Here is a 44,283-nt window from a genome sequence, read left to right as displayed (position 1 = left end):
GCCAGACCCCCCAATATCAGCCCGCCCGGCGTTTGAGGGCGAGGCGCGCAGCGCCGATAAAGCGGGGGTGCTAGGGGGCGCAGCCCCCTAGTTCGGGAAGGGGCGGGTCAGGGGCGCACCCGCGAGGCACCGCTCCCCCTCACCTCGATCCCCCCGAGCAACTCCGCCGTCGCCGCGGCCACCGCGTCAACCGCGGCATCGAACACCGCCCGATTGTGCGCGGCAGGCACCCGGAACCCGGACACCTTGCGGACGTACTGAAGCGCGGCGGCCCGGATCTCGTCCTCCGAGGCCTCCTCGGGGATGGCGGGCGGCCGAAGGGTCTTGATGCTGCGACACATACGTCAAGGTTGCCACATCGAATTCGAACAGGAGTAGCATTACGGCGTGCCCGAGTCGCCCCCGCCCGAGTTCCCCAGCGACCTCCTCGCAGGCCAGGAGGAGCTGCACCAGGTCAGATCAGAGCTGCACGCCCTCCTGAGGCGGCTGCCGTGGTCGGTCGAACCCCACGAGGGCTTCAGCGACGACCACGGCTGGCGCAAGGTCGAGCGCCCGGCCTCCCCGGGCTGGACCCCGGACGAGCAGGCCGAGGTGGAGAAGCTGCGCGCACGGGAGCGCGAGCTGGTCGTGTTCGTGACGGGCCACCGCTTCTGGGAGCAGGTTTCGGGGCCGGAGGCGGTGGATACCCGGATGAGGCTCAAGCACGCGCACGAGGCCGGTCACAAGGCCGTCGAAGAGCATTGACAGGCGGTGGCGGCGGGCGTTGACTCCCCCGTACGAGAGCCGAATGAGCCCTCGTACGACCCCGCAGACGGAGGCCCGCGCTCCGGAGCCGCCCCCGCTCCGAACCCCCGCGGTCCCTCCGTATCCACCGGTGTTCCGCGCCCGGCCCCCGCGTCCAGCAAGCGGAGGTGCATCCGTGACCGTACTGACCGTCGCTCTGTTCCTGCTCCTGATCGTGCTCGGCTTCAAACAACCCCTGCTGTGGCTGCTCGCCGCGGCGATCGTCTATCTGCTCGTCCGCCGCCGCGACCGCCACCCCGTCAAGACCGGCCCGCCGGCAGGCAGTTCGGGAGGCGTCCCGGGCCCGGGCGGCGGCGCGGGCGGGGGCATGGGCGGCCCCGCGACGTACCGCGACTACAAGATCCGCCGCGCCCGCCAGGAGCGCTGGGACCGCAGGTACCGCCGCACACACCCGTCGTCGGCACCGCCCCGCCGCTAGGGCCCCTCCGCCCTGAGGACCGGCACAGCACGACGGCCTCCCGGAGATCACCGCAATCGCTGTGATCACTCCGAGAGGCCGTCGACCTGCTGTTCAACCCGGTGGGCGCGGACGGTTTCGAACCGCCGACATCCGCCTTGTAAGGGCGGCTGTCGCCAGTGACCAGCGGGAGCGGAACGCGAGGCCAGAAAGCTGAACACCCAGGTCAGAGTGCCAATACGCCGACTCCGGCCAACGGATTGCGCATTCTGGCCGCACCCTCACTGCACCCTGGATACAGGCCCGCTACCGGGCGTCGCCCCCTAAATCGCTCCTAAACGATCTACAGGTTTCCGCAGGTGAGACCCCGCAGACAGCAGACCGCCCCCCACGCGACGAGCGCGCAGAGGGCGGTCCCAAGTGCCGGGCCGTCACTGGAGGGGGGCACCCTATGAGACGACCCGACACGCCCAGGGTGCTGACTCCATGTGTAACAGGCACAGGCCTGCAAGGTCATCGCCCGTTCGGGTGAACACGTGTTCTATTGCAGAACGTACCTCTAGCCCTGCGGCATATGCCAGAGCCGCAGGGCCAGAGGTCGAAGCTGATGGGCGCGCGCCTACCGCATGCAGGAGCGGGCGTGGAGGTAGCTGTACACCGGCCCGCTCAGGCCCTGCCACAGGTGCGGGCGGGCCTGCTCGCCGGGCTGGATGCTGGTGCGGCAGTGCACGCACCACAGCGGCGGCTTCCCGGACTGCTCGCGCGCGGTCAGGTGCTCAGCGGCCAGGGCCCGGCCGCGCTCGCACGGCCTGAGGGGGCAGCGCATGCACGTGACGCCGTGGTCGTACCAGTCGAGGTACGTGGTCAGAGCCCGGCTCTGGATCTTGTGGCAGGCGGGGCAGGCGTGCGGGCGCCAGTCGCCGGCGCCGCCGAGGTCGACGCCCTCGCCTCCGTCGAGGGTGCGCGGGCACCAGACGCACACGGTGCCGGACCGCTGCTGCACCGTGAGAGCGTTGTCCGCGGGGACGGCGAACGTGCGCAGGGCTTCGGTCACGTCACGCATGGGATCGGGCTCCCCAGAAGTGCGGGTCCGTTCCAGCAGCCCCGTGGCCGGGCCAGTCCTCTGCCAGCCGCGCGGCGGCGAGGCGGGCGCCCTCGACGCAGTTGGTGAGGAGGCCGGTGTGGATGAGGGGGCAGGTGGCGAGGTGCTCGCGGTAGGCGCCGTACAGGTCCGGGAACTCGTAGTCGTCCGGGTCGGCGGTCGTCATCGGCCCACCGTCCTCAGCGGCGTGGCCGTCGCGAGGAGAGTGCGCACGCACCGGGTGTCACACAGGGCGCCGGGATGCGGCGGCAGGACCACCCAGCGGGAGAGCATGGTCGAGTGCCCGGGACGCGGGACGCCGAGGTAGGTGCCGGTGGTGAGCCGCTCAGCCGGGCCGTCCCAGTCGGCGCCCGGTGCGATGAGCACGTAGTACGGGCCCATGCTGCTGCGGAAGTCCCGGATCACCGGGCCATCCAGCCAGGCGCGCAGCACCTTGGCCACCGTCTGCGATTCGTCGCCGCCCACCACGTCGTGGACCCGATCAGCCGGGACGCGAATCGCATCGAAGCGGCGGCCGAGCGGGAGCAGCGCGACACCGTGCCGCTCCCAGTCCGCCCACACGTTGCGCGGATGAGGGTCGGCTTCCGCCAGCCACTGCGCTGCGGCGAGCAGCTGCCTGTCTTCCGCTGTGACCTTGCCGGGGCGGGGCTGAGTGTTGCTCATGCGCCCCATCGTTCGCTCCTGGTCAGAGGGGTGGGAAGTGTGTGCAAGGGGGTATCGGCTTTGGTCCGTTCACACAGTGTGTGAACCACTCGCTACTACGCTCGGTATATCGACCGTTACGCGAAGGCTGGCCGCTCATGGAGCCGAACACCCTGCTCGACGCCCTCCTGCACGAGTCCGGCATGTCCCGCGCCGGACTCGCCGAACGCGTGAACCAGGGCTCACGCGCAGGCGGCGGACGACCCACCCGCTACAACCACGCCAGCGTCATCCGCTGGCTCAAAGGCGAGCGCCCCCGCGGCCACGTACCGGAACTGCTCCGTGATGTCTTCTCCGCCCACCTCGGCCGCCGCCTCACCCTCGACGACATCGGCATGGGCCGCAGCACCGCGCCCCCCGCCGGCACCCCGCTCTCCGGCTTCGTTGAGCGCGCCGCAGCCCTGTGGCGCGGCGACGAACAGCAACGCGCCGACCTCCAGGAGGCCACCGTGATCACCGGCCTGCCCGCCGTCGGCCCCGTATGGGAATGGGAGAACCCGCCAGAGGACGCCGACGTCGCGCGCCGCGCCGGCACACCCCGCGTCGGCGCCTCCGACGTCCAGCTCCTGCGCGCCGCCCGCGGCCACTACGAACGGATGTACCGCAAGGCAGGCGGTGTCGCCACGCGCGGCCGCGTCGTCGGCTTCCTCGCCACTGACACCGCCCCCCTCCTGCGCGGCACCTACACCGACTCCACCGGCCGCGACCTCCACCGCGCCGTCGGCGGCCTGGTGGCCATCGCCGGGATCTGCTCGTACGACTCCGACGCGCAGGGCCTGGCACAGCGGTACTTCCACCAGGCGCTCCGCATGGCCAAGGCCTCCGGAGACCGCGCCTTCGGCGGGTACGTCGTCGCGCTGCTCGTCAACCAGTCCCTCTTCATGGGCGAGTACGCGCAGGCCGTCGCCTTCGCCGAGGCCGCGATCCGCACCGCGGGCGTGCACATCTCGCCCGCCCTGCGCTGTGATCTGCACGCGATGCAGGCCAAGGCCTACTCGCGGATGGGCGACCAGGGGGCCGCGCATCGGGCGATGACGCTGGCGGAGACCGCCGCCGGGCAGATCAGGACCGAAGAGGAGCCCGCCGAACTGGGGTACGTGCAGCCCGGCCTGCTGGAAACGAACATGGCCGACGCCCTCATGCGGCTAGGCGACATGGCGCCCGCGACGACGTACGCGGCCGAGGCCGTCGCCGTACAGACCCACGACCGGGGCCGCGTGCACCGGCTCGCCACGCTGTCCGACTGCCAACTCCGCGCCGGCGACGCCGAGCAGGCCGCCGCCACCGCTCTGACAGTCCTCGACACGATGCGGGGCACCGAGTCCCGCCGCCTGTGCGACCGCCTGCGCAAGCTGCGCCGGAGCCTCTCAGCCGTCCACACGAGCGCCACGGCGGATGTGGTGGAGCAGATCGACGAGACGCTCAGCATCCCCATGTGACCCGGGCCCGCCACCTGTGTTGGGATGGCAAGACACCCCGACGAAAGGCGGCCCGGCGTGTCTGTGTGGAAGAACCTCGGCGAGAGCACGGTGTACGAAAACCCGTGGCTCAAGGTCAACATGGCCGACGTCGAGCTACCCAACGGCCGGCACCTGGACCACACCGTCATCCGCCTCCGCCCCGTCGCCGTCGCGACCGTCGTCAACGAGGCGAACGAGGCCCTCCTGCTGTGGCGGCATCGCTTCATCACGGATGCCTGGGGGTGGGAACTTCCCTCCGGCGGCACCGGCGCGGGCGAGGACCCGGCCGCCGCCGCGGCGAGGGAGCTCGAGGAAGAGACCGGCTGGCGCCCGGGCCCGATGCAGCTGCTGCTTGCCGTTGACCCGATGCCGGGGATTTCCACCTCGCACCACCGCGTGTACTGGTCCGACCAGGCTGAGCAGGTCCGCGAAGTTCCGGCCGACGACTTCGAGTCGGCACGGCGGGAGTGGGTGCCGCTCGCGAAGGTGCCCGAGTTGATCGGGCGCGGCGAGGTGCGCTCGGCTAACGCGGTCGCAGCGCTGCTCATGCTGGCGCGGCTGCGCGGCGTGTAAGGCCGTGGCGGCCTGTCAGTGCCACCGCCTACGCTGGCAGGCATGTCCCCCGACCCCCAGCGCCCTGGTCCCGTGCGCCCTGCTGCGGCCGTGAACGAGGACATCCGCGCCCTCTGGCGAGACCCCCGCGTCCGACTCACGACCGCCCAACGCGCCCTGTACGAACAGCTCCTCGCCGAGTGGGAGGCCGCCGTCCACGCCGACGTCGTCACCGCTGCCTGACCCCGGACACGACGAAACACCCCGGCCCCCGCGCAAGGCGGAGGCCGGGGCATCGTTCACGCGTACTGGCGTCGTTGAGGATCAAGTGCGACCGTCTGCGGGGCGCGCTCCGGCGACGGGTCGGGGCTCGGCGCCCCGGAGCGGCGGCAGATGAGGGCGTCCGGGTCGTTGGGCGGCGGTTGCAGGGAATACCCCTCCGGGCAGGTCTGCCCGTCCCGGCCGGGCTCCCCCGGCGGCCCTTGCTCGCCGCGCGGGCCCGCCGGCCCCGGGTCGCCCTGCGGTCCGGGCGGGCCTGCGGCGCCGTTCGCTCCATCCGCGCCGTCGGCCCCGGGCACCCCCGGCTCGCCGCTCGGGCCCGGCTTGCCCGCAGCTCCGTCCGCGCCGCTCTTGCCGTCCTCGCCCGCGCGGCCCGGGCGTCCCGACGGGCCCGGGTCGCCGGGCTCGCCCGCCGGACCGCTCGGGCCCCGCGGCCCGGTCACGCTGCGCCCCGGCTCGCCGCGGCTCCCGGGCGGGCCTGCGACAGGTTTCTCGCCGAGGCTCTGCACCTGGCGTGCGAGCGCGTCGCGCGCGGAGTTGGCGGTGCGCAGGTCGCGGGACAACTCGGCGGTCTGCCACCAGATGTAGGCGACGAGCGCGGCCAGGAGCAGGCCGAGGATGAGCGCGACGGGGTCGCGGCGAGGCAGCTTGTGCATCACGCCCCCCGGTTGGCGTTGTACAGCTGGATCGCCAGCAGCAGTACGGGCACGACGAGGGAGAAGAAGATCAGGCGCCGGTCGGCGATCCGTTGGCGCTCCTTCTCCGCGGCCTGCTGTTCCAGCTTGGCAACGCGGTCGACGAGCGCGGTGTGCCTCTCGTCCTGCGCCTGCTGGCCAAGGCGCAGGATCTCGGCGTCGACCTTCTGGTTGACGAGCGCGACGACCCCGTGGATGTCCTCCTTCAGGTCCTGGCGGACGTCCTCCAGGCGGCGGACGACCTCCCCGATCGTCGGCTCGTCAGCCACTCCGGCCTCCTGCGGTCAGATCGAGGTGGGCCTGCGCGGCGTGTCCGCGGTGGCCACGGTCTCCGTCAGGCCGGGCCCGACGGGGCCGCCGCTGGTGACGATGCCGGTGAGTACCGCGGCGATCGCCGCCAGGCCGCCGACACTGGCGGCCTGGCCCCAGTCGACGTCGAGGACGCCAAGCCCGTCGCCGGTGATGAGTGCGAGCACGGACTGCGCGAAGGTGCGCGCGGCCCGCTCGGCGGTCGCCTTCCAGAACGCTGCAGTTCCCATGGTCAGGACTCCTTCTTCTCCAGCGCGGTGACGCGCTTCTCCAGAGCGGTCAGCCGCTGCTCGACGGTGGGCTTCGGGGTGGGCGTGGTCGTGCCGGGCGACCACGAGGCCGGGTGGCGGAGGCGTTCGGCGACGCGGGCCCGGACGTCGGCCATGGCGATGCCGGGGCCGCGCGGGTCGGTCTTGCCGGGCTGCCACTCCGCGTGGCCGATCACGGACGTGCCCCCGTCGGCGCCCCATCCGTGCGCGCGGCAGATAGCGGCCGAGGCGCGCACGATCGCTTCTACCTGGACGCCCGGCCAGGGGTCGTCGCCGTCGCCGAGGTTCTCGCACTCGAAGCCGTAGAAGTGGCGGTTGCCGTCGGTGTTGGCCTCGTTGTCGGCGGGCAGCGCACGCTCGGCGATGACGGCCTGGAGGACGTCGTCGTCCCCGAGCCCGGCGTGGTTGGCGCGGCCGTGGCCAACGAGGTGGACGCGGCCGTCCTTGGTGATGACGCCGTGGCACAGCGGGCCGGGCAGGCCTGCGTAGCCGTCGCGGCAGATCCGCACCGTGGTGTCGGCGCCCTTGGTCACGGTGTGGTGGATCATCACGCCGTGCACCGGGCCCCACGGACCCTTCGAATTGCGGTTGTGCGTACGCCAGTCGCCGACCTCGACGGCCCGGACACCCTCGGCGCGCAGCGCGTCAACCAGCCGGGAAGCGGACAGCGGGGCGGCCATTACACACGCTCCGGCCAGTGCCAGGTGCCGCCACGGTGCTCGTCTTGCGACTCCGGTACGTACCGGTTGAAGAACATCCCTTCGGGATTCAGCACAGCGAGGCCGATCAGGTTGCTGTCGCCTTGGGCTGGCTCGGTCACGATGGCTGCCCGGCACTTCGAGGCGTACTCGCCGCCCGGGGTGCCGTAGCTGACGTAGTGGACGATGCGACCGACGGTCGGGATGAGTTGGTCGGGCATGTGATCTCCAGATACAGCGAGGCCCCGGCCGAGAGACGCAGGGCAGGCAGATGGTGCGGGCGAGTCAGGTGAGGTCGGTGGCCGACGTGTTCGGTGTGATGCTCAGGTCCTGCATCTGGCCGGTCGCGTAGGTGCCGCGCCAGTCGTTGCCGAACCGGCTGAGCGTGGTGACGGTGTTCGTCGCGGCGAAGGCGTAGGCGGCCTCGTTGCCGCTGCCGTGCGGCCTGACCTTGTTGCCGGACATGTTGATGCTGTCGGCGTTGGTCGACAGGCGGATCCCGTACCAGGTGTTGTTCGTAGCGCGGCCGGGCGAGCGGATGAAGTTCTCCCGCAGGTGCACGAACGTCGAGCTCTGCACGAGGATGCCGTTATTACCCGGCTCGCGGACCTGGTTGCCGGTGACGCTGGAGTTGCTGTTGTCGATGATCGTGATGCCGTGCCCGGCACAGTTGTAGATGTTGTTGCCGGTGATCGTCAGGGTGTTGCAGTCCTCCGTGGAGATCCCGGAGCCGTTCACGTTGTTGATCGAGTTGTCGCCGACCGTGATGCGGCTCGCCTCCTGGAGGCGGATCCCGTTCTGGCCCGCCGTCGAGCCGTCGATGACGTTGCCGGAGATCGACACGTTCAGGACGGTGCCGGTGGTCTCGCCGAGGGCCACGATCGGCTCGTCGTAGCCCTGCCCGTCGCGGAACGTGTTGCCCACGACGGTGAGGTTGCGCATGTTCTGGCTGCCGCCCGTCGGGGTGCCGGACGGGTCCTTGGTGTCCTCGGGATCCGACGCGATGACGGTCCGCAGGCGCACCCCGGAGCCGCAGGTCACGAACGCGTTGCCGACGATCGTGACGTCCTCCCACGAGTACGCGGACACGGCGTACTGGAGGAGGCCCTCGAAGCTGCACCCGAGGATGCGGATGCGGCGGTGGAACTTCGTGATCGTCGCGCTGTGGCTGCCGACGCCACGGGGCCAGGCGGTCGTGCCCGCGGTCCCGGACGCGCCGAAGTGGCAGCCAAGGACGAGGACGTCCTCACACGGGGTGTGGTCATAAGGTCCGAAACCGCCAAAAACACCGACGCTCTTCGCCAGGTCGACCTGGATCGCCTCGGAGAAGTCCCGCCCTCCGGGGTCTACGTAGCCCCTGAACTTGCAGTTCCTGACCACGCCGTGCGACGTCGAGTTGAGCTCTACGGCGTGGAAGCCGGGGGTATCGCGGACCTCCAGGTCCTGGATGACGATGTCGGTGGCGTGGCCGATGGAGATGCACATGGCCGAGCCCGTGAGGCCGACGGTCGTGCCGCGCATGTTCCACAGGCCGCCCTCGATGGTGATCCGCGAGTGACCGGTGTAGCCGCCGAAGGCCTGCCCGCTATCCCCGTTGATGAGCATCGTTCCGGCGAAGTTCCGCCGGAACTCAGCCCCGGCCATCAGCGTCAGCTTGGTGTTGTTGTAGATCCGCAGGGTGGCGCCGATCAGGTACACGCCGGGCGGCACGAACACCTGCGCGCCGCCGAGATCTCGCGCCAGGTCGAGGGCGATCTGGATGCCGGGGGCCGCGTTCGTGCTCCCGGACGAGTCCGCGCCGAAGTTGGTGACCATGAACGTCGACCGCTGGTTCATGGCCTCCAGGCGGCCCGCGGTCACGTCCATGCCTGGCAGCCACTGCTCGACAGGTGTCGCCACGAGGACCTCCTACAGAGACGCGATCGCGGGATGGGCCAGCCGCACGCCAGCGCCGACGGCGTGCGCCTTCACAACACGGTTGATCGAGCGGGTGACCGTCAGACGCTGGCCGCCGACGACCTCGAAGTTGTCGAACCGCACGAGGGGCGAGGTGTTGGTGTTGCCCGCAAAGCCGGAGCACGTGAGCCCCACGGCGCCCTCGGCGATCGTGTTCGAGGTGATCGTGACGTCGTGTTGCCACACGGTCGGCTCCGGCGTGGCGACCTTCCACGCGCGCATGAGGATGCGGTGGCCCTCCAGGCGCACGCGCAGCTCGAACTCGTCCGATGGCGTGTACGTGACGCCGGCGAGTTGCGGTGTGCCGCCGACCTGCGTTGTGTCGCGGGTGACCGAAAGGAACACGTCGCCGCTGACGGCGAAGTGGAGGCGGGCCCGGTAGTACGTCGAGGTGTTGACGTACCGCAGCAGCACGGCCGGGACGATGCTCGCGCCGGTGGAGACCTGCCCGGCCTGCATCCGGCACCGGACCTCGCAGTCCTGCACGCCGCCGACGATGTGCTGGTAGCGGATGCTGCTCACGGAGCTCGGCAGGGTGACGACGCCGCGGGCGCCGTCCACGGACCGCTCGGAGGCGGCCCCGCCCGCGGTGGCCCACACCAGGCCGCTGGACGCCGTGCCCCACCCTCCCGACACAGTGCGCGTGAACGTGTCGGCCAGGGCGGTCACGGCGGTCGTCTCGACGACCTCGCCGCCCAGGCGGATGCGGATCGGCATCTCGGCCGGGTCGCTCGTCCACGGCAGGCCCGCGCTCACCACGTCCAGCTCGGTCGCCGACGACGTCGCCGCGGCGAGGAGCTCGCAGCCGTCCGTGTCGGCCTTGCCGTACACCGCGTGGTCGGCGACGGCGGTGTTCCAGGGCCCGCCAGGAGAGCAGTTGAACGTGATGTCCCACTTGTGCAGATCGACGACCTCGTGCCAGCCCTGCACGATCAGGTCGACGTCGTCGTAGGACACCCACGGCGGGAGCCCGGTCAGGCGGATCACGTCGCCCTCGCGCAGGGCGAGGACGGCCGGGATGAGGGCGGGGGCCTTGTGGAGCATGACGGACACCGCGGGGAAGCGGGCACCGTCGTAGGTGCCCAGGTGCAGGCGCCAGGGCGCGTGCTGGCCGGGCTGGACGTCGTCGTCCAGGTCGAGGGTGACGGCCTCGTCGTACAGGCCGATGCCGTCCGGCGGGTCCTGCACGGACAGCGGGCCCTCGTCGAGGACGGCACGCGCCGACGAGCCGCCCTCGCGGGTGATGACAACGTCGTTGCGGACGGACTCGTCGTCGTCGACCGGCTCGAGCGGGTAGGCCAGGCCGGGCTCGTCGTAGGCGAGGGTGAGCGCCGGGTCCTGGGTGTACAGGGTGGAGCGGTCGCGGTAGACGAGGCCGACGCGCGTGCGGTCCTCCAGGAGCAGGCCCCCGTCGACGTCGGCCGCCGCCTCCAGCAGGGACAGCAGCGTCTCGGGCCGCTGCGGCCCGACCCGCTCAGGGGTGAGCGGGCCCGCGATCCGGCCGATGGGGACGCCCTCTTCGTTGGCCAGGCGCAGCATGCGCGTCCACGCGGTCTCACCCGCGTAGCCGTTGTCCGAGCCGGTGTAGAGGCTGTTGGCGGCGGTGGGCAGCACGGACAGGTGCCCGACGGACCAGCCCTCGGTGAGGGCACTCCAGGTGGCGGTGACGGCGGTGACGCGGCCCGCTGTGGCGGCGGCGAGGGTGTCGCCGAGGCCGCCCGCATCGCCGCCGACGTCCTGGAATTCCAGGCGCCAGTCGACCGCGCTGCCGTTGGCCCTCACCCAGAACCGCATCCTGACCCAGCCGTGGAAGACGTCCGAGCCGAGGCCGACGGTGCGGAAGATGATGTCGGTGCCGGAGGCGTCGAAGCCGTAGATGCGGGCGGAGCCGGAGCGCATGCCGATGACCCAGCGGCGGACCGTGCCGGTGGTGGAGATGCCGATTACCTCGGCCCATGGGCCGGAGCCGCTGGGGGTTTTGTCGTCGGCGTTGTACACGAATTCGACCTGCCACTGGCCCGGGTCAGGGTGCGTGGGCACGATCGCGGACAGCGTCGCGGACGCGGAGAGGCGAGGCAGCGCGCGCGAGGAAGGCAGCGTGTCGGCGGCGCCGAACTCCACCCCGGTCATCGCGGCTGCGCTCACGCCCTTGATCGGAGAGTAGGCGCGGCTCGCCCCCCGCTCTTCCTCCATCGGCCAGTACGCGATCGGCGCCCCGGACGGGATCCGGCGCCGCAGCGTGCTGTCGAGAGGCTTGGAGCCCTGGCCGTAGCGGCGCAGGATGCCCGCGGCCTCGACGCTGGTCCACACGTCGGAGCCGTCGGGCTGCCACTTCGTGGGCCATGAGGCGATTTCGCCGACGAAGCGCGGTTCCCGGTCGCTGATGGCCGCCGCCGCGGTGAGCGTCCACGCCCGCCCGGCGGCGTCGGTGAAGCCGGTCGCGCCGACCGCCTGCGCGCTGAAGTCCGGGTTCGCGACGGCGGTGCCGCCGATGCCCGAGCGGACTTCGGCGGCGTACACGCGGCCCTCGAGGGGGCGCCGCGGCGCGGTGGAGGAGGTGAGGTCGGTCGGGGCGATGGTGAGGGGTGCCGTGCCTGCGTGCACGGCGATGGCGGGGGTGAGCGTGGACGTGGTGCCGAACTGCGTCCACGGCCCGGCCAGCGTCGACGCCCAGTAGAAGAGGACGGTGCGGCCGCCGGCGCCGTTGTCGACGTCGAGGGTGGCGCGCAGCGCGGCGCGACGCGGCAGGGCGGGCAGCGTGCGGGCGTGGAAGAAGGCCTGCGCCAGCGTGCCGTCGGTGCTGTACGAGAGGTACAGCTGCCCGTCCTGGATCCGCATCAGGTAGCTGCGCTGGTCGCCGGTTGTCTCCCACTTGCCGATCAGAGTGCGGGCGCCCGGTGCGTACCAGGAGGCCTCGCCCTCCCATCGGATGTCGAGGTCGCCGGTGATGTCGAGGGCCGCCGTGTCCGGGGTGGAAGCGTAGGAGTCGGGGTTCCCGGTGAGATCCAGGTAGCGGATGGTGCCGGGCACGGACACGCGGACGCGGGTGTTGCGGCCGATCAGTCCGTACAGCGGGCTCACAGGGTTGCGGGGGCTGTACTTGCCGCCCGCGTTGTTGATGGTCAGGGACAGGGCGCCGGGGTCGGTGCGGGCGCCCTGGTCCCGGCGGCCCACGGCGATGACCTTGGGGTCGCGTACGTACACGTCGCCGCTGATGTTGGTCCACGCGCCTGCCAGTTGGAGGTCGGTGCGGATGTCCAGCGGAGTGCTGGGGAACGCCACGTGGGGGCCCCTATCTGCCGAAGGCGGTCTGTACGTCGCCGCGGCCGTCGTTCTTGACGATGGAGCGGATGAGCCGCTTGACCGCGTCGGGGCCGTCGACGGTGATCCGCACGTCGACGGCCTGCCGGGCGCCTCCGGCGGCACCGGGCCGGGATACCGACGTCAGGCCGGGCACGTCGACGAGCCCGGCGAGCGAGCGGTTCATGGCAGGGGCCGCGTCCTCGGCGCCCTGTGCGATGCCGGGCGGGATCCAGCGGCCGATCTGATCGGCCATGAGGCGGCTCGGCGAGCCGATGCGCAGGGCCTTCGCGATCGGGCCCGGGATGATGCTCTTGGCGAAGGACATCAGGCTGCTCTTGAGCCAGCCGCCCATGGACTTCACGCCGTTGTACAGGCCGCGGACCAGATCCTTGCCCTTGCCCACAAGCAGGCTCTTCAGGGAGCCGAGGGCCGAGGAGATCCGGCCCGGAATGCTGCGGACCAGGCCGAGGAACGACGTCACGCGGGCGGCCGCAGCTGCACGGAACGCGGTGAAGGCCGTCACGGCGGTGTTGCGCAGGACGCCGAGGAGGCCCGCGATGGCCGAGCGGACGCGGCCGGGGAGCCCGGCGAGCCAGGCGACGAGGGCAGTCATGGCCCGGACCGCGAAGTCCTTGGCGCTGTTGAACCAGCCCAGGATCCACCCGGGGATCTGGGCGAGCCAGGCGACTGCGGCCAGCACGCCCTGGACCGCGATGGCAACCGCGGTGCGCACGGCCGTCCAGGCGGCCAGCGTCCACGCCTTGACCTTGTCCCAGTTGGCGATGACCAGCGCCACCAGGGCGATCACGGCGGCGATCACCCAGCCGATCGGGCCCATGGCGATCAGCCACTGAGCGGCCATCACGGCGGCCCACGCGATCGCGCGCACGGCCATGAGCGCGAAGCGGGCGATGGTCACGGCGGCGACACGGATGATCGTGACCAGCCACGTCGCGGTCGCGCGGGCGGCCGCCATCGCCCACGCGGCCGCGGTGCGCGTGGCGGTGACGACGGCGCGGGCGGCGATACGGGACTGCGCGGCGACGCTGGTTGCCGCGGTACGGACCCAGCCGCGGGCGAGCTGGCCGAGGCGGGAGTTCATCAGGTCGGTGGCGACATCCACCGTGTCCGAGACAGCCTTGAACGTCCGGAACGCGACGACCGCGGTCAGGATGGCCCCGGCCAGCGCCGTGATCACTCCAGGGGGCAGGGCTTCGATGATGCCCGCCAGGCCCATCGCGACGGTCGCGGTGACACCGATCAGCGGCGCGAGCGCCACGAGCAGGCGTACAGCGGCCTGCGCGAGGACGCCTAGGGTCTGCGTCCCCTGACGGACCATCGTCATGAAGTCGGCGAATCCCTGGGACTGGCCGAGGCCCTGGCCCCACTTGGCGAACGCGGCCGTGCTCTCCTCGAACCCTCCGGACATCTCGTCGGACAGCGGAATGAAAGCCTTGATCACTCCGGCGATGCCGACCGCGATGTTCTTCAGGCCGCTCAGGAGACTCTTGAGGTTCCGACCGGCGATCTTCGCAAGGGACTCGGCAAACGACTCCAGTCCCTTGCCCCGAGTGCTGCGATCGATCTCGTCGATGAACTGGCCGAAGGCCTTGGAGGCTTCCTTGACGAAGGGGGTGAGCAGCGGCAGCAGGCGCCGGGCGACCTGCAGGCCCTTGGTGAACACCGGCATGGTGCTCGACGAGAGGCTGTCGGACCAGCTCGAGTAGTCCTTCTTGAGGCCGATGAACTCCTTGGCCATCGCCCGCGTGTGCGGGGGCATGGCCGCGAGCGCGTCGGTGTAGGCCTTCTGCTTCTCGGCGGCGTCCTCGGCGCCGGCCGCGGCCGCCTTCTCGGCTTCCTCGGCAAGGGTGGCGGCCTCGGCCACCGACTCCATCTGCGGGCCAACCGCCAGCTGGAACGCTTTGGCGGCGATGCCCGCAGTGGCGAACGCAGCCGCCATGCCCCCCACTCCGGCGACGATCGCGGCTGCGGCGGGGGCTCCGGCCAGACTGCCGACGACCTTGCCGATGTTGGTCAGGACCCCCTTGGCCTTCTCGGCGTCGGCCGTCAGGCTGTCGGTGTCGATACCGAGGCGGACCGTCATCGAGGCGAGCGTGGCCACAGGCCATCACCCCCTCGCCGCTGTTCAGTTGTGGGTGATCACCTGCCCGCCGAGGGCCGTGTTCGCGGCCATCGCCTGCCGGAACAGCTCCTCCGGCGTCTTGCGCACGCGCGTGTGGTCCCAGCGCGGGATGAAGTCGGCCAGCGGTGGCGCCTTCTGGTTCTTGCCGCGGTTCACGGCCACGATCGCGGCGGCGACCACGGCCGCGTTGTAGTCCCCGCGGGCCCCGCCGAGAGGGCCGCTGATCTGCTCGTAGGCGCGCCACTCGGCGAGCTCGGCGGCGCCGATGTCGGCGAGCAGGTGGCGCACGGAGCGGGCACCGAGATGCGCGGCCAAGCGGAAGTAGAAGGCCCGCTGTGGCCGCGCCCTCAGTTTCCCGCGAGCTCCTTCACGTCGGCCTCGCTCATCTTCGACAGGCGCATCGCCGCGTCGCACACCCGCTGCAACGCAGCGGCGTTCTTCTCGCCGAGCCGCTTGACCTCGGCCGCCGACCGGAACAGCTGCTTGCCGTTCTCGTCGACGATGGTCGCGGCGGCCAGGCGGGCCCGGAACCCCTCCATGCCCTCCATGCGCACCGAAGCGCCGTCCTTGCCGATGAAGTGGGACTCGAACTTGTCGCGCTCGGTGCCGGGCATCTCCCGCACCCGCACCGTGCCGCCCCACTCCGGGACTTCGACGTCCTCGTAGGCGAGGTCGTCGGCGCCCAGGATCTGCTCTGCGGACAGGTATCCCACGTCAGGCCCCCGTCGTGATGGTCGGCTTGCCGGACACCTTGAACGTGAGGGACGCGGCGAGCTTGTCGTCGTGCGGGGCCTCGGGCTCGAAGTTCGTCAGGATCGCCGCGAACCCCCAGGAGCCGAGGGTGCCGGGCCACACGACCTTGTAGGAGCGGGGCAGCGCGTCGGAGAAGTCGCCGAACAGGCTGTCGTGCTCGCGCGGGTCGTAGTTGATCTCAATCTCGACCTCGCCGCCGTCTTTGAGGCCGCCGATGAACTCCCGCCATGCCTCCGGGCTGTCGTGGGCGGTGACGTCGTAGGTTTCCCGCTCGACGCCGGGCGGGGTGATGTCGGTGACGTTCGCGATCGGCGAGAACGTCTCGGTCGGGGTGGCGCCGTCGCCCCGCTGAAGCTGCGTCCCGAACGCGTCGAGTCCAGCCATGGCTTCCTCCTTCAGATCCTGGTGAGCCAGACCCGGTACGACACGTTGATGTGCCTGATGTCGGGGTCGGGGTCGCGTACTTCGGTGTGCTGGGTGTGGGCGATGGACACGTCCCGGAAGCCGGAGACGGCCAGGGGCTGGCGGTCCAGGGCCGCATCCAGGGCAGCGAGGACGGTGGCGGCCTCGCGGAAGCCGCGGTACTTCGACCACACGTGCAGCACCACGGCCACCTCCAAGCCGCGCTGGTTGTGGGCGTCGTCGGTGGTCTCCGTGATCGAGCCGACCGACACGTAGGGGTGCGCGGCCTGCTCGGGCACCTCGTCATACACGCCGGAGACGAGGGCCATGAGCGGGGCGTGGCCAGTGAGCTTGGCGTACAGGGCCGTCTGCAGCGGCCACAGCGCGGACGTCACCGGGCGGCGTCCGCGCGCACGATGCCCTGTGCCTGCAGCTCGGGGCTCTCGTCCATCATCTGCGGGTAGACCGCGTCCAGGCGGGCCAGGTCCGTGTGCCCCTCGTCCTTGACGAGGTCCCAGGCCACGTAGCCCACCAGCTGCTCGCGGCCCTGGTCGCCGAGCCGCATGTAGACGGGCAGACGGAATTCGCGGGGGGTGTCAGCCACGACGTTCACCTCCCTTCCCGTGCCTCGGCGCGGGCGATCTTGCGTTCCAGGCGGGCGATGTCCCGCTCCGCCTCGGCCTTCTTCTCCCGGGCGCGCGCCAGCTGGCGGCGCCAGGCGTCGAGCAGGGGCATCACGCACCCCCGCCCAGGTGCCGGCGGACTGCGGCCCGGTAGGTGCGCACGACCTGGCGCCGGTGGGCGTTGAACGCGGGCACGAGGTAGGGCTGATCGGCCATGCTGGACGTGCCCTTCTCGACGTACAGGGCGTACTCGAGCTGGTCGGCCTCCCACACGCCGACCTCGGCCCGCCCGTACTGCTCGGACACGCGGTGGTCCAGGGACTGCCACAGGTTGCCGGTGCGGCGCGGCACGCGGTCCTCGGCCGTGTCCTGCACGTTCTCGGCCCACTCGTGCAGCGTCTCGGTGCGGGCCTCGCGCATCGCCTCGGGCACGCGCGCGACCGCGCGCAGCGCGCGGCCCAGGCCCTCCAGGCGGGCGCGGCGGGCCATCAGGGCAGCTGGAGGACGGCGACCGTCACGGAGGTGGCGGCGCTGTAGGTGATGGAGGCGCGGCCGGTCGCCGGGTCCCGGTAGGTCCCCTTGAGCGGGATGAACGCATCGCCGCCGGCGGGGATGGTCTGCGCGGCATCGGCGATGGCCAGACCGCCGACCGTGCCCGGGGTGGTGAGCGTGACGGTCTTGGAGGAGGCGTCGTCGTTGCGGACGTGCAGCACCAGCTTCTCGCCGGTGGGTGCCTGATCGCCGCCGCCCGCGGCGTTGGCGTAGGTGGGCTGCAGGCCGCCGAGGGCGACGGACTGCGCGGACAGGACGGCCATGAGGAACTCCTCTTACTCGTGCTGGCGGGCGGTGCAGTCCGCCCTCAGGTAGGTGCCGGGCGCCGACGGCTCGAACACGGCCGTCACCTCCAGCACAGTGGCTGGCGCGCGGAGTTCGTCGCCGCGGCGCACGTCCGCGCCCGGGGCCAGGTAGACGATGTGAGTCAGGTCGGCCTCGGCCTGGTCGGCGGCCTGCCGCTCCCGCGCCGAGGGCTGCGACAGCCGCGCGCGGGGCGTCGCCTGGTGGACCCAGGTGGTTTCCTGCCCGCCGCCCCCGTCGTCCGTGGTGGTCGCCCGCCAGATTTCGACGCGGGCGTTCAGCAGGTGGCCGACGCGGCTCACCGGGACCTCACCAGCGTGATGCCGCCGCCGAAGCGGGCGGCGAGCTGCTCGCGCAGATACTGCGGCAGCTCGATCTCGGTGATGCGGCCGTCGTCGCCGTAGGTCACGGAGTAGTCCCCGATCCGCTCCGCGCGCACGTCACGCGCGGCCAGGCCCTCGCCGTCGGGCTGCGCCCGGTGGGCGACGAGGACCGCGGCGGCGATCCGGCACACCAGGCCGACGAGGTCGGCCGGCACCGTGGGCAGGCCGTGGGTCTGCACCACGTCGACATTGGAAGGCTCGCAGCTGGTGCGCCAGCCGCTCGCGCGCCACAGCTTGTGATCGCGCAGCTTCCAGTCGGAGACCGTCTGCCCGTCGATGGCGACTGACGCGACGGACTGGATGGGCGGGCCGGGCAGGTGCAGCCACTGCGAGTCGTCCGGGCCCTCCAGGGTGAGCGTCGACGTCGTCTGGCTGATCGGGACGCCGGTGGCTTCCCGGACCGCGGCCGAGGCCTCCTCGAGGAAGACGCCGACGACGGCGACCTCCTCGGCGGCGATGGGCATGCCGCGGGCCTCCAGGTCGGCCACCGTCGCCAGCGGTTGCAGTGCCACGGCGGCCTCCCCTCAGCTCGCATCCGCGAGGTCGACCAGGTCGGCCTTGGTCAGGTTCGCGGCGTCCTCGAAGGACAGCTGCCCCTGTGAGACGACGTAGGCGATCCAGTCCGCCTTGGGGGCGTTGACCGGAGGCCGCCCGGCCGCCGCGGCGGCCTGCTCCGGCCGGTCCCCGCCCTCCTCGGCGTCAGCGTCCGCGGGTGCGGGCGGGGCGGTGAGGGGGGTTCCGTCGGCGTTGACGCGGCGCAGCTGGCCGCGCTCCAGACGCTGCTGAATCGACTCGTGCAGGGGCAGGTCCATGGCGTGGATGCCGCCGCCCTCTCCGCGCAGGTAGATCGTCTCTGCCATGTCAGGTGTTCCTCGGGACGCGCAGCGCGGTGATCGTTCCGGCGTGGGAGGCCTCGATGTCGATCTCCATCGTGCCGTTGGCCTGGAGGAACCGGCCGGACTCGAAGGGGCCGATCAGCTGCACGCCGGTCGTCGCTGCGACGGACACGGTCAGGTCGCCCTGCCCGGCCGCGAGCGCGGGCGGGTTGTCCCCGGCCTTGACGGTCACGGTGTGCGGCGAGCCGTCGGTGTTGGTCACCCGCAGCACCGTGAGCTCGGGCACCGCGCTGTTGATGACGTGGTCGTTGGTGGCGTCCAGGGCGGTGCCCGCGGGCTGCGCCAGGTTGCCGTTGGGAACGAGGTTGCTGTACGGGACAGCGGTACGTGCCATGGTGGCGGGCTCCTATCAGGTCTTCGACGCGAGCAGCGTGACGAGGTGGGTGGGGCGGATCACCTTGGCCCCGTACAGGTGCAGGCCCTTGATGGCGTCCGAGAAGCTCGACTCGGGCCGGTAGGCCTCGGTCTTGTTGATCTGCTCGGCGTAGGAGATGGCCTCCGGCACACCGGCCTGCACGACGAAGTCGTCGCCGGTGGGGTTGGGGGCCTGGTTGGACTGCGCCAGGTTGAAGCCGAGCGTGCGGCCGATGAAGCCGTTGCGCAGCGGCTCGGTGGTGCCGGACGCGGAGGCGTCCAGGAACTTGGGGGACTCCAGCAGCAGGGAGAAGAACCAGGGCGGCCCGACGACGTAGCGGCCCTCATCGGGGATGTCGGCCTCGTCCATCTTCAGCTTCAGCAGCCGCAGCTGCGTGTACGCCAGGTCCGCCGTGGTGACGGCCACCGTGCCGAGCTGGTTGCCGGCCGCGGCCTGCGTGTAGAGGTTCGCCACGTAGGAGTCGGCGACGCGGGCGAGCTGATAGGCGGAGCGGTTCATGGCCTCGGGCATGACACTGCCCTTGGCCTGGCGCTTGTCGACGTCGTCGACCTTGAACGCGAAGTACTTCGACTGATCGATCAGCAGCGTGCGCTGCGCGTCGGTGAGCTCTTCGGGCGTGATGACCGTCGAGTTGGGGGTGTACGTGCCGATCGTCGGATCCGAGATCGACGTGATGCGCACGGTGTCGCCGGACTCGGAGATCTCGCCCTCGTAGTCGCGGTTGACGACGCCGGGCTGCGCGTAGACGAGCCGGGTCCGGGTGGCGACGAGCAGTCGCGCACTCCAGACTTCCGGCCTGAAGCGGGTGATGGCCACGGGGCCCTCCTTGGGTTATCCGGCGCCGAGGTAGTCGTCGAGCTGGCCCGCGTCCTGGGCCTTGACGATGTCGTCGGCGCTCATGTTCTTGAGGTCTTTCTCGCCGAGCTGCTTCGGACGGCCCGCCTTGCGCGCTGCTCCGCCATCACCGGTGCCCTGGAACCGGCGGCCGCTCTGAGCGGCCAGATAGGGCTTGTTCTTCAACAGGGTCTCGATCGCCTCGGCGATCTCGTCCTCGTCGATCGCGCCGTCCTCGTCGACCTCGAACTGGTCGAGGTCGAGGAAGGTGAGCGCGTCCTTGGGGTCGGCCAGGCGGCCCTTGGCGGCGGCGCGGACCTCGGCCTTGAGGATCCGGGTGTTGGCTGCGGCCGTTGCGGCCGCGGTCGCCTTGGTGACCGCGTCGTCGTCCTGGCTCTGCTCGGCCATGCGGGTCTCGAGCGCGCGCCGCTTGTCCCGCTCGGACTTCCACTTGCCTTTCATCGCGGCCAGGGCCCGCTTGCCGCGGTCGCCGAGCTGGTCGGCGCCCTCCGGGTCCGCGTCGTCCTCGCCGCCGTCGTCGTCCGTCTGGCTGCCTTCGTCGTCGGCGTCCTCCTGCTCGCCGTCGTCGCCCTGGCCGTCGCCGTCCTCGTCCTCGTCCTCGTCGTCGGAGGCACCGAGGACGGGCCAGATCGGGTACAGGACGTCCTCGTCCTCGCCGGGGCGGGCCTTGCGCCAGCCCAGCGCGCGGGCGCCGGTACGCGGGTGCGCGGGCAGGGGTGCGTGCATGGTGATCTCCCGTTGCGGGTGGTGGGGACCGGGCGTTGCGCCAGGTCAGAAGAGGTAGCCGTTACGGCGCAGCAGGCGGATCGCGTGCGCGCGGTCGCCGTCGGCCAGGCGGTAGATCTCCTCCGGCATCAGCCGCGGCGACGTCGCCCGCGCGTACCGGGAACCCGGGATCTTCTCGAACTTCGAGCGGCGCGAGCCGTACAGGCCGCGCCGGGTGGTGCCCTCGGTGGTGGCCTGCACGGTGCGCCGGTACCGCGCCGCCGTCGTCATGCCGCGACGGGCGTTGACGACCTGCGCGACGTCGGCGCCATCCGCGATGGCCTGGGCGCCGGCCTCGCCGAACGCGCGCCGCATCTGGCCCTCGGTCATCTGCGCGGCCAGGTCCTCCGGCAGGGCGGGCACCCAGCTGTCGCCGGGCCGCTTGGGGGCCATCGTGCAGTCGCACCGCGGGTGCCGCAGGAACCCCTCGGACAGGCTGTATTCCCGTCCGGCCAGGATGATGCAGCGGGCGCACGCGGGCAGCTCGACGACGCGCACGTAGGACACGACACGCGGCCGGGCGATCATCCCGGCCATGTCCGCGATCCGGCCCGCGTCCGCGATCAGCGAGCGCGTCACCATCTCCAGGAACGCCGCCCCCGACAGGATCGACAACGCCGTACTGAAGCCGCGGGCGATCCGATTGAACGCGATCAACAGCGGATACAGCAGCGGGCCCGTCAGGTCCCCGGTCGCTGCCACCGCAGCCTCCGCGTTCACGGCGCCCTCGCCCGCACCGGCTTCGGCGGTCAGCCACGGCTCGGCCGAGGCCGCGGCGGCGAGCTGCCCGGCGCGGATGAGCTCGGCGGCCAGCGGCGCCCGCAACAGCCACGAGGCCTCCAGCCGGTCCTCGTCGACGCCCGACCACACCGCGCGCACCGCGGCCGCCGCAGCTGCTGCCTGCGCGGCGCGCTGCACCTGGTGCTGCTGCGCGGACACTGGCGGCGTCACGGTGCTGCCTCCTCCGCCACCGGGTCCTCGTCTGGGTCCGTCTCGGCGCCCGGGGCGGGGCGTTGGGTGAGCAGCTGCGCGGCGGCGCCGACCGGGTCCATCTCCATCTCCCGCTCGCGCATCGCCACCACGTTCGCGACCTCGGTCGGCGTGAGGCCGTAGCGCAGGGCGAGCCACTCGAAGGGGAACCCGATGTCCTTCAGCTTCACGAGCGCGTCGGCGAGCTGCGCGTAGGAACGGGACTCCGCGTCCGCCCACAGCACCGCGCCCGCGCGCATGGCGCGGGCCTTGGCCGTCTCGTCGCGGGCCAGGCAGATCAGCCGGGCGACCTCGCGCAGGCCCTGGCCGAGCCACAGATGCTTCTCGGTAACGCGTTTGACCAGGCCAGTCTCGGCGGCCAGCAGGGCGTCACCGCTCAGGTTGGCCATCTTGCCGATCAGGTAGTGCTGGGGGGTGCGGGTCTGCGCGGCCAGGTGGCCGACGGCGACTTCGATGATCTCGGAGTACGCGGCCAGGTTCGCGGCCTGCCACTCAGCGATCTTCGCGTCCTTGCCGGTGATCCACAGCACCCGCTCGACAGCGAACTTCTGCAAGTCCACAGGCTGCTTGCCGACGATCTCCCCGGCGGCGTTCAGCTTCGGGATCATCGGGCGCTCGGCGCCCATGACCACGCGCTGCGGAAACGACGCGTAGTCGGAGGCGGTGAACATCTGCGCCCACAGCAGATTGATCGCGTCCTGCATCGCCGTCACCCCGGACACATCCGGGATCGGGTCGTCGGTCAGCATCGGCTTGTTGGGCAGCTCCACCATCGGCACCAGCCCCATCGGGTTCGGCTGGGGGTTCGGCTCGCCCAGCCGCTCCTCGTCGCGCACCTCCCACACGCTGCGGCGCCGCCCCGCCCGGGGAGGCAGCCAGATGCCCGCCTGGTCGACGTCCGCCATCTGCGGGCTCTTGTCCTGCCGGGACAGCGGCCGCTCGAACTTCCACACCTCGTGCGGCAAGTAGAGCGTGGCGAAGTCGCGGTGCCCGTCCTGCCAGCGCTTCAACGCGGCCCGCCGGCGCACGCGCGAGCCGGGCTCGTAGGCGACGATGCACTGCCCAGCGTCCTCAAACGTCACGACCGGCACGTCCGGGTCGTCCGGGTCGCCCCACACCAGCACGAACGTGCGCCCGGAGTTGATCGATCCGAGAAACCCCAGCTGGCTGTCCGCGTCCAGCCCGTTGAGCTGCCAGACCTCCCACAGGTCCGTGTCGGCCTTCTGCTCGCCGGAGGCCTGGAAGCCGGTGACGGTCAGCCGCTCGACGGGAGAATCGGCGACGACCTGTACCCAGTTGTCGCTGAAGTCGCGGTACCGGTCCCCGTGGAACTTCGCGAACTCCTCCGAGGCGAACCGCAGCGGCTGCTTGCCCCGGTAGTACTCGTCGTTGCGGTCGATCTCCGCCCGCCGCCGGATCAGCTCCGACTCCAGCAGCTGCACCAGATCCAGGGCCTGCGCCAGGGAGGCCATACGAACCTCCCTCACGCCGAGTAGAAGTAGCTCTCCGCCTTCTCCGCCAGACCCGCCGCGATGACGTCGCCGAGCGCCTCGTGCGCGAGGACGGACGCCACGCAGGCGTCGATCTTCTGCGCCGGAGATGCCTTGCGCAGCACGTACAAGCCGGACGGCCGCTCGGCCATGCGCGTGTTCGCCACATGCGACTCCGTCAGCGGGCAGCCGTCGTGCGTGAAGCTCGCCGCGCGTGCGGTCCCGCCGGTGTTCCGCTTGACCACATCGGTCTTCAGCCGCTCGCACGCCGCGTGCATCTGGATCATGCGGCGCGTGTACCAGCGGATCACCCGCTCCTCGCCGTACAGGTCCACCCACTCATCAACCTCGGTGTCCCAGTAGGGCGGGTCCGCGTACAGGCGCACCACGTCATAGCGGGCCATCAGCTGGTCCATCGCGGCGCGGACCTCGGCGCGCGGGACCTGGCCGCCGTAGTCGGCCGGGTTCCAGATCGTCGGCTCGTCGTTCGCTCCGAACACCGGCGTGAACTGGTAGCCGTCCATCGTCTCAGCGCGGATCGCGGTCCAGTCGTCCATGTCCGAGCCGTCGAAGCCGAGCACGATCCGCGTGTACGCGCGCACCCGCCGCGGCTTCGCCTTCGCTGCCCACTTCGTCCCGCCCAGCCAGCCCGCGGATCCGGCCACGCAGCGGTTGCCGAAGAACCGCTCGGCCTGCGCCGGGTCCTTCTCCATCAGCTCGACGGCCTCGGCCTCGATCGCGTCCAGGTCCACGTGCGTCGACCCCGCGTACACCGTGGCGTGGATCTTCCGCCGGTCCCGCTTGTTGCCGTAGGACAGCGTCTTGGGCGCCTGCGGGTGGTACTTGAAGATGTCGCGCGCCTTGGCCTCGCTGGTGCGCTGCGCCACCGAATCCTCGGACGGATCCCACGAGTTCGTCGTCTCCAGCGCCCGCCCGCCCATGCCGGCCAGGCCGCGCCGCTGCGTTTCGGCGACTCGGCGCAGCTTGTTCGCCTCGGTCCACGTCCCCGTCTCGTCCTGCACGGCCGCCGTGATCGGGTTGCCGAGCCGGGACAGCGCCGAGGACGTCACGACGTCGATGCGGCCACGGTCGCCGATGCGCACGAACTCCTCGCCCACGCGCAGCTGCTCAGCGAGCGGGCCCTGCTTCACCATCGCCTGAAGCGGCCGGTAGACGTTGGCGACCTGGTCCTCGGACGTCGCCGTCAGCTGGATCAACGGGGTCGGCCACGGGGTACCCATGGGCTCCCCGGGCTCGTACTCCGACCACCAGCCACAGCCGCAGCCGTGGTCCGCGCACCGGTACCGCTCGCCGCCACGGGCCCACCCGTTGAAGACGACCGGGCCCGCGGCTTCGGCCAGGACGAGGGTCGCCGACCACGGGCCCTTGCCGGTCTTCTGCGGCGCCACCACCTGCGAGCGCCGGTAGTGGAACGCCGGGGCCAGCTGCCCGCGCGTCGCCTCCGGCTTCACGCGGTAGTGGTTGACCGTGCACCACAGCTGCCACGGGTACAGCTCGAGGGGCTCGCCCGCCCGGAACCCATCGGGCACCGGGCAGTGCGCTTCGATCCAGTCGGGGACGATCCACAGAGTGGGGAAATCGACAACGAACCCGAGGTCAGGCGCCTTCACTGGGTACGACCTTGAGCCGGTCCCGCGCACTCGGGCGCCGCGGCGCCACCTCCCCCGCCGGCGGGCCTTCGTCCGGCTCAGCGGCCGGGCCGATCTTCCACCGGTTGCGCAGCATGCCCTGCACGGACAGGCCGAGCGAATCCAGGTAGCTGCGGATGATGCGCTGCACGTCCACGCGCGCGTTGGGCTTCTCCGCCTGCGCGAGCGTGCGCACGAACAGCGCGACCTCGTAGGTCTGCTCCAGGGCCTCCCACGCGACGGCCTGCGGCCGCGACCACAGGTCCACCCAGAGTTCGTCCTCGCGCGGCGTCATCATCTCCAGCGGGAACACCGGCGCCGGGCCACTGCGGCCCGCGGCCGGAAGCGTCGTCCAGCCCGCCTTGTCGGACGGGCGATTCCTGCGCAGCGCGTTGGGGTCCGGCGGCGGGCCGGACACGACGCGGGCTCCACCACGGGGCATAGCGATCACTCCTCGTCGCTGCGTTGCGCAGCACCGATGTCCGTCACCTTGCGTGACGATCAAGGCGTTCTGAACCTGGCAGACTCCTCGGAGCCCTCCCCGGCGTTCCGGCACCCCAGGTCAACGGGGGTCCACCCCCACCCGGGCCCGAGCCTCTGACCTGCACATTCACTCATCGCATGGTGCCTGACCTGCATTGATGCCTGTGTGTCACCATGTGCGATCGTTCCAGCCTCCGGGCTGGTGCTTCGCTGTCTCGCGTGAGTGGTGAGCCTTGGTCATGGCCTGGAGGTTCGCCCAGTCATGGCCCCTTGGCCCTAGGGGTCCGAGTCCGTCGCGGTGGTTGACCTCAGCGGCCCTAGGTCTGAGCAGCGGGGGTAGGGCCTCGCACTCGTCGCACTCGCAGTACGGGTGTGCCCGCAGGTAAGCAGCGCGCGTGCGTTCCCATCGTGCGTCGTAGCCCTTATATGTGGCGCTCGCGCGTGCGCGTGTGGCGCGGGTCTGGCAGGCGTCGCAGCGTCCTGCGGTGGTGAGGGTGGGGCATCCGGGGGTGGGGCACACCTGTCTGGCTCTGCGGGGCATAGGCACCTCATCAGTTCGAGTGCGCGAAGAGGCGATGCGACGACCCGCTGCTGCAGACTGCTCAGATGGAGATGAACGACACGATGGCGGCCACCGTGGCCGCTGTCGTTCCAGTTCTGTGGCTCGTGGCTGTCGTGGAAGTCCAGCAGCTGACCCGGAGGATGCTTCCGCTTGACGACGCAGTGTTCAGGGAAATGGATGATGTGTTGCGGGAGATCGGCTCCGGAGGGAGCGACGTGTCGTCAGATCTGGCCGAGCGAGTCGAAACGTTGCTGACCACCAGAGCGGTAATCGCTCCGGGGCACTTGGCTGTGATGAAGAGGTATTGGGTCCGCTACTCCGGGCTTGCCGTCCTGCTTCTGATGCTCGAAGCGGGCTCCCTGCTCTGGCTGATCTCGCCCATACAAGGCACCGCTGCTTCGGTGATGGGCCTATTCGCCTTCGTTGGGACGATGGCCAGCTTCTGCGCCGTTCTCTTCTTCCCGGTTCACTTCACGATGGAGGTAGCGAACGAATGGGCACAGCATAAAAAGCAGCTGACCGAGTTCCTCATCCAGAGGAGCAGGCGCGATCCGGGCACACAGCCATGAGACACGGGGCAGGCCCCGGTTGAGGGCACAGTTGTACACCGAGATCGTGACACGGCCCTGACCTGCGGTCAAGCGGCGTCGCGGGTGCGGCGCTTGGTGTCGAGGGCTTGGACGTCGGCGACCGTGTACCAGGGCTGGCGCGGTGTCCCGCCGGCCCGGGTGAGCTGGCCGCGGCGGACGAGCTGGCGGACGCCGCCGAGGGTGATGCCGAGGACGGTCGCGGTCTGGTGAGCGGTGAGGTGGCCGGGTCGGATGGTCAGCGACTCCATGGCCCCATGATGCGTCGGGCCCCGCCGTGCAGGGTTGCGGCGGGGCCGGGACGCAGCGGTTCACGTCACTCGCAGAAGTGGTTGATGGGGTACCAGCCTCCGCAGCTCGCGCAGTAGTAGGTGCGGAAGTCGGTGGCGGACAGGATCATCAACAGCCTGTGGATCACTTGTCGTTCACCTCTTCACGCACTGGGTGCACGATGAAGCCAACCCCTTCCGCGATCGGCTCCACTCGCTCAACTTCGCCTGTCTCACCTGCGAAGACGTCGCCCCGAGGGGGAACCCCTTCCGGCGGGGGAGGGGCGGACGTATCGGACATCTGCCATGCGCCGTAGAGCCACACGGCGGGCACGGCGTAGATCAGGTGTGGGGCCCGGGTCAGCAGCAGGCCGTAGAAGACGGCGGCGCCGACGGCGAGGACCAGGCGGCGCACGGCGACGCCGGCGGCGCGTGCGATGGCGCCGAGGGTCCGCTCGCGCGGTGCGTGGTCGGCGGCCGTCTGCCAGCGCCCCCAGGCCTCGATGCCGAGCCAGGTGCCGCGGCACAGGCGGCGGCCCGCGGTGGCCGCGCGGCCGCTCACACGAGCCCCGCGACGTAGTCGCCGGCGGTGGAGACGACGGGGGCGGCGAGGTAGCCGACGGCTCCGGCGATGCTCTTGGCGAGGCCGAGGCTGATTCCGGCGAGGATGCCGCGCACGAAGCGCCAGTTGATGCCGCGGCGGCTCGTCACGGCGGCCACGACCACGGTGAGGATGATGACGACGGAGTGCCCGCCGGGGGTGAGGGCGAGCTGGGAGGTGCGGGTGACGTCGGGGCTGGTGCCGCCGACGCCGTAGACGAGGCCGATCTCGCCGACCTGGTTGGTGCCCCACAGGGACCAGTCGGCGGCGCCGCCGATGATGCCGCCTGCGGACAGGACGAGGAGTGCGCCGTAGAGCATGCACAGGGCGAACGGGGCCAAGTCGCGCAGTGCCTTGAGGGCGAGGCGCTTCTTGTGGCTGGCCCACCAGCGGGTGATGTCCCAGGCGGCCAGGGACAGGCCGACGGTGACGCCGCCGAGGGACACAGCGGTGTAGACGGGAATGTCGAGTGGAGTCATGGGGTCCTCAGCGGAGGATGGCGACGCCGAGCGCCGCGAGGGTGACGATGAGGGCGACGGTCCCGGTGATGCGGGGGACGTCGCGGAGCGCGACGGCGCAGAGGCCGAAGACGGCGACCAGGACGGCGGCAGGGAAGAGCGCCGCGAGCACGTCAGGCCGTGGCGGCCGTTGGCGCCGTGGCAGGGAGGGCGTCCTGGTCGAACCAGTTGCGTCCTCGGGCGTCCTTGGTGTGGACCGGGATGCGCTCCAGGTGCACCCACGAGCGCACGGTGGATGGGTCGACGCCGTACCGCTTGGCGACCTCGCTGGACGTCAACAGGACGGGCGGGGGCGGGGGCCGGTGATCGGCGTCCTCGTCCGTCTCGGGGGCGTCCTGGGCGTCCTGCGTGGCGCGCTCGGGTCGCGCGACGAGGGGCAGCAGGCGGGCGCCGGGCGGGACGACAGCGGGGCGCTGGGGGACGCTGGGGGCGGCGGGGGCCGGTGGGGCGTCCTGGGCAGCGTCCGGGGTGTCTGGGGGCGTGGCGGCGAGGTGGAGGAGGTGCCCGACGACGGCCGGGGGCACGAGCGACGTCGCGGCGATCAGGACGGGCTGGTTCGCGGTGACGTGGCCGGTGCCAATGAGGTGGGAGACGACCTGTGCGGCCATGGCGAGGCCGAGGGCGAGGCAGGCGCCGATGATGGCGGACCAGCGGCCGCGGTCGCCCTTGCGGCGGGTGGAGGCCACGGCGGAGGCGATGCCCGCGTAGGCGGACAGGACGACCGGCATGCCGTAGGCGAAGCGCTCGTCCCAGCCTGCGGTGCGGGCGAGGTGGTACTCACCGGGGGCGCACATGAGGAGTGCGACGGCGAGGACGATGGGGCGTCCGCCTGCGGTGAGGCCGCGTACCCAGAGTGGGGCGGTGCCGGGCCGTGCGGGGCGGGTGCGGGTGGGCCGGAAGATCCGGCCGAGCGCGCTCAGGGCGCGCCGGGGCATGGCAGGATTTGCCATAGCCGTCCTCCTGGTTGAGTCAGGGGTGGCGGTCAGGCCCTCGTTCGGTGTTGGTAGCACCGGCGGGGGCCGTTCTGTTTGTGGTTGTGGAGACTAGCTTGGCACAAGATCACCCGTTATGTGGCGGCTTGTTACGAATCCAGCGCCATCAACTTGAGGCGTCCACAGTGGCGTTGGCGGCGTCCTGCTGGGCGCGTGCGAGCGCGAGCAGGCGGGACGGCGGCCAGGTGGTGGTGCACCACCGGCAGGTGATCGTCGCCTCGTTGGGGCGCCGGAGCAGGACGGCGCCGCACCGGCCGTCCTGGGCGTCCACGACGTTCGGGCACGGGCCCATGCGGACGAGACGCTCGGCGGGGTCGGTGGGGGCGACGATGGAGCGCACCGACCGTTCGAGGTCGCGGACTTCCTCGGCGAGGGCGCCCGCGATGGGCCAGGACGCGGTGATCCAGTCGAGGTTGATGGACAGGGCGCGGGCGGCGACGGCGATACGGCGGGCGGTGTCTCCGGTGATGACCGGTGTGCCCCATCCGCGGTCGGCCTGCATGGCGGCGCGCCAGTCCTCCAGGACGCCGACGATGCCGCCGGGCCCGCGCAGGACGAACGCGGGCTCGGCGAGCGGCAGGGGCGCCTCGGCACGCGGGCGGGAGCCGACGGCGGGCCCGGTGACGGCGGGCTGGAGGAACGCGGCGAGGCCCTCGTACCAGCGGGGGGCGCTGTCGAGGCGCTTGGCGAGGGCGCGGGCGTCGCCGGGGCAGAGGTAGCCGTGCTCCAGGTCGCGCTCACAAAGTCCACAAGTGCTCACGCTGTTGGCCTCCCCTGGTTCCGGCTCCGCCCCTTAGCCGCCATGTCACGCATGTTGTCGGCGTGCGTGCCGACAGACAGGTGAGCCGGGTTCGCGCACGGTGGGTTGTCGCAGCTGTGCATGACCAGAAGACCGTCAGGTATCGGGCCGTGGTGCAGCGTGTAGGAGAAGCGGTGCGCGCCGACTGTGCGGCCGTCGTCGCCCTGGAGGGTCCCGTACCCGTGATCGCCGCGCGCGCCCGTCCACAACCAGCAGCCTCCGGGCGCGTTCCTGTCGACGCGCAACCAGAACCTGACGGCGGCAGCTTCGCGGGGGCGGACGCCAAGCAGGTTGCCGTGCCGCAACTGTCGCGTGTAGTGCTTCTGGCAGTAGGTCGTGGCGAACCGTGCCCCGCCGCAGCCCGACACCTGGCATCCGGCAGGTCGCTCAGGTGTCCGGTACTCCGGATCACCATGGTGTCGCCACCGCCACCAGTGCGTACCGCACCAACCCCGTGCCTTGGCAACCCTGTCGCACCCCTCGATGGAACACGCGGGCCTCATGCCGCGCTCCGGTCGTCGTACCGGGCGGCGATCGCGGTGAAGACGGCGGCCTCGCGCGGGTCGAGGGGGGCGCCGTCCTGGACCGCGGGTCCGGCCGGCGGCCGCGGGGTGAGCGGGCGTCGCGGTGACGGTCGGGCGGCGAGTTCGGCTCGGCGCGCGTGGACGCGGGCGCGGCGGTCGGCGGCGGCCTCGCACTGGCCGACCCAGGCGAGGAAGGCCGCGGTGTACGCGGCGCCCACGGTGGGGATCGCGGCGCCGTGGTGGCCGGTGTAGGCGGCGCCAGCGGCGAGGAGCGCGGCGGCGGCGCGGCAGACGAGGGCGGTGCGGCGGTGCGCGGTCACAGGTAGCTCCCGGTGGGCCAGATGGTGCGGACGGTCTTCTGTCGTGCGGCGAGGCCTTGGCCGTAGACGTCGGTGCTGAAGCGGTGGCGTCGTCGGCGTCGTGGCACGAGGACGCAGTGGCAGGCGCTTGTGGGGGCGGTGGCGGGGATGAAGTGCCCGCGCGTGCATCGGCGGCGCGTCACGCGGCGGCCCTCCCCTCGGCGGCGTGGGGGCAGGTGCCGACGCGGACGCGGGCGAGCAGCATCCCGACGGCGACGCCGCCGGTGGCGCGCTCGTGGCGGCCGCAGGAGCACAGCCAGTCGGCGACGGGGATCTGGTCGCGGTCCAGGCCGCGGGCGGCGAGGCCGGGCGGGATGCCGGTGATGCGGGCGGGCTGCTCGCTCATGCCGCGCCGACCTCGTCGTCGAGCGGGGGCATCTCCATGTGGTCGCGGAGGAGAGCGGCGAACTGAAGGCCGGACATGGTGACGAACCAGTCGCGGGGGTCGGCCTTGCCGCGGCGCTTGTGGAACACCACGCCGAGCGAGGCGCCGTCGTTGTCGCGCTCGCGCTCGGCCTCGGCGAGCCACGCGGCGAGTTCGACGCGTGAGCAGTTCTTGACCTCGATGACGACGCCGGGCAGGCCTGCGATGTCGCCGCGGTCCTGGACGCCGGACAGGGTGCGGCGCTCGGCTTGGACGAACCCGGCGGCGCGAAGGAAGCGGACGACGGCGGTTTCGGCGGCAGTGCCCTTGGCTTTCGATCGGCTCACAGCAGGACTCCTTGGACGGGTTGGGGCCGACAGCGGTGGTCGGCGATGACGGTGTGAGGGCAGCGGCCGGCGGCGATGTGCCAGGGGTCGCGCCAGCGCAGACGGCGGCCGACGTGCTCGTGCTCGATCAGGCACCACGTGAGGCGGCCGTCGAGGCGGGCGAGGATCTCGGCGACGGGGTCGAGCGGGGTGGGGTCGGCGCGGATGTCGAGGGCGGCGACGCGGTCTGGGGTGCGGGCGACGAGGGTGGTAGCGCCGCAGCGCAGGCAGGGCCGTTCGGCGACGTGCTCGGCGGCGGCGCGCGCCCTGTCGGCGGCGGTGGGCCGAGGCCGGCGGGCGGTCACTGCGGGCCGCCGAGGGTGAGTGCCGTTGCGAGTGCCGTTGGAGTGCCGTTGGTTTCGCCTGTGACGGCACTGGCGTTTGTGCAGGTCGGGCCGCAGATTGAAGATCGAAGTGCCGTTAGTGCCGTTGAAGTCCGACAAAGATGCCACTTCATGTGCGCGCGCGTGCGTGTGTGAGCGTGATGTGGGAGTTCAACGGCACTAACGGCACTAGAACGCTCTGACCTGCGGAGACGACGGCTCCCCAACGGCACTTTCAACGGCACTGCAACGGCACTCAACGGCACTCGCAACGGCACTTCGATCACCATCCCTCGCGCTCGTCGACGTCACCCTCGGCGAGCAGGCCGAGCCCGGCGTAGAAGTACCGGCCGGACGACGGCTTGCGGACGATGCCGCGGGCCTTCAGTTCCCGGCCGAACTGGCGGGCGGCCAGGGCCTGCTCGCCTTCGCTGTGGCACCACGCCTCGTAGGCGCCGCGCACGCGGCCCGTCTCGGTCCGTACGTGGGCGGCGGGTCCGCGCACGCAGCAGTCGTCCAGGAACCGACCCATGTGGTCCTCTTCGGCCGCGTAGGCGGCGGTGGCGGCCTTCACGGAGTCGGGCTCACGGAGGCCGCCGCGGGCGAAGTGGGCGATGGCTCCGGCGATGATCCAGGCGAGGATGCCGGGGCCTTCCTCGGCGACGAGGAGGTCGGCCAGGCCCTCGATCTTCTTGTCCTCGGGGACCTTGTACTGGAACGGGAGGAGCCGCAGGCGCCGCCAGAACGAGTCCCCGCCCGCCTTCACGCGCGGCTGGTGGTTGCCCATGAGCCACAGGTGGTGGGTGGGCTCGAACTCGAAGAACGACTGGTGCATGAACCGCGCGGTCAGGGTGTCACCACCGGTCAGTTCCTTCAGCTTGGCCTCGTCGAACCGGGCATCCGGGTTGATCTCGGAGGCGACGACCATGCGCAGGCCCTGAAGCCGTGCGAGCTCCTCGGAGTGCTCCTGTCGTCCGGCCATGAGGAATCCGGCGGGGGCGGGTCCGGCGTAGTCGCCGAGGAGGTGACGCAGGACGTCCATGAGGACGGACTTGCCGTTGCCTCCGGGGCCGTGGAGGAAGGGGAAGACGTGGGTGCCGGTGTCTGCGGACGCTGAGTATCCGGCGAGGCGCTGAACGAAGCCGATCATGTCGGTGTCGCCGCCGAAGGTGTCGGCGAGGAAGGCGTTCCAGCGAGGTGTCGGGTGGGCGGGGTCAGCGGCGACGAGGGTGGAACGGGTGTGGAGGGCGGCCGGGTCCGGCGGAGTCACGGTGCCGTCGGCCAGGGACACGATGCCGCCGGGGGTGTTGAGGTGGCGGGGCGCAGTGTCGAGCGCGGTGACAGAGACGGCCAGGCGGCGGTCGGACTGCGCGAGCCCGAGCATGGCAGTGATCTTGTTGCGGCTGAGGCTCGACCCCTTGTGCTTGCGGGCGGCCTTCTCCAGATCGCCGTCGAAATGGGTGGGATCGAGTCCGCGGACGAGCTCACGGGCCAGCTCGATGGTGTGGCCGGTCTCGTCCCACGCCCATCGGTGCCCTTCCCAGGTGAGCCACGTTCCGCGCTGCGCGACGTAGCGCAGCTCGTCGCTGAAGGTGTCGGCGTACAGCAGGGCGTTGCCGTCGTCGGTGAACGACTCGGGCCAGCGGGTGCCGGAGGCGACGGTCAGGTGCTCGGTGACCTGGAGGGCCGCGGTGCCGTTGGTGGGCGGGGCGGGGGCGGGGACGACGGTGAGGTGGCGGGGGGCGTCGCGGGGGGCGCCGTAGCCGCGGCGGCGGAGTTCGCGGGCGGCCGCGCTGTGGTCGCCGCCGTGCTCGAGGAGCGCGTAGGCGCCGGGCTTGGTGTAAGGGGTCTCCTGCTCGAACTCGGTCGAGGAGCTGAAGACGTACAGCCTGTCGCGCTGGGGGTCGCGGCCGGTGGTGGCGGAGATGCCGGTGTTCTTGCCGGGGCGCCGCCAGTACGAGGTGTGGCCGTGGGTGAGCACCAGCTGCCAGCCGTGGGGCTTGAGGATGTCGGCCCATGGGGTGCGCTGCTCGAAGTCGTCGAGCGGCGACAGGCCGCCGTCGGCGGGGCCGGGTGCGGTGGTGCCGAAGAGGAACGAGGCCGTCTCGTCGGGGGTCGCGGCGGGTACCGGGGGCTCGTTGGCCTGCGGTGTCTCGTCGAGCATGCGGGCGATGGCGAACAGCGCGTCCCGCTCGCCGACGTCGATGGTCGCGATGTGGCCGGGCCCGCCGGCGAGGAGCTCCCAGGGGCGGCCGGTGGGGTGCACGGGCCCGTGCGAGGGGGCCGTGACGACGAAGCCGCCCTGCCCGCGGGTCTCGATGAGGACCTGGACGCGGGCGCCGGGCGCGGCCTCCAGCTCGGCTTTGGTGGCCGGGCGGCGGGCCAGCTTGGTATTGGCGAGGACGGGGCCGCCGGTGACGCGGTAGATGAGGTGGTAGCCGCCGCTGGGGGTGCGCTCGCAGTAGCCGCGCTTGATCCGGTCCCAGACGTCGCCGAGCCCGGAGGCTTCAACGATTTCGCCGAACTCGGTGGGCAGCCCCTCGTCGACGGCGCGGCCCTCGAACTCGATCATCTCCAGGCCGCCGCTGACGGTGCCGAGGACGATGCCGAGGCCGGGGTGCCCACCGTCGAACCAGGCGCGCAGGAGCGATTCGTCTGGGCGCTCCTCCTGGTAGGGCTTCCACCCGCCCAGGGGGGCCTTGGTGCCGTTGGCACACGCGCGGACGACGCTGGCGCCCGCCTTGTGCCAGGCGAGCGCTGCGGTCAGCGTGTCCTGCGGTGTGCTCAAGGCCGTGCTCCTCGGTGAAGAGGTGATGGTGGGCGCGTGAGGGGCGGGGCCCGCCGCCGGGGCGCGGGGGTGTGGGGAAGACCCGGCGGCGGGCGGTCGGGCTACTGGTCGTTGAGGGCCAGTTGCATCTCGCGGGCGGCTACCGCGCCGATACCGCGCACGAGGGCCTCGCGCGCCTCGTCGGACAGAGCAGGCGCGAACGCGAAGTGGATGCGGAGGATGGGGCGCTCGTCTGCCGCGAAGCTGATCTCGTGCTCGTCGGGTTCGAGCCCGGCGACGAGCAGTTCGGCAGCCCATCGTGTGGTGCCTTCGGCGACGCGGTGCGTGAGGTCCGTGCCCATGGGCGCGGCTCCTTCCTGGTTGGTCCGCCCGCCGCCGCGCGCATGGGTGATCGGTGGCGGCGGGCGGCGCAGTGGGGCGGTGGGCTAGAAGGGCGGTTCGTCGCTGGGCTGCGGCGCGGGCGCGGCGGGCGCCGGGGCCTGTACGGCGGCCTGTTGGGCGAGGGCGGCGGTGGCCGGGTTCTGCTGCGCGGCCGCGTACTGCTGCGGGGTGAGGCCGGGGGGCGGTGTGGTGATCTCGCCGGTGACGGTGTTCACACCGGGCGGCGCCGGGGCGGCGGGGGCCGGTGCGGTGGCGTTGAGTGCGGCCTGTGCGGCAGGGATGTATTGCGCCGTGTACTGCTTGGGCGCGGAGAAACCGCGCTGCTTCTGCTCGCCGTCGTGGCTGTAGGTCACGGTCAGGCGGCCACCGACCTCCAGGCCTGGCGCCCCGGACGCGCGGACGGCGTCGGCCACGGCGTTCTTCATCTGCCCCTTGACGAAGATGCGGCGCTTGCCTTCGTCGTCCTCAATGGACGGGTCCCGCTGACCGGTGTCGACGGTGACGACGAGTTGCATCATGGGGTCCCCGTTGCCCCAGAACTTCTTCTCGCCGCTCTGAATGTCGCGCTGCTGCTCGACGGTGGGCGGGGTGGTGATGCGGCCGCCGACGGTGGTGCCGGGGGTGGGGAACTTGGCGGTGGGAGCCCCGCCGCCGCCCATGAGGAAGCTGTTGGCGTCCATGCTGATGCGCTCCTATGCAATGAGGGATTCGAAGCCGTGCCGCGCGGGGCGGTCGGCGGTGAGGGGGATGCCGGGGCAGCCGATGGTGAGGTCGGTGGAGCCGGGCTTGAACCACGGGCAGAACCGGCACTTGGCCTTCTCGTCCGTGGGGATCTGGGACCACCAGGCGTGGCCGTAGGGCGCGTTGGCGTCGCCGGATGCGGTGAGGCGGGCGCGGATGCGGTCGAGACGGGCGAGCCCGTCGAGCGCCACCTGCCGGTCGTAGGGCTCGGTCCACACGTGGACGAGCAGCTCGTGGTAGCGGCCGACGAAGCAGACCGCGACCCGGCGGGGCTGCTCGCCCGCGTTCTCCTGGCCGAGCCCGTACAGGTGGGCCTGGGTGCGGTACTGAGGGCCGGGGCCCTTGCGCCGGTAGTTGTCGAGGCTGGTCTTGCCGACGAGCTTCCAGTCCCAGACGGTGCCGGTGGCCCGGTCGTACAGGTCGGAGCTTCCGGCGATGACCGCGTCGTGGATCGGGGAGTCGCGGACGGTGACGCGCTCCTCGATGCGGTACCGCGGGCGGCCGTCGGGCAGGACGGTCTGCCGGGCAGCGAACGTCTCCTCCATCCAGCTGTGGAAGCCGGTGCCGATCACGGACGCGATGGGGTCGTCGTCGCGTGTCGTCGGCCAGTCGAGGAGCTGGTACGACAGGGCTCGCTCGCAGGGCTCGCCGACGTCGGACGGGCCGAGCCGCTTCTGGAGGGAGCGGGGCGAGTTGCGCGCGGTGTGGGTGATGAGGTCGGCGATGCGCGCGGCGAGCGCGCGGCCGGTGTCGTCGCTGCCGGTAGCGCTCATACCGCCCCCTGCTCACGGAGTCGGCCGCGCTCGCGGGTGGTGAGGCCGCCCCAGATGCCGGTGAGGCCGGGCCGCGCGAGGGCGTAGGCGCGGCAGTCGGCGAGGGCGGGGCAGGCGGCGCAGATGCGTTTGGCTGCGCGAACGGGCGCACCGACGGCCGGGTGCCAGAGGTCGGGGTCGACCTGGGCGCACAGGGCGTCGGCTTCCCAGTCGCGGGGGCCGGCGGCCGGGGCCGTGGTGGCCCCGGCGCGCGCGGTGGTCGTCATCCCGCATCACCACCGCTCGGCTTGATCCCGGCGATGTCGTGCCAGGCTCTGATCGTGCGGACGGCGGCACGCTGCGACGGTGTGACGAGGGCGGTCGCGGCGGCGAGAGCGAGCGTCGCGTGCACCTGCGCCTCGGCGATGGCGCGGTCTGCCTTGGGGTCGCGGCCCTCGAAGGTGGTGTGGCTGTCCTCGATGGCAGCGGCGAGGAGGCGTTCGGCCTCGCGGTAGTGCTCGGGCCCGGTCACGGGTGCTCACCTCGCTCGGTCACCGTGAAGCCGAGGGGACCGGCGGTGGGGCGGGCGTGCTCGATGAGCAGCGTGGCGGCCGGGCTGTGCGGGAGAGTGACGCCGAGGACTCCAGCGACCTGCTCCCACACGCCGTACGCGGCGCGGGCCGCGTCGAGGTCGTTGGGCAGGCCGCGCTCGGTGCACGGCTCGGTGGGCAGCATCGCGAGCAGGACGTCGCGGCGGGCCTGGAGGTCGGCCAGTTCGGCGGCGCGCTGCGGGGGCTGAAGGAGCTGCGCGGATTCCAGCGCGACGGCGATCCCGGCCGCGGTGACGTGTCCGTTGGCCTGCGCGCGGTGGATCACGTCGGCGGCGGTGTTCACGAGGCGGGTCCTCATGCCGACACCTCGTCAGCCTGCTGCGGGGTGGTGGCGTGCTCGTACGTCAGCGGCACACCGAAGCCGGTGATCTCGACGTCGACGCCACGGCACCGGCCGGTGGCCGACAACCACGTGTATCCGGGGGACGCTTCGAGGACCACGTCGGCGGGGGCGATGCGCAGGCAGGTGCGCCACTGCTCGAAGTCCTGCGAGGCGTCAAGCTGCAAGTCGAGCTTGACAGGCCCGCCGTACCGCTGGGAGTGGATCATGATGTAGCCGCCCGGCAGCGACCCGAACATCTCAACGAGCGTGACCAGGGCCTCGATGGCCGGGCTCTGCTCGCTCAGCGGGGGGTTGCGGCGGGCGCTGTAGGTAGTGTGTTCGTTCACGGTGACCTCGATTTCGTGTGGTTGAGGTGCCGAGGGGTCGTTCCGGATGGCCGTCCGGGCGGCCCCGATGTGTGTCAGGCGGCGATGGGCGCGACAGCGTTGCGCTCGTTCTCCTTGCGCAGGTCGTCGGCGGTGAACGTGATGCGGCCGCCGTCGAGGTGGTGCCAGACCTGGCGCCGGTAGCACTTCTCTTTGAGCACGCGCGCGCTGCGGTACGGCAGGAGCCGGAGCTTGATGACCTCCTCCGGGGTCCACCGTCGGAATTCGGCCTCGTCCTCGACGCGCGGTCGGCGGGTACGGGTGGACGGCTTCTTCGTGGCCTTGGCGGTCACGGCGTCTCCTCAGTGATGACGTCGACTGGAACGCGTAGTGCTGTGGCAACCCGCTGGACCTGCCGGTCTCCGGCCTCCCGGATGAGCCCGCGTTCAAGGCGGGAGAGGTAGCCGGGGTTCAGATCTGCGCGCCGAGCGAGCTCGCGAAGGCCAAGCGACTTGGCCTCACGAAGGGCCCGGATCACGCTCCCAGTGGGCTTCACACCCAGTATTAGGGCACAGCCTGACTACCCTGGCAAGCACCTTGACCCAGAGAACACCCAGTAACTGGGTCTCACGGGATCCGAAAAGGTACGTACGGGACAGGCGATGCAACACCTGCACTGTGGGACGCCTAGTAACACCCAGGTCAATGCCCGGATTCTGGGCTGTGGGCATGCAACACCATGAGGCATCATGGGGATCCATGGACCACGACTCGAAGCGGCTAGGCAGCGAGCTGCAGGCGTCACGCGAGCAGCGGCGCCCCAAGCTCACGCAGCCTGGTGCCGCCGAGAAGCTCAAGGTGAGCCGCAACGCGATCCAGAACATCGAGCACGGAAAGATCACGCGGGTGACGCCCACCGTCCGCGCGTACGCGGCGCTGCTCGGGTGGCCCGGGGGGGCAGTGGATCACGTCTGGGAGGGCGGCACTCTGGCGGACTATGTGGCCGACGAGCCCGAGCCAGCCCCCGCCCCGAGCGCTCCTGACGGACTTGGCCTGTCACCCACCGTCGAGTACGAGCTGCGGTCAGGCAAGACGCTCGAATCCACCGTGATCAACTTGGGCCCGGACGAGGATGACGGCCACATCATCGTCGTGCTGCAGGGGAAGAAGGACGCGACGCCCGAGGAGGTCGCGAAGGTTGCGGAGCGTTACCGGAAAGCGCGTCGGCACCTGCAGAGCATCGCGGCAGAAGCCGATGGCGGGGTCGACGGTTAGAAGAGTTTCGGCAGGCCACTAGCGTGACGCCTGACCGTGTGCCAGCATGCACAGACCGTCACCGTGAGGGGGGCACCGCACGGCGGATCGGGGAACCGCGCATGGAACTCACCATCAAGGTCGTGCGCCACGAGGGCGCCTACTTCGAGCCGTGGATAGAGGACTTCGCCAACGATCATGAGGCGGGGTGCATCTTCCACATGCACCACAGCGACATCACTGAACAGGGCGCCGCCTACTTCGCAAACGCGCTCACCCAGCAGGCCCGCCGGTGGCGGCCGAGACCGCCGGACATGGCGCGCGGCCCGCGCATCCCGATCACCATGGAACTGCGCGAGCGTATGGAAGACGAGGCCGAGGCGATCGTCGTGAACGATCGCGCGGACGGCATCCACTACGTGGTGCGCGCGGATCTGATCAAGCGGCACGCGGGCGAGGTCATTACGGGTTCGCAGTCCGAGCGGTCGCCGGACTGGATGCGGACCCCGGCGCGCTACGTCGTGCACCTCATGGCCAGCTGACAGCTGCACGGGCGGAGGGGGTCTCACATGGCGTACGCGGAGAAGGTCTACAAGGTCCGCAACGGGCGGAAAACGAAGCAGTTCACGTGGCGTGCCTGCTACAAGAAGCCCGACGGCAGCAAGGGCACCCAGCCGGGTTTCCCGACGAAGAAGCTCGCGGAGGACTGGGGCAATCAGCAGGAGGCGGCGATCCGGGCGGGGGCGTGGATCGATCCGGCGAAGGCGCTGACGAAGTTCGGCGAGTGGGTGGACATCTGGAAGCAGGCGAACCAGCCGCGGCCGGGAACGGTGAGGCGTCGGCGGTACCTGCTTGATCATATTTTGCTGCCTGAGTTCGAGTACTCGCCGCTCGTCGAGGTGAACAACGTGTTCACGGTCAAGGAGTGGGCCGCGCGGGCGGCGAAGCCGGAGGGGCGGCATGATCCGAGCACGATCAGCCAAGCCCGGAGCCTGCTCAGCACGATCCTCAGTGGCGCGGAGGACGCTGCATACATCGCGGCCAACAAGCTCTACGGGCGCCGCATCATCGTCGGTGCCGACCACCACGACGACGAGGAAGAGGTGTGGGCGCAGCCCCACGAGGCGTACCAGCTGTACGAGCGGCTCGGCGGGGTCCACGGGCTCATGGTCATTACTGACTGCTACCTCGGCCCACGGTGGGGCGAGCTGACGGGACTTCACCGGGACAACTGCTTGCTGAAGCGCGTGGACAAGATCGACGGCAAGCTGTTCGTCCGGCACGTGCTGCGGATCGACTCGAAAGTGGGGTCTCTGCACGAGGATGAGTTCGAGCTCGACGCGGACACGCGGGTCGCGTGGCATGCCGCGGAAGACGCGCGGTTGGCGGCATGTCTGGAAAAGGGCTGGAAGGCCAACCGCCGCAAGGAGCCGAAAGCAGTCGTCAAGACGTACTTGGGGCCGCCCAAGAACAAGTACTCGGCGCGTGAGGTCGACGTGCCGCCGTTCCTGGTTCGCAAGATCGCGGATCACATCGAGTCGTGGCCGTTCGAGTACCCGTTCTCGACGCCGGGCGGGCAGTTCTGGCGCCGCGGGAACTTCGGGCGGGTGCTGCGGCCGGCGGCCGACGGCCGGGACGCGATCGAGCGGAAGCGTGGCTTCAAAGGGCGCGAGGAGTGGAAGCCGATTCTGCAGGACTTCACGATGCGCGGGGCCCGCCACACGGCGGACACGTGGATGAAGGAGGACGGCGTGGATCGGGCCCTGCGGTTCTTGACGATGGGGTGGGTCCCGAAGGACATTGAGGGGACTTACGAGCACGTGACGCCCGAGATGCGCAGGCATCGGCTGGACTGCCTTGAGGCGCGGTGGAAGCGCGGGCGGCTGGTGGCCAAGCGGGCCCGGAAGCGACCGTCCTAGGAGTTGATCTCCTAAATATCTCCCAAACGATCACCAGAGGCCCCTTACCGTGATCGGTAAGGGGCCTCTGACCTGGGTGGGCGCGGACGGTTTCGAACCGCCGACATCCGCCTTGTAAGGGCGGCGCTCTACCCCTGAGCTACGCGCCCGGGACGAATCGACAGCCTACCTTGCCGGTGGCGGTGGATCGCAAACCCCTGCCCGGGCCGCGGACCCCCGGACGAGCGGGGGGATATCCCCACCCCGTATCCGGTAGGGGCCCGGATCCTCTCGCGGCGTCCCGGCCCCTAGCGTGAGGCGTGCCCGCGGCACGAGCGGCGGGGGTTCCAAGAGGAGAGCGTCATGAGCACCGTCCACAGCCGTCGTCCGCGTCCGCGCGGGGCCCGGGTCCTTGTCGGTGTCGGCGCGACGGCGGCCGTGTTCGGGCTCGTCGCCGCGTGCGGGGCGAACGCCGAGGACGACTCGGACCCGGAGCACCGGTCGTTCGCGCTGCCGGGGCGGACGCTCACCGTGGACTCCGACGACTCGGCGCTCGACGTCGAGGTGGCGGACGACGACGCCGAGGACGTGCGCGTGACACGGTGGTTCGACGGGCGGACCGTGCTCGGCGGCGAGCCGAAGGTCACGTGGAAGATGACGGGCGACCGGCTCACGTTCCGCGTGAAGTGCAGCGGCGTGATCACCAACTGCTCGGCCAAGCACCGCGTGGTCGTGCCGCGCGGCACCGCCGTGACCGTGCTCAACGCCGACGGCAGCGTGACCGCGAGCGGCTTCGACACCGCCCTGAAGGTGCGCAGCAACGACGGGTCCGTCACCGTCAAGGACTCCAGCGGGCCGCTCGACGTGCACAGCAGCGACGGGTCGGTGAAGACCGTCGGCGTCACGTCGAAGCGGGTCGCCGTCGACTCCAGCGACGGCTCGGTCCGGCTCGACCTGGACGCCGTGCCGGACCGCGTCCAGGTCCGCAGCAAGGACGGCTCGGTGACCGTCGGCCTGCCGGTGAAGAAGGGCGACGGAGGCGGCGCCGTCGCGTACCGCGTGGAGACCGAGAGCGTGGACGGCGGCGCCGACGTGTCCGTGCCGCGCGACGACCGCAGCCCGCACCGGGTGTTCGCGCACAGCGTCGACGGCAACATCACGGTGCGCGGCGCGAACTGACCGGCCCGTGTGTTCGTCCTCCACCGGTGGGAGAATGTGACACCGGCCGGGCAGGGCGGATGACAGCACGGGAGTGGGACAAGTGACGGCGACGAAATCTGCGGGTCGTTCGCGGCTGGTCGCGTCCCGCGGCGGAGCCGCGCGCCGGCGCCGCCCCGCGCCCCTTGGGGACGCGCCCGTGCGGCAGCGTCGGCCACGTCCCCTGCGGGACGCGCTCACCCTCGTCGTCCTGCCCCTTCCGCTGCTCGCCGCCGTGCTCCCCGCCTCCTTCGCCGGGGGCGGTACGCGGCGGTGGTTCGGCGGGCGCGGCGAGAGCGTGCGGGCCGAGGCGCAGGCCGCGAAGGACGCCGCGGCGGCGGCGTTCTACGACCTGGACACCGCGCAGCGCGACCTGCGGATCTCCATGGAGACGATCGCGGCGGTCGACTCCTCGCCCGCCGCGCGCAAGGCCGCGTCGGACTTCGAGGCGTTCGGGCGGCGCATCGACGAGGTCAGCCATCAGTACATCACCGCGGTCGACGCCCACGACCTGGACCGCGACGACCTGGAGGCGTCCGCCGCCGCCCGCGCCCGCACGGAGCTGACGCAGGCCAAGGACGCGCTCGGCCGGGCGAAGCAGGACCTGGACAGGTTCACGCAGGGGCTCGCGCCGCTGCTCGACAAGGCGGAGACGCAGCTGGCGCGCCTGGCCCCGGCCGTGGAGCGCGCCCGCCAGACGCTGCTCGCGGCCAGCAACGCCCTGGACGCGGTGCGGGCGTCGGGCCTCAAGGCGGACGACCTCGCGGGGCGCCTCGCCGCGCTCGCGCCCGAGCTGACCAAGCTCAACCAGGGCGCGGGGCAGCACGGCGTCCCCGACACGCTGCAGCGCGCCGACCGGGTCGTACGCGACGCCGAGGCCGTCAGGGCCGAGGCCGAGCGGCTGCCGGAGCGGGCCCGCGAGATCGACCGGCGCCTGGTCTCGCTGCGCACCCGCGCGCAGGCGCTGACCACGCGCAGCGAGCAGGTGCAGCCCGTCCTCAGCGAGCTGCGGCGCCGGTTCGCCGCGGCCTGCTGGCAGGACCTCCAGCGCGTGCCGGAGCAGGCCGACGAGAACGTGCGGCAGGCCGAGACCAAGCTCAAGGAGGCCCAGCGGGCCCGTGAGGAGCAGCGCTGGCCGGACGCCACCGCGCTCCTGTCCACCGTGCGGGCGCTCCTGAACTCCACGGACGAGGCGGTGTCGGCGGCCGGTGACCGGCTGCAGCGCCTGAACGCCGTCGCCAAGGACCCGCAGGCGGAGATCGAGCGCACCCGCTTCGCGGTCCGCGACGCCCAGCGCCTGGCCATGGCGGGCCGCCAGCGGCCCGACCCGCGCCACGCCCGGCCCCTGGACGACGCGGTGGCCCGCCTGGACCGCGCGGTCGCGGCCCTGGAGGGCCGCCACCCGGACTACTGGCACTTCCTCACGGAGACCGAAGCGGTGCGCGCGACCGCCTCGCGCGTGGTCGCGCAGATCCGCGAGGAGCGGGGCCAGGGGGCCTAGGCGGGCCGGACACCGCGCACTCTTGTTGGCGGTGGGACCGCCGCGGGCGGATCCTGGAGTTACGTACGTGGCGTACACGGCGTAGAAGGACGTACGCAGACACGGCGTACGCAAGAAGGCAGCGGCCTCCGCGCGCTCGAAGGAGGCGGACATGGCCACGCATGTACTTCATCCGAGCCCCAAGTCCCGGGGCCACAGGCGGCACGTCACGCTGGACGAGCACCTGCCCGTCGACCACCGGCTCAGCCTGGTCTACCGCTTCGGCGCGGGTCTGATGGGTCTCGTCCTGCTGGCGTTCGGCATCCTCGGCCTGATCGACAAGATCGGCTTCTTCGACACCCGGGGCGACACCGTCGCGGGCCTGAACACCAACGGGGCGCTGAGCGTCCTGTCGATCTGCGTCGGCCTGCTGCTGTTCGCCGGCATGGTGATCGGCGGCAACTTCGCGTCGACGCTCAACATGGTGCTCGGCATCGCGTTCATCCTCAGCGGCTTCGTCAACCTCGCCCTGCTCGACAGCAGCTTCAACTTCCTCGCGTTCCGCATCCAGAACGTGCTGTTCAGCTTCGTGGTCGGCGTGCTCCTGATGTTCTTCGGGATGTACGGGCGGGTCAGCGCGACGCTGCCGCACGACAACCCGTACTGGAAGGCCCGTCACCCGGAGCAGGCGGACCGGATCGAACGGAGGGAGCGGCGGCGGCAGAACGATCGGCTGGACCGGTCGCGGAGCTGATCAACCCCTGTGCGAGCCTGGGGCGATGGTCGACTTTCTGACAGCTCTGCGCGCCGGGCGGCTCGTCGCCATCGTGCGCGGCACCGACGCGGAGGCGTCGTTCCGTACGGTCATGGCGCTCGTCGAGTCCGGGGTGCCGCTGGTCGAGGTGTCGCTGAGCGGCACCGACGCGCTCGCGGTGCTCCGCAGGGCGCGCGCCGAGCTCGGCGCGGACGCGGGGCGCGGCGCGGGTACGGCGCGGTCGGCGGCCGACGCGCGCCGCGCGGCGGCCGCGGGCGCCCCACAGGCGGTGAAGCCCCGCCGGGG

63 protein-coding genes, 2 tRNA genes and 2 pseudogenes are annotated in these 44,283 nt (G+C 71.5%); 13 read left to right on the top strand and 54 right to left on the bottom strand.

Annotated elements, in window-relative coordinates:
* Positions 1-107: 107 nt before the first annotated feature.
* Positions 108-341 (bottom strand): DUF2277 family protein, encoded by a 234-nt coding sequence (locus tag ACFWZ5_RS25155; RefSeq protein WP_384793761.1) that lies wholly within the window; start codon positions 339-341, stop codon positions 108-110.
* Between the two features lie 46 nt (positions 342-387).
* On the opposite strand from ACFWZ5_RS25155, the gene ACFWZ5_RS25150 reads away from it, so the two are divergent.
* The gene (locus ACFWZ5_RS25150; RefSeq protein ID WP_384793758.1) at positions 388-744 is read left to right on the top strand and encodes a hypothetical protein; all 357 of its coding nucleotides are present in this window, start codon (positions 388-390) and stop codon (positions 742-744) included.
* Positions 745-919: 175 nt separating this feature from the next.
* A complete protein-coding gene (locus ACFWZ5_RS25145; RefSeq protein ID WP_384793755.1) occupies positions 920-1,222 on the top strand; it encodes a hypothetical protein in 303 nt (100 codons plus the stop codon).
* A gap of 102 nt (positions 1,223-1,324) precedes the next feature.
* Here the strand turns inward: ACFWZ5_RS25145 and ACFWZ5_RS25140 are convergent.
* The 4 genes from ACFWZ5_RS25140 to ACFWZ5_RS25125 all read right to left on the bottom strand — a co-directional run bounded on the left by ACFWZ5_RS25140 (position 1,325) and on the right by ACFWZ5_RS25125 (position 2,966).
* Positions 1,325-1,390: transfer RNA gene (locus ACFWZ5_RS25140), tRNA-Ser, on the bottom strand.
* Positions 1,391-1,820: 430 nt separating this feature from the next.
* A complete protein-coding gene (locus ACFWZ5_RS25135; protein ID WP_384793752.1) occupies positions 1,821-2,264 on the bottom strand; it encodes a hypothetical protein in 444 nt (147 codons plus the stop codon).
* Entirely contained in the window at positions 2,257-2,469 is a 213-nt protein-coding gene (locus ACFWZ5_RS25130) for a hypothetical protein (protein WP_384793749.1), read from the bottom strand. The genes ACFWZ5_RS25135 and ACFWZ5_RS25130 overlap by 8 nt, the downstream gene beginning before the upstream one ends.
* Positions 2,466-2,966, bottom strand: coding sequence for a hypothetical protein (locus ACFWZ5_RS25125; RefSeq protein WP_384793746.1), 501 nt, complete (start codon positions 2,964-2,966; stop codon positions 2,466-2,468). The genes ACFWZ5_RS25130 and ACFWZ5_RS25125 overlap by 4 nt, the downstream gene beginning before the upstream one ends.
* Before the next feature lie 137 nt (positions 2,967-3,103).
* Here ACFWZ5_RS25125 and ACFWZ5_RS25120 point away from each other — a divergent pair, with 137 nt between their 5' ends.
* Genes ACFWZ5_RS25120 through ACFWZ5_RS25110 form a run of 3 tightly spaced genes read left to right on the top strand, consistent with a single transcriptional unit; the run spans position 3,104 to position 5,260 of the window.
* Complete coding sequence (locus ACFWZ5_RS25120; protein WP_384793743.1) at positions 3,104-4,444, top strand: transcriptional regulator; 1,341 nt, start codon at positions 3,104-3,106, stop codon at positions 4,442-4,444.
* Between the two features lie 57 nt (positions 4,445-4,501).
* A complete protein-coding gene (locus ACFWZ5_RS25115; RefSeq protein ID WP_384793740.1) occupies positions 4,502-5,038 on the top strand; it encodes an NUDIX domain-containing protein in 537 nt (178 codons plus the stop codon).
* A 42-nt stretch (positions 5,039-5,080) separates the two neighbouring features.
* Positions 5,081-5,260: a hypothetical protein gene (locus ACFWZ5_RS25110; protein ID WP_384793737.1), complete on the top strand. Its 180-nt coding sequence runs from the start codon at positions 5,081-5,083 to the stop codon at positions 5,258-5,260.
* Positions 5,261-5,316: 56 nt separating this feature from the next.
* Here ACFWZ5_RS25110 and ACFWZ5_RS25105 read toward each other — a convergent pair whose 3' ends face one another.
* The 26 genes and pseudogenes from ACFWZ5_RS25105 to ACFWZ5_RS24980 all read right to left on the bottom strand — a co-directional run bounded on the left by ACFWZ5_RS25105 (position 5,317) and on the right by ACFWZ5_RS24980 (position 25,148).
* Positions 5,317-5,952, bottom strand: coding sequence for a collagen-like protein (locus ACFWZ5_RS25105; RefSeq protein WP_384793734.1), 636 nt, complete (start codon positions 5,950-5,952; stop codon positions 5,317-5,319).
* Complete coding sequence (locus tag ACFWZ5_RS25100) at positions 5,952-6,260, bottom strand: hypothetical protein (RefSeq protein ID WP_384793731.1); 309 nt, start codon at positions 6,258-6,260, stop codon at positions 5,952-5,954. The genes ACFWZ5_RS25105 and ACFWZ5_RS25100 overlap by 1 nt, the downstream gene beginning before the upstream one ends.
* Positions 6,261-6,275: 15 nt before the next feature.
* Positions 6,276-6,530 (bottom strand): holin, encoded by a 255-nt coding sequence (locus tag ACFWZ5_RS25095; protein WP_384793728.1) that lies wholly within the window; start codon positions 6,528-6,530, stop codon positions 6,276-6,278.
* 116 nt (positions 6,531-6,646) lie between these two features.
* Positions 6,647-7,249: pseudogene (locus ACFWZ5_RS25090) on the bottom strand (N-acetylmuramoyl-L-alanine amidase); the annotation flags it as partial.
* The gene (locus ACFWZ5_RS25085; protein WP_384793725.1) at positions 7,249-7,488 is read right to left on the bottom strand and encodes a hypothetical protein; all 240 of its coding nucleotides are present in this window, start codon (positions 7,486-7,488) and stop codon (positions 7,249-7,251) included. The gene ACFWZ5_RS25085 and the pseudogene ACFWZ5_RS25090, both read right to left, overlap by 1 nt.
* A 64-nt stretch (positions 7,489-7,552) precedes the next feature.
* Positions 7,553-9,166 carry a right-handed parallel beta-helix repeat-containing protein gene (locus tag ACFWZ5_RS25080; protein ID WP_384793722.1) on the bottom strand — a complete coding sequence of 538 codons (1,614 nt, stop codon included), beginning with the start codon at positions 9,164-9,166 and terminating at the stop codon, positions 7,553-7,555.
* Positions 9,167-9,175: 9 nt separating this feature from the next.
* Positions 9,176-12,505: a hypothetical protein gene (locus ACFWZ5_RS25075; RefSeq protein ID WP_384793719.1), complete on the bottom strand. Its 3,330-nt coding sequence runs from the start codon at positions 12,503-12,505 to the stop codon at positions 9,176-9,178.
* Positions 12,506-12,515: 10 nt separating this feature from the next.
* Entirely contained in the window at positions 12,516-14,648 is a 2,133-nt protein-coding gene (locus ACFWZ5_RS25070; protein ID WP_384793716.1) for a hypothetical protein, read from the bottom strand.
* A 24-nt stretch (positions 14,649-14,672) separates the two neighbouring features.
* Positions 14,673-14,984, bottom strand: coding sequence for a DUF4035 domain-containing protein (locus tag ACFWZ5_RS25065; RefSeq protein WP_384793714.1), 312 nt, complete (start codon positions 14,982-14,984; stop codon positions 14,673-14,675).
* 32 nt (positions 14,985-15,016) lie between these two features.
* On the bottom strand, positions 15,017-15,382 hold the full coding sequence (locus ACFWZ5_RS25060; RefSeq protein WP_384793706.1) for a hypothetical protein: 366 nt from the start codon (positions 15,380-15,382) through the stop codon (positions 15,017-15,019).
* A gap of 1 nt (position 15,383) precedes the next feature.
* Complete coding sequence (locus tag ACFWZ5_RS25055; protein WP_384793703.1) at positions 15,384-15,806, bottom strand: phage tail tube protein; 423 nt, start codon at positions 15,804-15,806, stop codon at positions 15,384-15,386.
* 11 nt (positions 15,807-15,817) lie between these two features.
* Positions 15,818-16,219, bottom strand: a complete 402-nt coding sequence (locus tag ACFWZ5_RS25050; RefSeq protein ID WP_384793700.1) for a DUF3168 domain-containing protein — start codon at positions 16,217-16,219, stop codon at positions 15,818-15,820.
* Complete coding sequence (locus tag ACFWZ5_RS25045; RefSeq protein WP_384793697.1) at positions 16,216-16,428, bottom strand: hypothetical protein; 213 nt, start codon at positions 16,426-16,428, stop codon at positions 16,216-16,218. Before ACFWZ5_RS25045 ends, ACFWZ5_RS25050 begins: the two co-directional genes overlap by 4 nt.
* A 5-nt stretch (positions 16,429-16,433) precedes the next feature.
* Positions 16,434-16,559: a hypothetical protein gene (locus ACFWZ5_RS25040; RefSeq protein WP_384793694.1), complete on the bottom strand. Its 126-nt coding sequence runs from the start codon at positions 16,557-16,559 to the stop codon at positions 16,434-16,436.
* On the bottom strand, positions 16,559-16,936 hold the full coding sequence (locus ACFWZ5_RS25035; RefSeq protein WP_384793691.1) for an HK97-gp10 family putative phage morphogenesis protein: 378 nt from the start codon (positions 16,934-16,936) through the stop codon (positions 16,559-16,561). Before ACFWZ5_RS25035 ends, ACFWZ5_RS25040 begins: the two co-directional genes overlap by 1 nt.
* A complete protein-coding gene (locus tag ACFWZ5_RS25030) occupies positions 16,936-17,262 on the bottom strand; it encodes a hypothetical protein (RefSeq protein WP_384793688.1) in 327 nt (108 codons plus the stop codon). The genes ACFWZ5_RS25035 and ACFWZ5_RS25030 overlap by 1 nt, the downstream gene beginning before the upstream one ends.
* A 12-nt stretch (positions 17,263-17,274) precedes the next feature.
* Positions 17,275-17,604 carry a phage head closure protein gene (locus ACFWZ5_RS25025; RefSeq protein WP_384793685.1) on the bottom strand — a complete coding sequence of 110 codons (330 nt, stop codon included), beginning with the start codon at positions 17,602-17,604 and terminating at the stop codon, positions 17,275-17,277.
* The gene (locus ACFWZ5_RS25020; RefSeq protein WP_384793682.1) at positions 17,601-18,197 is read right to left on the bottom strand and encodes a hypothetical protein; all 597 of its coding nucleotides are present in this window, start codon (positions 18,195-18,197) and stop codon (positions 17,601-17,603) included. Before ACFWZ5_RS25020 ends, ACFWZ5_RS25025 begins: the two co-directional genes overlap by 4 nt.
* Before the next feature lie 12 nt (positions 18,198-18,209).
* The gene (locus ACFWZ5_RS25015) at positions 18,210-18,545 is read right to left on the bottom strand and encodes a hypothetical protein (protein ID WP_384793679.1); all 336 of its coding nucleotides are present in this window, start codon (positions 18,543-18,545) and stop codon (positions 18,210-18,212) included.
* 1 nt (position 18,546) lies between these two features.
* Positions 18,547-18,915 carry a hypothetical protein gene (locus tag ACFWZ5_RS25010; protein ID WP_384793675.1) on the bottom strand — a complete coding sequence of 123 codons (369 nt, stop codon included), beginning with the start codon at positions 18,913-18,915 and terminating at the stop codon, positions 18,547-18,549.
* 15 nt (positions 18,916-18,930) lie between these two features.
* Positions 18,931-19,773 (bottom strand): P22 coat protein - protein 5 domain protein, encoded by an 843-nt coding sequence (locus ACFWZ5_RS25005; RefSeq protein ID WP_384793672.1) that lies wholly within the window; start codon positions 19,771-19,773, stop codon positions 18,931-18,933.
* Positions 19,774-19,788: 15 nt separating this feature from the next.
* Positions 19,789-20,538: a hypothetical protein gene (locus tag ACFWZ5_RS25000; protein WP_384793669.1), complete on the bottom strand. Its 750-nt coding sequence runs from the start codon at positions 20,536-20,538 to the stop codon at positions 19,789-19,791.
* 45 nt (positions 20,539-20,583) lie between these two features.
* On the bottom strand, positions 20,584-21,528 hold the full coding sequence (locus tag ACFWZ5_RS24995; protein ID WP_384793666.1) for a hypothetical protein: 945 nt from the start codon (positions 21,526-21,528) through the stop codon (positions 20,584-20,586).
* The gene (locus ACFWZ5_RS24990; RefSeq protein WP_384793663.1) at positions 21,525-23,039 is read right to left on the bottom strand and encodes a phage portal protein; all 1,515 of its coding nucleotides are present in this window, start codon (positions 23,037-23,039) and stop codon (positions 21,525-21,527) included. The genes ACFWZ5_RS24995 and ACFWZ5_RS24990 overlap by 4 nt, the downstream gene beginning before the upstream one ends.
* An 11-nt stretch (positions 23,040-23,050) precedes the next feature.
* Positions 23,051-24,688 carry a hypothetical protein gene (locus tag ACFWZ5_RS24985; protein WP_384793660.1) on the bottom strand — a complete coding sequence of 546 codons (1,638 nt, stop codon included), beginning with the start codon at positions 24,686-24,688 and terminating at the stop codon, positions 23,051-23,053.
* A complete protein-coding gene (locus ACFWZ5_RS24980) occupies positions 24,675-25,148 on the bottom strand; it encodes a hypothetical protein (protein ID WP_384793657.1) in 474 nt (157 codons plus the stop codon). The genes ACFWZ5_RS24985 and ACFWZ5_RS24980 overlap by 14 nt, the downstream gene beginning before the upstream one ends.
* 647 nt (positions 25,149-25,795) lie before the next feature.
* Here ACFWZ5_RS24980 and ACFWZ5_RS24975 point away from each other — a divergent pair.
* Positions 25,796-26,320 carry a hypothetical protein gene (locus ACFWZ5_RS24975; RefSeq protein WP_384793654.1) on the top strand — a complete coding sequence of 175 codons (525 nt, stop codon included), beginning with the start codon at positions 25,796-25,798 and terminating at the stop codon, positions 26,318-26,320.
* 68 nt (positions 26,321-26,388) lie between these two features.
* Here ACFWZ5_RS24975 and ACFWZ5_RS24970 read toward each other — a convergent pair whose 3' ends face one another.
* From ACFWZ5_RS24970 to ACFWZ5_RS24865, 22 genes are all read right to left on the bottom strand, one after another.
* The gene (locus tag ACFWZ5_RS24970; protein ID WP_384793650.1) at positions 26,389-26,589 is read right to left on the bottom strand and encodes a hypothetical protein; all 201 of its coding nucleotides are present in this window, start codon (positions 26,587-26,589) and stop codon (positions 26,389-26,391) included.
* Positions 26,590-26,752: 163 nt separating this feature from the next.
* A complete protein-coding gene (locus tag ACFWZ5_RS24965; protein WP_384793647.1) occupies positions 26,753-27,169 on the bottom strand; it encodes a hypothetical protein in 417 nt (138 codons plus the stop codon).
* Entirely contained in the window at positions 27,166-27,687 is a 522-nt protein-coding gene (locus ACFWZ5_RS24960; RefSeq protein WP_384793643.1) for a hypothetical protein, read from the bottom strand. Before ACFWZ5_RS24960 ends, ACFWZ5_RS24965 begins: the two co-directional genes overlap by 4 nt.
* 7 nt (positions 27,688-27,694) lie before the next feature.
* The gene (locus tag ACFWZ5_RS24955; protein ID WP_384793640.1) at positions 27,695-27,838 is read right to left on the bottom strand and encodes a hypothetical protein; all 144 of its coding nucleotides are present in this window, start codon (positions 27,836-27,838) and stop codon (positions 27,695-27,697) included.
* Between the two features lies 1 nt (position 27,839).
* Complete coding sequence (locus ACFWZ5_RS24950) at positions 27,840-28,676, bottom strand: hypothetical protein (protein WP_384793637.1); 837 nt, start codon at positions 28,674-28,676, stop codon at positions 27,840-27,842.
* Positions 28,677-28,824: 148 nt separating this feature from the next.
* The gene (locus ACFWZ5_RS24945; protein WP_384793634.1) at positions 28,825-29,478 is read right to left on the bottom strand and encodes a hypothetical protein; all 654 of its coding nucleotides are present in this window, start codon (positions 29,476-29,478) and stop codon (positions 28,825-28,827) included.
* Positions 29,475-30,020, bottom strand: coding sequence for an HNH endonuclease signature motif containing protein (locus ACFWZ5_RS24940; RefSeq protein WP_384793631.1), 546 nt, complete (start codon positions 30,018-30,020; stop codon positions 29,475-29,477). Before ACFWZ5_RS24940 ends, ACFWZ5_RS24945 begins: the two co-directional genes overlap by 4 nt.
* Positions 30,017-30,361: a hypothetical protein gene (locus tag ACFWZ5_RS24935; protein WP_384793628.1), complete on the bottom strand. Its 345-nt coding sequence runs from the start codon at positions 30,359-30,361 to the stop codon at positions 30,017-30,019. Before ACFWZ5_RS24935 ends, ACFWZ5_RS24940 begins: the two co-directional genes overlap by 4 nt.
* Complete coding sequence (locus ACFWZ5_RS24930) at positions 30,358-30,543, bottom strand: hypothetical protein (protein ID WP_384793625.1); 186 nt, start codon at positions 30,541-30,543, stop codon at positions 30,358-30,360. The genes ACFWZ5_RS24935 and ACFWZ5_RS24930 overlap by 4 nt, the downstream gene beginning before the upstream one ends.
* The gene (locus ACFWZ5_RS24925) at positions 30,540-30,746 is read right to left on the bottom strand and encodes a hypothetical protein (protein WP_384793622.1); all 207 of its coding nucleotides are present in this window, start codon (positions 30,744-30,746) and stop codon (positions 30,540-30,542) included. The genes ACFWZ5_RS24930 and ACFWZ5_RS24925 overlap by 4 nt, the downstream gene beginning before the upstream one ends.
* Positions 30,743-31,111, bottom strand: a complete 369-nt coding sequence (locus tag ACFWZ5_RS24920) for a hypothetical protein (RefSeq protein ID WP_384793619.1) — start codon at positions 31,109-31,111, stop codon at positions 30,743-30,745. The genes ACFWZ5_RS24925 and ACFWZ5_RS24920 overlap by 4 nt, the downstream gene beginning before the upstream one ends.
* Positions 31,108-31,455 (bottom strand): hypothetical protein, encoded by a 348-nt coding sequence (locus tag ACFWZ5_RS24915; protein WP_384793616.1) that lies wholly within the window; start codon positions 31,453-31,455, stop codon positions 31,108-31,110. The genes ACFWZ5_RS24920 and ACFWZ5_RS24915 overlap by 4 nt, the downstream gene beginning before the upstream one ends.
* A 301-nt stretch (positions 31,456-31,756) precedes the next feature.
* Positions 31,757-34,261: a phage/plasmid primase, P4 family gene (locus tag ACFWZ5_RS24910; protein WP_384891278.1), complete on the bottom strand. Its 2,505-nt coding sequence runs from the start codon at positions 34,259-34,261 to the stop codon at positions 31,757-31,759.
* 101 nt (positions 34,262-34,362) lie between these two features.
* The gene (locus ACFWZ5_RS24905) at positions 34,363-34,602 is read right to left on the bottom strand and encodes a hypothetical protein (RefSeq protein ID WP_384793610.1); all 240 of its coding nucleotides are present in this window, start codon (positions 34,600-34,602) and stop codon (positions 34,363-34,365) included.
* 84 nt (positions 34,603-34,686) lie between these two features.
* Positions 34,687-35,322 carry a hypothetical protein gene (locus ACFWZ5_RS24900; protein WP_384793607.1) on the bottom strand — a complete coding sequence of 212 codons (636 nt, stop codon included), beginning with the start codon at positions 35,320-35,322 and terminating at the stop codon, positions 34,687-34,689.
* A 12-nt stretch (positions 35,323-35,334) separates the two neighbouring features.
* Positions 35,335-36,156: a hypothetical protein gene (locus tag ACFWZ5_RS24895; RefSeq protein ID WP_384793604.1), complete on the bottom strand. Its 822-nt coding sequence runs from the start codon at positions 36,154-36,156 to the stop codon at positions 35,335-35,337.
* Complete coding sequence (locus tag ACFWZ5_RS24890) at positions 36,153-36,422, bottom strand: WhiB family transcriptional regulator (RefSeq protein WP_384793601.1); 270 nt, start codon at positions 36,420-36,422, stop codon at positions 36,153-36,155. Before ACFWZ5_RS24890 ends, ACFWZ5_RS24895 begins: the two co-directional genes overlap by 4 nt.
* Positions 36,419-36,667, bottom strand: coding sequence for a hypothetical protein (locus ACFWZ5_RS24885; RefSeq protein WP_384793598.1), 249 nt, complete (start codon positions 36,665-36,667; stop codon positions 36,419-36,421). Before ACFWZ5_RS24885 ends, ACFWZ5_RS24890 begins: the two co-directional genes overlap by 4 nt.
* Complete coding sequence (locus ACFWZ5_RS24880) at positions 36,664-37,044, bottom strand: hypothetical protein (protein ID WP_384793595.1); 381 nt, start codon at positions 37,042-37,044, stop codon at positions 36,664-36,666. Before ACFWZ5_RS24880 ends, ACFWZ5_RS24885 begins: the two co-directional genes overlap by 4 nt.
* Positions 37,041-37,415: a hypothetical protein gene (locus tag ACFWZ5_RS24875; protein WP_384793592.1), complete on the bottom strand. Its 375-nt coding sequence runs from the start codon at positions 37,413-37,415 to the stop codon at positions 37,041-37,043. Before ACFWZ5_RS24875 ends, ACFWZ5_RS24880 begins: the two co-directional genes overlap by 4 nt.
* Positions 37,416-37,489: 74 nt before the next feature.
* Positions 37,490-37,747 (bottom strand): hypothetical protein, encoded by a 258-nt coding sequence (locus ACFWZ5_RS24870; RefSeq protein WP_384793589.1) that lies wholly within the window; start codon positions 37,745-37,747, stop codon positions 37,490-37,492.
* Complete coding sequence (locus ACFWZ5_RS24865) at positions 37,744-37,932, bottom strand: helix-turn-helix domain-containing protein (RefSeq protein WP_384793763.1); 189 nt, start codon at positions 37,930-37,932, stop codon at positions 37,744-37,746. Before ACFWZ5_RS24865 ends, ACFWZ5_RS24870 begins: the two co-directional genes overlap by 4 nt.
* A 221-nt stretch (positions 37,933-38,153) precedes the next feature.
* On the opposite strand from ACFWZ5_RS24865, the gene ACFWZ5_RS24860 reads away from it, so the two are divergent.
* The 3 genes from ACFWZ5_RS24860 (at position 38,154) to ACFWZ5_RS24850 (ending at position 40,567) form a co-directional block, all read left to right on the top strand.
* A complete protein-coding gene (locus ACFWZ5_RS24860) occupies positions 38,154-38,669 on the top strand; it encodes a helix-turn-helix domain-containing protein (protein WP_384793586.1) in 516 nt (171 codons plus the stop codon).
* Positions 38,670-38,770: 101 nt separating this feature from the next.
* Entirely contained in the window at positions 38,771-39,190 is a 420-nt protein-coding gene (locus ACFWZ5_RS24855; RefSeq protein WP_384793583.1) for a hypothetical protein, read from the top strand.
* Between the two features lie 27 nt (positions 39,191-39,217).
* Positions 39,218-40,567: a hypothetical protein gene (locus ACFWZ5_RS24850; protein ID WP_384793581.1), complete on the top strand. Its 1,350-nt coding sequence runs from the start codon at positions 39,218-39,220 to the stop codon at positions 40,565-40,567.
* A gap of 77 nt (positions 40,568-40,644) precedes the next feature.
* Here the strand turns inward: ACFWZ5_RS24850 and ACFWZ5_RS24845 are convergent.
* Positions 40,645-40,716 (bottom strand) — tRNA-Val (locus tag ACFWZ5_RS24845).
* 193 nt (positions 40,717-40,909) lie between these two features.
* Here ACFWZ5_RS24845 and ACFWZ5_RS24840 point away from each other — a divergent pair.
* The 4 genes and pseudogenes from ACFWZ5_RS24840 to ACFWZ5_RS24825 all read left to right on the top strand — a co-directional run.
* Positions 40,910-41,725, top strand: a complete 816-nt coding sequence (locus ACFWZ5_RS24840; protein ID WP_384793578.1) for a DUF4097 family beta strand repeat-containing protein — start codon at positions 40,910-40,912, stop codon at positions 41,723-41,725.
* A 178-nt stretch (positions 41,726-41,903) separates the two neighbouring features.
* Positions 41,904-43,244, top strand: coding sequence for a hypothetical protein (locus tag ACFWZ5_RS24835; RefSeq protein ID WP_384793575.1), 1,341 nt, complete (start codon positions 41,904-41,906; stop codon positions 43,242-43,244).
* 151 nt (positions 43,245-43,395) lie between these two features.
* Positions 43,396-43,977, top strand: a complete 582-nt coding sequence (locus ACFWZ5_RS24830) for a DUF4383 domain-containing protein (protein WP_384793572.1) — start codon at positions 43,396-43,398, stop codon at positions 43,975-43,977.
* A gap of 25 nt (positions 43,978-44,002) precedes the next feature.
* Positions 44,003-44,283, top strand: a pseudogene (locus ACFWZ5_RS24825) (aldolase); the annotation flags it as partial.

Source organism: Streptomyces sp. NPDC059003 (assembly GCF_042740445.1).
GTDB lineage: Bacteria > Actinomycetota > Actinomycetes > Streptomycetales > Streptomycetaceae > Streptomyces.
This window is presented reverse-complemented; position numbering and strand designations above follow the sequence as displayed.

Bases quoted from the DNA above. Each gene is read 5' to 3' on its own strand.
- ACFWZ5_RS25155 (WP_384793761.1), bottom strand. From the start codon at position 341: ATGTGTCGCAGCATCAAGACCCTTCGGCCGCCCGCCATCCCCGAGGAG.
- ACFWZ5_RS25135 (WP_384793752.1), bottom strand. From the start codon at position 2,264: ATGCGTGACGTGACCGAAGCCCTGCGCACGTTCGCCGTCCCCGCGGAC.
- ACFWZ5_RS25130 (WP_384793749.1), bottom strand. From the start codon at position 2,469: ATGACGACCGCCGACCCGGACGACTACGAGTTCCCGGACCTGTACGGC.
- ACFWZ5_RS25125 (WP_384793746.1), bottom strand. From the start codon at position 2,966: ATGAGCAACACTCAGCCCCGCCCCGGCAAGGTCACAGCGGAAGACAGG.
- ACFWZ5_RS25120 (WP_384793743.1), top strand. From the start codon at position 3,104: ATGGAGCCGAACACCCTGCTCGACGCCCTCCTGCACGAGTCCGGCATG.
- ACFWZ5_RS25110 (WP_384793737.1), top strand. From the start codon at position 5,081: ATGTCCCCCGACCCCCAGCGCCCTGGTCCCGTGCGCCCTGCTGCGGCC.
- ACFWZ5_RS25105 (WP_384793734.1), bottom strand. From the start codon at position 5,952: ATGCACAAGCTGCCTCGCCGCGACCCCGTCGCGCTCATCCTCGGCCTG.
- ACFWZ5_RS25095 (WP_384793728.1), bottom strand. From the start codon at position 6,530: ATGGGAACTGCAGCGTTCTGGAAGGCGACCGCCGAGCGGGCCGCGCGC.
- ACFWZ5_RS25085 (WP_384793725.1), bottom strand. From the start codon at position 7,488: ATGCCCGACCAACTCATCCCGACCGTCGGTCGCATCGTCCACTACGTC.
- ACFWZ5_RS25055 (WP_384793703.1), bottom strand. From the start codon at position 15,806: ATGGCTGGACTCGACGCGTTCGGGACGCAGCTTCAGCGGGGCGACGGC.
- ACFWZ5_RS25040 (WP_384793694.1), bottom strand. From the start codon at position 16,559: ATGCCCCTGCTCGACGCCTGGCGCCGCCAGCTGGCGCGCGCCCGGGAG.
- ACFWZ5_RS25035 (WP_384793691.1), bottom strand. From the start codon at position 16,936: ATGGCCCGCCGCGCCCGCCTGGAGGGCCTGGGCCGCGCGCTGCGCGCG.
- ACFWZ5_RS25030 (WP_384793688.1), bottom strand. From the start codon at position 17,262: ATGGCCGTCCTGTCCGCGCAGTCCGTCGCCCTCGGCGGCCTGCAGCCC.
- ACFWZ5_RS25015 (WP_384793679.1), bottom strand. From the start codon at position 18,545: ATGGCAGAGACGATCTACCTGCGCGGAGAGGGCGGCGGCATCCACGCC.
- ACFWZ5_RS25010 (WP_384793675.1), bottom strand. From the start codon at position 18,915: ATGGCACGTACCGCTGTCCCGTACAGCAACCTCGTTCCCAACGGCAAC.
- ACFWZ5_RS25000 (WP_384793669.1), bottom strand. From the start codon at position 20,538: ATGCACGCACCCCTGCCCGCGCACCCGCGTACCGGCGCCCGCGCGCTG.
- ACFWZ5_RS24990 (WP_384793663.1), bottom strand. From the start codon at position 23,039: ATGGCCTCCCTGGCGCAGGCCCTGGATCTGGTGCAGCTGCTGGAGTCG.
- ACFWZ5_RS24980 (WP_384793657.1), bottom strand. From the start codon at position 25,148: ATGCCCCGTGGTGGAGCCCGCGTCGTGTCCGGCCCGCCGCCGGACCCC.
- ACFWZ5_RS24975 (WP_384793654.1), top strand. From the start codon at position 25,796: ATGGAGATGAACGACACGATGGCGGCCACCGTGGCCGCTGTCGTTCCA.
- ACFWZ5_RS24970 (WP_384793650.1), bottom strand. From the start codon at position 26,589: ATGGAGTCGCTGACCATCCGACCCGGCCACCTCACCGCTCACCAGACC.
- ACFWZ5_RS24960 (WP_384793643.1), bottom strand. From the start codon at position 27,687: ATGACTCCACTCGACATTCCCGTCTACACCGCTGTGTCCCTCGGCGGC.
- ACFWZ5_RS24950 (WP_384793637.1), bottom strand. From the start codon at position 28,676: ATGGCAAATCCTGCCATGCCCCGGCGCGCCCTGAGCGCGCTCGGCCGG.
- ACFWZ5_RS24940 (WP_384793631.1), bottom strand. From the start codon at position 30,020: ATGAGGCCCGCGTGTTCCATCGAGGGGTGCGACAGGGTTGCCAAGGCA.
- ACFWZ5_RS24925 (WP_384793622.1), bottom strand. From the start codon at position 30,746: ATGAGCGAGCAGCCCGCCCGCATCACCGGCATCCCGCCCGGCCTCGCC.
- ACFWZ5_RS24905 (WP_384793610.1), bottom strand. From the start codon at position 34,602: ATGGGCACGGACCTCACGCACCGCGTCGCCGAAGGCACCACACGATGG.
- ACFWZ5_RS24900 (WP_384793607.1), bottom strand. From the start codon at position 35,322: ATGGACGCCAACAGCTTCCTCATGGGCGGCGGCGGGGCTCCCACCGCC.
- ACFWZ5_RS24895 (WP_384793604.1), bottom strand. From the start codon at position 36,156: ATGAGCGCTACCGGCAGCGACGACACCGGCCGCGCGCTCGCCGCGCGC.
- ACFWZ5_RS24890 (WP_384793601.1), bottom strand. From the start codon at position 36,422: ATGACGACCACCGCGCGCGCCGGGGCCACCACGGCCCCGGCCGCCGGC.
- ACFWZ5_RS24880 (WP_384793595.1), bottom strand. From the start codon at position 37,044: ATGAGGACCCGCCTCGTGAACACCGCCGCCGACGTGATCCACCGCGCG.
- ACFWZ5_RS24860 (WP_384793586.1), top strand. From the start codon at position 38,154: ATGGACCACGACTCGAAGCGGCTAGGCAGCGAGCTGCAGGCGTCACGC.
- ACFWZ5_RS24855 (WP_384793583.1), top strand. From the start codon at position 38,771: ATGGAACTCACCATCAAGGTCGTGCGCCACGAGGGCGCCTACTTCGAG.
- ACFWZ5_RS24850 (WP_384793581.1), top strand. From the start codon at position 39,218: ATGGCGTACGCGGAGAAGGTCTACAAGGTCCGCAACGGGCGGAAAACG.
- ACFWZ5_RS24840 (WP_384793578.1), top strand. From the start codon at position 40,910: ATGAGCACCGTCCACAGCCGTCGTCCGCGTCCGCGCGGGGCCCGGGTC.
- ACFWZ5_RS24830 (WP_384793572.1), top strand. From the start codon at position 43,396: ATGGCCACGCATGTACTTCATCCGAGCCCCAAGTCCCGGGGCCACAGG.